Origin of the sequence: Tsukamurella pseudospumae (assembly GCF_001575195.1) — a bacterium.
In the GTDB taxonomy this organism is placed as follows: Bacteria; Actinomycetota; Actinomycetes; order Mycobacteriales; family Mycobacteriaceae; genus Tsukamurella; species Tsukamurella pseudospumae.
This window is the reverse complement of the sequence record NZ_LSRF01000011.1, coordinates 1-56709: the sequence shown is the minus strand read 5'-3', so window position 1 is coordinate 56709 and position 56709 is coordinate 1. Positions and strand designations below refer to the sequence as shown.

The 56709-nt window shown below is 71.4% G+C and carries 56 protein-coding genes; 30 read left to right on the top strand and 26 right to left on the bottom strand.

Annotated elements, in window-relative coordinates:
• Window positions 1–103: 103 nt before the first annotated feature.
• From AXK60_RS07780 to rfbD, 4 genes are read right to left on the bottom strand one after another with little or no spacing between them, the layout of a single operon-like run.
• The gene (locus tag AXK60_RS07780) at window positions 104–886 is read right to left on the bottom strand and encodes an SGNH/GDSL hydrolase family protein (RefSeq protein WP_068570489.1); all 783 of its coding nucleotides are present in this window, start codon (window positions 884–886) and stop codon (window positions 104–106) included.
• Between the two features lie 11 nt (window positions 887–897).
• Window positions 898–1992, bottom strand: coding sequence for a mannose-1-phosphate guanylyltransferase (gene manB, locus AXK60_RS07775; RefSeq protein ID WP_414929980.1), 1095 nt, complete (start codon window positions 1990–1992; stop codon window positions 898–900).
• An 8-nt stretch (window positions 1993–2000) separates the two neighbouring features.
• Window positions 2001–2927 carry a glycosyltransferase gene (locus AXK60_RS07770; protein WP_231855410.1) on the bottom strand — a complete coding sequence of 309 codons (927 nt, stop codon included), beginning with the start codon at window positions 2925–2927 and terminating at the stop codon, window positions 2001–2003.
• A gap of 9 nt (window positions 2928–2936) precedes the next feature.
• The gene (gene rfbD, locus AXK60_RS07765; RefSeq protein WP_068570487.1) at window positions 2937–3833 is read right to left on the bottom strand and encodes a dTDP-4-dehydrorhamnose reductase; all 897 of its coding nucleotides are present in this window, start codon (window positions 3831–3833) and stop codon (window positions 2937–2939) included.
• 121 nt (window positions 3834–3954) lie between these two features.
• Here rfbD and AXK60_RS07760 point away from each other — a divergent pair, with 121 nt between their 5' ends.
• Together AXK60_RS07760 and AXK60_RS07755 are read left to right on the top strand one after the other, a co-directional pair.
• A complete protein-coding gene (locus tag AXK60_RS07760) occupies window positions 3955–5637 on the top strand; it encodes an LCP family protein (protein ID WP_068570486.1) in 1683 nt (560 codons plus the stop codon).
• Window positions 5625–6335, top strand: a complete 711-nt coding sequence (locus AXK60_RS07755; RefSeq protein WP_068570485.1) for a TIGR03089 family protein — start codon at window positions 5625–5627, stop codon at window positions 6333–6335. Before AXK60_RS07760 ends, AXK60_RS07755 begins: the two co-directional genes overlap by 13 nt.
• A 21-nt stretch (window positions 6336–6356) precedes the next feature.
• Here the strand turns inward: AXK60_RS07755 and AXK60_RS07750 are convergent, their stop codons facing one another.
• The 5 genes from AXK60_RS07750 to AXK60_RS07730 all read right to left on the bottom strand — a co-directional run bounded on the left by AXK60_RS07750 (window position 6357) and on the right by AXK60_RS07730 (window position 10978).
• Window positions 6357–7019 carry an AMIN-like domain-containing (lipo)protein gene (locus AXK60_RS07750; protein ID WP_139057811.1) on the bottom strand — a complete coding sequence of 221 codons (663 nt, stop codon included), beginning with the start codon at window positions 7017–7019 and terminating at the stop codon, window positions 6357–6359.
• Between the two features lie 67 nt (window positions 7020–7086).
• Window positions 7087–8247 carry an acyl-CoA dehydrogenase gene (locus AXK60_RS07745; RefSeq protein ID WP_068570483.1) on the bottom strand — a complete coding sequence of 387 codons (1161 nt, stop codon included), beginning with the start codon at window positions 8245–8247 and terminating at the stop codon, window positions 7087–7089.
• Between the two features lie 335 nt (window positions 8248–8582).
• Window positions 8583–9236, bottom strand: a complete 654-nt coding sequence (locus AXK60_RS07740) for a dihydrofolate reductase family protein (protein ID WP_068570482.1) — start codon at window positions 9234–9236, stop codon at window positions 8583–8585.
• 10 nt (window positions 9237–9246) lie between these two features.
• Window positions 9247–9759: a 5-(carboxyamino)imidazole ribonucleotide mutase gene (gene purE, locus AXK60_RS07735; RefSeq protein WP_068570481.1), complete on the bottom strand. Its 513-nt coding sequence runs from the start codon at window positions 9757–9759 to the stop codon at window positions 9247–9249.
• Complete coding sequence (locus tag AXK60_RS07730) at window positions 9752–10978, bottom strand: 5-(carboxyamino)imidazole ribonucleotide synthase (RefSeq protein WP_082777890.1); 1227 nt, start codon at window positions 10976–10978, stop codon at window positions 9752–9754. The genes purE and AXK60_RS07730 overlap by 8 nt, the downstream gene beginning before the upstream one ends.
• Window positions 10979–11095: 117 nt before the next feature.
• Here AXK60_RS07730 and AXK60_RS07725 point away from each other — a divergent pair, with 117 nt between their 5' ends.
• Together AXK60_RS07725 and AXK60_RS07720 are read left to right on the top strand one after the other, a co-directional pair.
• Entirely contained in the window at window positions 11096–11641 is a 546-nt protein-coding gene (locus AXK60_RS07725; RefSeq protein WP_082777895.1) for a GtrA family protein, read from the top strand.
• 10 nt (window positions 11642–11651) lie between these two features.
• Entirely contained in the window at window positions 11652–12968 is a 1317-nt protein-coding gene (locus AXK60_RS07720; RefSeq protein ID WP_068570480.1) for a sensor histidine kinase, read from the top strand.
• 9 nt (window positions 12969–12977) lie between these two features.
• Here the strand turns inward: AXK60_RS07720 and AXK60_RS07715 are convergent, their stop codons facing one another.
• The 8 genes from AXK60_RS07715 to AXK60_RS07680 all read right to left on the bottom strand — a co-directional run bounded on the left by AXK60_RS07715 (window position 12978) and on the right by AXK60_RS07680 (window position 20113).
• Window positions 12978–13313 (bottom strand): ArsR/SmtB family transcription factor, encoded by a 336-nt coding sequence (locus AXK60_RS07715; RefSeq protein WP_068570479.1) that lies wholly within the window; start codon window positions 13311–13313, stop codon window positions 12978–12980.
• A gap of 88 nt (window positions 13314–13401) precedes the next feature.
• Window positions 13402–14631 carry a cytochrome P450 gene (locus tag AXK60_RS07710; protein ID WP_244881054.1) on the bottom strand — a complete coding sequence of 410 codons (1230 nt, stop codon included), beginning with the start codon at window positions 14629–14631 and terminating at the stop codon, window positions 13402–13404.
• Window positions 14631–15944: an MFS transporter gene (locus AXK60_RS07705; protein WP_244881053.1), complete on the bottom strand. Its 1314-nt coding sequence runs from the start codon at window positions 15942–15944 to the stop codon at window positions 14631–14633. The genes AXK60_RS07710 and AXK60_RS07705 overlap by 1 nt, the downstream gene beginning before the upstream one ends.
• Before the next feature lie 46 nt (window positions 15945–15990).
• On the bottom strand, window positions 15991–16650 hold the full coding sequence (locus tag AXK60_RS07700; RefSeq protein WP_342342454.1) for an HAD-IA family hydrolase: 660 nt from the start codon (window positions 16648–16650) through the stop codon (window positions 15991–15993).
• The gene (locus AXK60_RS07695) at window positions 16647–17645 is read right to left on the bottom strand and encodes an AfsA-related hotdog domain-containing protein (protein WP_068982503.1); all 999 of its coding nucleotides are present in this window, start codon (window positions 17643–17645) and stop codon (window positions 16647–16649) included. The genes AXK60_RS07700 and AXK60_RS07695 overlap by 4 nt, the downstream gene beginning before the upstream one ends.
• Window positions 17646–18063: 418 nt before the next feature.
• Complete coding sequence (locus AXK60_RS07690) at window positions 18064–18750, bottom strand: response regulator transcription factor (protein ID WP_068570476.1); 687 nt, start codon at window positions 18748–18750, stop codon at window positions 18064–18066.
• A complete protein-coding gene (locus tag AXK60_RS07685) occupies window positions 18747–19292 on the bottom strand; it encodes a PH domain-containing protein (protein WP_068570475.1) in 546 nt (181 codons plus the stop codon). Before AXK60_RS07685 ends, AXK60_RS07690 begins: the two co-directional genes overlap by 4 nt.
• 2 nt (window positions 19293–19294) lie before the next feature.
• Window positions 19295–20113 (bottom strand): biotin--[acetyl-CoA-carboxylase] ligase, encoded by an 819-nt coding sequence (locus tag AXK60_RS07680; protein ID WP_068570474.1) that lies wholly within the window; start codon window positions 20111–20113, stop codon window positions 19295–19297.
• Window positions 20114–20186: 73 nt separating this feature from the next.
• Between AXK60_RS07680 and AXK60_RS07675 the strand changes: the two genes are divergently transcribed.
• The 17 genes from AXK60_RS07675 (at window position 20187) to AXK60_RS07600 (ending at window position 36249) form a co-directional block, all read left to right on the top strand.
• Window positions 20187–21833, top strand: a complete 1647-nt coding sequence (locus tag AXK60_RS07675; RefSeq protein WP_068570473.1) for an acyl-CoA carboxylase subunit beta — start codon at window positions 20187–20189, stop codon at window positions 21831–21833.
• Window positions 21830–22102, top strand: a complete 273-nt coding sequence (locus AXK60_RS07670) for an acyl-CoA carboxylase epsilon subunit (protein WP_068570472.1) — start codon at window positions 21830–21832, stop codon at window positions 22100–22102. The genes AXK60_RS07675 and AXK60_RS07670 overlap by 4 nt, the downstream gene beginning before the upstream one ends.
• On the top strand, window positions 22099–22737 hold the full coding sequence (locus AXK60_RS07665; RefSeq protein WP_068570471.1) for a Maf family protein: 639 nt from the start codon (window positions 22099–22101) through the stop codon (window positions 22735–22737). Before AXK60_RS07670 ends, AXK60_RS07665 begins: the two co-directional genes overlap by 4 nt.
• A 52-nt stretch (window positions 22738–22789) precedes the next feature.
• Window positions 22790–23074, top strand: a complete 285-nt coding sequence (locus AXK60_RS07660) for a DUF6247 family protein (protein WP_068570470.1) — start codon at window positions 22790–22792, stop codon at window positions 23072–23074.
• Window positions 23075–23189: 115 nt separating this feature from the next.
• Window positions 23190–23327 carry a hypothetical protein gene (locus tag AXK60_RS26845; RefSeq protein ID WP_156485541.1) on the top strand — a complete coding sequence of 46 codons (138 nt, stop codon included), beginning with the start codon at window positions 23190–23192 and terminating at the stop codon, window positions 23325–23327.
• A 321-nt stretch (window positions 23328–23648) separates the two neighbouring features.
• Window positions 23649–24899, top strand: a complete 1251-nt coding sequence (locus AXK60_RS07655; RefSeq protein WP_068570469.1) for a phthiocerol/phthiodiolone dimycocerosyl transferase family protein — start codon at window positions 23649–23651, stop codon at window positions 24897–24899.
• Window positions 24900–24944: 45 nt separating this feature from the next.
• Window positions 24945–26231, top strand: a complete 1287-nt coding sequence (locus AXK60_RS07650; protein WP_068570468.1) for a phthiocerol/phthiodiolone dimycocerosyl transferase family protein — start codon at window positions 24945–24947, stop codon at window positions 26229–26231.
• Window positions 26228–26935 (top strand): VC0807 family protein, encoded by a 708-nt coding sequence (locus tag AXK60_RS07645; RefSeq protein WP_068570467.1) that lies wholly within the window; start codon window positions 26228–26230, stop codon window positions 26933–26935. The genes AXK60_RS07650 and AXK60_RS07645 overlap by 4 nt, the downstream gene beginning before the upstream one ends.
• Window positions 26932–28314, top strand: a complete 1383-nt coding sequence (locus AXK60_RS07640) for a glycosyltransferase (RefSeq protein ID WP_068570466.1) — start codon at window positions 26932–26934, stop codon at window positions 28312–28314. Before AXK60_RS07645 ends, AXK60_RS07640 begins: the two co-directional genes overlap by 4 nt.
• A 1-nt stretch (window position 28315) precedes the next feature.
• The gene (locus tag AXK60_RS07635) at window positions 28316–29563 is read left to right on the top strand and encodes a phthiocerol/phthiodiolone dimycocerosyl transferase family protein (RefSeq protein WP_068570465.1); all 1248 of its coding nucleotides are present in this window, start codon (window positions 28316–28318) and stop codon (window positions 29561–29563) included.
• Window positions 29560–30828, top strand: coding sequence for a hypothetical protein (locus AXK60_RS07630; protein ID WP_068570464.1), 1269 nt, complete (start codon window positions 29560–29562; stop codon window positions 30826–30828). The genes AXK60_RS07635 and AXK60_RS07630 overlap by 4 nt, the downstream gene beginning before the upstream one ends.
• 10 nt (window positions 30829–30838) lie before the next feature.
• On the top strand, window positions 30839–31738 hold the full coding sequence (locus tag AXK60_RS07625) for a sulfurtransferase (RefSeq protein WP_068570463.1): 900 nt from the start codon (window positions 30839–30841) through the stop codon (window positions 31736–31738).
• A complete protein-coding gene (locus AXK60_RS07620) occupies window positions 31735–32151 on the top strand; it encodes a SufE family protein (protein WP_068570462.1) in 417 nt (138 codons plus the stop codon). The genes AXK60_RS07625 and AXK60_RS07620 overlap by 4 nt, the downstream gene beginning before the upstream one ends.
• 18 nt (window positions 32152–32169) lie before the next feature.
• A complete protein-coding gene (locus tag AXK60_RS07615; RefSeq protein ID WP_068570461.1) occupies window positions 32170–33633 on the top strand; it encodes a condensation domain-containing protein in 1464 nt (487 codons plus the stop codon).
• A 127-nt stretch (window positions 33634–33760) separates the two neighbouring features.
• Window positions 33761–35572: an acetyl/propionyl/methylcrotonyl-CoA carboxylase subunit alpha gene (locus tag AXK60_RS07610; RefSeq protein ID WP_068570460.1), complete on the top strand. Its 1812-nt coding sequence runs from the start codon at window positions 33761–33763 to the stop codon at window positions 35570–35572.
• A 4-nt stretch (window positions 35573–35576) separates the two neighbouring features.
• On the top strand, window positions 35577–35804 hold the full coding sequence (locus AXK60_RS07605) for a hypothetical protein (RefSeq protein WP_068570459.1): 228 nt from the start codon (window positions 35577–35579) through the stop codon (window positions 35802–35804).
• Window positions 35805–35847: 43 nt separating this feature from the next.
• Window positions 35848–36249, top strand: a complete 402-nt coding sequence (locus AXK60_RS07600; RefSeq protein ID WP_068570458.1) for a hypothetical protein — start codon at window positions 35848–35850, stop codon at window positions 36247–36249.
• 1 nt (window position 36250) lies between these two features.
• Here the strand turns inward: AXK60_RS07600 and AXK60_RS07595 are convergent, their stop codons facing one another.
• Complete coding sequence (locus AXK60_RS07595) at window positions 36251–36835, bottom strand: helix-turn-helix domain-containing protein (RefSeq protein WP_414929979.1); 585 nt, start codon at window positions 36833–36835, stop codon at window positions 36251–36253.
• A gap of 141 nt (window positions 36836–36976) precedes the next feature.
• Here AXK60_RS07595 and AXK60_RS07590 point away from each other — a divergent pair, with 141 nt between their 5' ends.
• The gene (locus AXK60_RS07590) at window positions 36977–37540 is read left to right on the top strand and encodes an NADPH-dependent FMN reductase (RefSeq protein ID WP_068570457.1); all 564 of its coding nucleotides are present in this window, start codon (window positions 36977–36979) and stop codon (window positions 37538–37540) included.
• Between the two features lie 62 nt (window positions 37541–37602).
• Here the strand turns inward: AXK60_RS07590 and AXK60_RS07585 are convergent, their stop codons facing one another.
• On the bottom strand, window positions 37603–38223 hold the full coding sequence (locus AXK60_RS07585; RefSeq protein ID WP_068570456.1) for an LGFP repeat-containing protein: 621 nt from the start codon (window positions 38221–38223) through the stop codon (window positions 37603–37605).
• 103 nt (window positions 38224–38326) lie between these two features.
• On the opposite strand from AXK60_RS07585, the gene AXK60_RS07580 reads away from it, so the two are divergent.
• The 4 genes from AXK60_RS07580 (at window position 38327) to AXK60_RS07565 (ending at window position 44757) form a co-directional block, all read left to right on the top strand.
• Window positions 38327–42790 (top strand): ATP-dependent helicase, encoded by a 4464-nt coding sequence (locus AXK60_RS07580; protein ID WP_068570455.1) that lies wholly within the window; start codon window positions 38327–38329, stop codon window positions 42788–42790.
• A 219-nt stretch (window positions 42791–43009) separates the two neighbouring features.
• The gene (locus AXK60_RS07575) at window positions 43010–43945 is read left to right on the top strand and encodes a type IV toxin-antitoxin system AbiEi family antitoxin domain-containing protein (protein ID WP_068743892.1); all 936 of its coding nucleotides are present in this window, start codon (window positions 43010–43012) and stop codon (window positions 43943–43945) included.
• Between the two features lie 162 nt (window positions 43946–44107).
• On the top strand, window positions 44108–44494 hold the full coding sequence (locus AXK60_RS07570; protein WP_068570508.1) for a hotdog fold thioesterase: 387 nt from the start codon (window positions 44108–44110) through the stop codon (window positions 44492–44494).
• A gap of 53 nt (window positions 44495–44547) precedes the next feature.
• Complete coding sequence (locus AXK60_RS07565) at window positions 44548–44757, top strand: dodecin (RefSeq protein ID WP_068570453.1); 210 nt, start codon at window positions 44548–44550, stop codon at window positions 44755–44757.
• A gap of 13 nt (window positions 44758–44770) precedes the next feature.
• Here the strand turns inward: AXK60_RS07565 and AXK60_RS07560 are convergent, their stop codons facing one another.
• Complete coding sequence (locus AXK60_RS07560; RefSeq protein WP_068570452.1) at window positions 44771–45214, bottom strand: SRPBCC domain-containing protein; 444 nt, start codon at window positions 45212–45214, stop codon at window positions 44771–44773.
• Window positions 45215–45387: 173 nt separating this feature from the next.
• Between AXK60_RS07560 and AXK60_RS07555 the strand changes: the two genes are divergently transcribed.
• Together AXK60_RS07555 and AXK60_RS07550 are read left to right on the top strand one after the other, a co-directional pair.
• Window positions 45388–46959 (top strand): MDR family MFS transporter, encoded by a 1572-nt coding sequence (locus AXK60_RS07555; RefSeq protein ID WP_175399958.1) that lies wholly within the window; start codon window positions 45388–45390, stop codon window positions 46957–46959.
• A 51-nt stretch (window positions 46960–47010) separates the two neighbouring features.
• A complete protein-coding gene (locus AXK60_RS07550) occupies window positions 47011–47580 on the top strand; it encodes an META domain-containing protein (RefSeq protein ID WP_068570451.1) in 570 nt (189 codons plus the stop codon).
• Here the strand turns inward: AXK60_RS07550 and AXK60_RS07545 are convergent, their stop codons facing one another.
• The 4 genes from AXK60_RS07545 to AXK60_RS07530 form a co-directional block, all read right to left on the bottom strand.
• Entirely contained in the window at window positions 47581–48225 is a 645-nt protein-coding gene (locus AXK60_RS07545) for a response regulator (RefSeq protein ID WP_068570450.1), read from the bottom strand.
• Window positions 48226–49362 (bottom strand): sensor histidine kinase, encoded by a 1137-nt coding sequence (locus tag AXK60_RS07540; RefSeq protein WP_068570449.1) that lies wholly within the window; start codon window positions 49360–49362, stop codon window positions 48226–48228.
• A 1-nt stretch (window position 49363) separates the two neighbouring features.
• Window positions 49364–50380: a DUF418 domain-containing protein gene (locus AXK60_RS07535; RefSeq protein WP_139057810.1), complete on the bottom strand. Its 1017-nt coding sequence runs from the start codon at window positions 50378–50380 to the stop codon at window positions 49364–49366.
• A 113-nt stretch (window positions 50381–50493) separates the two neighbouring features.
• Window positions 50494–52296, bottom strand: a complete 1803-nt coding sequence (locus tag AXK60_RS07530; RefSeq protein ID WP_231855408.1) for a glycerol-3-phosphate dehydrogenase/oxidase — start codon at window positions 52294–52296, stop codon at window positions 50494–50496.
• 27 nt (window positions 52297–52323) lie between these two features.
• Between AXK60_RS07530 and glpK the strand changes: the two genes are divergently transcribed.
• Together glpK and AXK60_RS07520 are read left to right on the top strand one after the other, a co-directional pair.
• Window positions 52324–53877: a glycerol kinase GlpK gene (glpK, locus tag AXK60_RS07525; RefSeq protein WP_068570447.1), complete on the top strand. Its 1554-nt coding sequence runs from the start codon at window positions 52324–52326 to the stop codon at window positions 53875–53877.
• A 67-nt stretch (window positions 53878–53944) separates the two neighbouring features.
• Window positions 53945–55102: an aminotransferase-like domain-containing protein gene (locus tag AXK60_RS07520; protein WP_068570446.1), complete on the top strand. Its 1158-nt coding sequence runs from the start codon at window positions 53945–53947 to the stop codon at window positions 55100–55102.
• Window positions 55103–55127: 25 nt separating this feature from the next.
• Here the strand turns inward: AXK60_RS07520 and gap are convergent, their stop codons facing one another.
• Together gap and AXK60_RS07510 are read right to left on the bottom strand one after the other, a co-directional pair.
• Window positions 55128–56144, bottom strand: a complete 1017-nt coding sequence (gene gap, locus AXK60_RS07515; RefSeq protein WP_068570445.1) for a type I glyceraldehyde-3-phosphate dehydrogenase — start codon at window positions 56142–56144, stop codon at window positions 55128–55130.
• A gap of 84 nt (window positions 56145–56228) precedes the next feature.
• Window positions 56229–56709, bottom strand: a 481-nt coding sequence (locus AXK60_RS07510) for a class II fructose-bisphosphate aldolase (protein ID WP_175399954.1), incomplete at its 5' end; no start/stop codon positions are given.

Genomic DNA, 56709 nt, shown 5'->3' with positions numbered 1-56709 from the left:
AGACCCACCGAGCCATGCGAAGGACGCATGGCAAGTTCCGGAAAACAGCCACTGACCTGCAAATTTTCCACCCATGCGCCGCACGCATGGGTTCCAGGAAAGGCTATCGGTCCGCCGGGACCCCGACGGGGCGCATGAGCGTCGGGTACTTCGGCGGCAGGCCGTCGCCGGTGGAGATGCCGCGCACGCGGCGGGAGATCCACGGGTACGCGAACTCGCGGCGCCACTTCCGCTTGATCTCGCGATCCTCGGCGGGCGAGATCACCGGCGCGGGACCCAGGTCCGGGATCTCCAGCGCGTGCGGCACACCCAGCAGGTCCAGCACGCCGGCAGCCATCCGGACGTGCCCCGGCGACGACATGTGGATGCGGTCGAACTCCCACATCCGCAGGTCGCGGTACTCCTTCATCCGCCAGTAGTCGAGCAGCAGAAGCCCACGGTCGGAAGCGATCTCGCGCACCAGCTCGTTGTAGACGGCGAACCGGCCGCGGAGAGCGCCGAAGATCCCGCTGCCGTGCGTATCGGCCGCCGTCCACACGACCACCGTGGCGCCCGACGACGCCAGCCGCGCAAGGAGGTCGTCGTAGGCGGAGACGACCGCGTCCACGTCCACCGACGGCCGGATCAAGTCGTTCGCACCCGCGTACACGGTCACCAGGTCCGGAGCCAGTTCCAGGCACGGATCGAGCTGCTCGGCAACGATCTGGTCCATCTTCTTGCCGCGGATCGCCAGGTTCGCGTAGCCGAAATCCGGTGAGTGCGAGGCCAGTACCTCGGCGACACGGTCGGACCAGCCGCGGTACTCGTGCGTGCCCGTCGGATCGGGATCGCCCACCCCCTCGGTGAAGGAGTCCCCGATCGCCACGTACCGCAGGAAGTCAGCCACCGCCGGAGCCCCTATACGTCCGTCGAGAACCGCACGCCACCGTCGGGCAGCTCGACCCCCGGCCAGACCCGCGCGCCGTGCAACAGCTCGCAGCGGGCGCCGACGGAGGCACCGTCGCCGATGACGGCCTCGCGGATCCGCGCCCGCGGCCCGATGTGCGCGCCGAATCCGATGATCGACCGCTCCACGATCGCGCCGGCCTCGATCCGCACACCGTCGAAGACGACGGCACCGTCGAGCCTTGCGCCCGCACCGATCTCCGCTCCGCGACCGATGACGGACCCGCCGATCACCAGCGCACCCGGCGCCACCGAGGCACCGGGGTGGATCAGACATTCGCCGCGGACGCCGTCCAGAGCGGCCGACGGTGCGATGCCCCGCACCAGGTCCGAGCTGCCGGCCACGAAGTCCTCGGGGGTGCCCATGTCGCGCCAGTAGCCGTAGTCGACGTGGCCGTACAGCTTGCGATCACCGTTGAGCAGCGCGGGGAACACCTCGCGCTCCACGGAGACCGGCCGCCCGGCGGGGATCTCCTCGATCACCGAACGCTTGAACACGTAGCAGCCGGCGTTGATCTGGTCCGTCGGCGGATCTTGAGTCTTCTCCAGGAACGCGGTGACGCGGCCCGAGGCGTCGGTGGGCACGCACCCGAACGCGCGGGGGTCGGCGACGCGCACGAGGTGCATGGTGACGTCGGCGTTCTTCTCGCGGTGCGTGTTCACGACGGCGCGGATGTCGCTGCCGCCCAACACGTCCCCGTTGAACACCAGCACGTTCTCCGCCTTCAGGGCGGGTAGCACGTTGCGGATGCCGCCGCCGGTGCCCAGCGGCTCCGTCTCGACGACGTACGAGAGCTCCAGTCCCAGTTCGGATCCGTCGCCGAAGTACTCCTCGAAGACCTCCGCCTTGAACGAGGTCCCCAGCACCACGCGGCGGATACCGGCGTCGCGGATCCGCGAGAGCAGGTGGGTCAGGAAGGGCTTGCCCGCCGTGGGCAGCATCGGCTTGGGCGCCGACAGAGTGAGCGGCCGCAGGCGAGTGCCCTTGCCGCCCACCAGGATCACAGCCTCGACATCACTGAGGTCCACCCCGGCGTCCTGTTCCACCGAACTCATCATTCCCCTTTTCGTCTCCGCGTCGCCGCGAGAACACTGATCCGCGAGCGCGCGGCCAGCCCCACCTTCATCGCCGCGCGCAGGGGCGCGGCCGCCGGACCGGGATGCCGGTCGGCGAAGAACCGGTACGCCGAGGCGTGGTGCGCGGGCAGCATGAGCTCCGGCACCTTCCCCGCGGCGTGTCCCTTGGCGTGCACGATCTCCGCGCTCGGGACGTAGACATTGCGCCACCCGGCCCGCGCGAGGCGATCGCCGAAGTCCACGTCCTCCATGTACATGAAGTAGCGGTCGTCGAAGCCGCCGATCGCGGCGAAGGCCTCGGGGCGCACGAGCAGGCAGGAGCCGCTGAGCCAGCCCGCCTCCCGCTCCGACAGGTCCGCCTCGGACTGCTTGTACGCGCGGGTCCACGGGTTCGACTTCCACACCGTGCCGAGCAGCGCGTGCCCGATCCCGTACCGCATGCTCGGGACGTTGCGCGCCGACGGGTAGACGGTGCCGTCGGGGTCGCGGATGAGCGGACCGAGCGCGCCCGCCTCGGGGTGCCGCGCCGCGGCCGCGATCAGCTCGTCGATCGAGCCGGGACCGAACACGACGTCCGGGTTGCTGATGAGGAGGAAGTCCGGGAACGGCGCGGTGCCGGCCGCCGCGTCGGCGCGCAGCCGGGCCACCGCGAAGTTGATGGCCCCGCCGTAGCCCAGGTTCGCGCCGGTGCGCAGGAGTTCCGCCGTGGCGTGTGCGGCGTCGGCGGCCTCGGGGGAACCGTCGACCGACCCGTTGTCGGCCATGAGCACGCGCGGCGCGGCGCCGGAGAAGGCACCGTCGATGCTGGTCAGGAAGTTCTCGAGGTGCTCGCCCGGGGAATAGGTGACGGTGACCACCCCGAGCGTCACAGGGGGTGGGGCGATCTCGTCGGCGGTTCCGGGCACGCGCACAGGTTACCGGTCGGTCGCAGAAGTGGCGCCCAGCGCCCGGTCCAGCGCGTCCTGCCAGTCCGGGAGGGGCGCCAGTCCCCACGCCGCCCACGCCGCGGGCGAGAGCACCGAGTACGCCGGGCGGGGCGCGGGGCGGGGAAACTCCGACGACGTGCAGGGCGTGACGCGCGCCGGGTTCGCGCCGACCCGCTCGAACACGCCCCGGGCCAGGTCGAACCAGGTCGCCGCGCCGCCGCCCGCTGCGTGCAGCACGCCGCCGCCCCGGCCGCGCTCGGCGGACAGCAGAGCGGCGAGGTCCAGCAGGCCCACGGCGAGGTCGGGGGCGTACGTGGGCGAGCCCGTCTGGTCGTCGACGACCTTCGGATCCACGCCGCCGTCGGCCAGCCGCCCCATGGTCCCGACGAAGTCCGGAGCCCAGGCACCGTCGGCAGCACGTCCGGTGTACACCCACGCGGTCCGGACCACGACGGTGCGCGGGTACGCCGCCCGGGCCGCTTCCTCCCCGGCGAGCTTGGTGCGCCCGTACACGCTCGACGGTGCCGTCGGATCCCCCGGCTCCCAGGCCCGGGGCGGCACGGGTGCGGGCCCGAAGACGTAGTCGGTCGAGAGGTGGACGAGCCGGGCGCCGGCGGCGGCGCACCGTCGGGCCAGCAGACCGGGCGCGAGCGCGTTGAGCGCCTCGGCGGCGTCGGGTTCGGACTCCGCGGCGTCGACGGCCGTGTGCGCCGCGCAGTTGATGAGGACCGTGCCGGGCGCGAGATCGAGGCCCTCGACCGACTGTGGCGAGGTCACATCGAGGGCGTCCCGGCCGAGCGCGCGCACCGCGACCCCACGGTCCGCGGCCGCCCCGACCAGCGCCGATCCCAACTGGCCGGACGCGCCGGTGATCACCAGGTTCACACTGCAAACCGTACGTGACGGCCGCGCATGCGAAAGTTCCCAGGTCCAGTCGGTACCGTTATGGGGATGTGATCAAGCGGGCCGAAGCAGGAGGCCCGATCCCGGCGACAAGGAGTGGTGGGTGTCCGACAGCCCGAGTCCACGCGGCGCACGCCATTCCCGCGGTGCCGATGCGAAGCGTCGCAGCGTCCGCGCGGAGAACGAGGGCGGCACCGCCGGCGCGCAGAGCCCGCGGCAGGTGCCCCGCGCCGCCGACCTGTCCGCCGACACCCACGAGCGCCTCCAACGCAGCGGCAAGGCCCTGATCGCGCTGATCACGGCGATCGTGCTGGTGGTGACCGGTGTGGCCTGGTTCTGGTGGTCCCGGTTCGCGGGCGACATCGAGCGCGGCCCCTCGCTCAGCGCCAAACCCGACGGCGCGACCGACATCCTGTTGGTGGGCACCGACTCGCGCACCGACGCGAAGGGCAACCCGCTCTCCAAGCAGGAGCTGGCGCGGCTGAACGCGGGCGTCGACGACGGCACCCTCAACACCGACACGATCATCCTCATCCGCATCCCCAACGACGGGAAGTCGGCCACCGCGATCTCGATCCCCCGCGACGCCTACGTCGCGATCCCCGATCAGGGCAAGGGCAAGATCAACTCCGCGTTCGCGGGCGCCGCGAATGTCACGCGGGACAAGGCGATGGCCAACGGCGACGACGAGAAGACGGCCGTGCAGAAGGGCAACGAGGAGGGTCGCAAGGCGCTCATCGAGACCGTTGCGGATCTCACGGGCGTCTCGGTCGACCGCTACGCCGAGATCGGCCTGGTCGGCTTCTCCCGCCTCACCGATGCCGTGGGCGGCGTCGAGGTGTGCCTCAAGAAGCCTGTCAACGATTCCTTCTCGGGTGCCCGGTTCCGGGCCGGCAAGCAGACCCTCAAGGGCCCGCAGGCGCTGAGCTTCGTCCGCCAGCGGCACGGCCTGCCGCGCGGCGACCTCGACCGCGTCACCCGGCAGCAGGTGTTCATGGCCTCACTGGCCAGCAAGATCCTCTCCACCGGCACGCTCACCAGCCCCGGCAAGCTCAGCCAGCTCCAGAACGCGCTGACCAGCTCCGTCACGCTGGATCAGGACTGGGACGTCATGGGCTTCGCGAAGGAGCTCGCGAACCTCTCGGCGGGCAACATCAAGTTCTCGACGGTCCCCGTCGTCCGCGACGACGGCTGGAGCGACGACGGGCAGCAGTCCGTGGTCGTCGTCGACCCGAAGCAGGTCCAGGCGTACGTGTCCGGCCTCCTCGGGGGCGAAGCACCGAAGACGAAAACCAAGACCGCCACGTCGAGCGCGCCGGCCGTCCCATCGGTGAACCGCTCGTCGTACACGGTGGACGTCGTCAACGGCGGCTCCACCACGGGCCTCGCGAGCGGCGTGTCGAGCTTCCTCGGCGACAAGGGCTTCGGGCAGGGCAAGACCGGCAACGCGTCGACCTCCGAGTCGGGCCTGAGCTCGCGGAGCGCGGTGCTCGCGAGCTCGTCGAACGACCAGGGCGCCAAGGCCGTCGCCGCACTGCTCGGTGGCCTGCCCGTGGTCGCGAGCACCTCGGTGTCGTCGGGCCACGTCAAGGTCCTGATCCAGGACGGGTACTCGGGTCCGGGCTCCTCGAGCGACTCGGGATCGGACTCCGCGGCGACCACCACGTCGCTCGCGCCGGGCATGACCGAGGCGCTCGACCCCAGCGAGGCGGCGCGCATCAGCTCGCTCCTCAACAAGCCCGGTTTCACCGCCCAGCAGAACGGAGGCGTCCCGTGCGTGGACTGACCGTCACCGACCGCCTGCTCGTCCCCATCGTCCAGGCCGACGGTGCCGCGCCCCGGTTCACCTGGTACGACGATGCCTCCGGCGCCCGGATGGGCCTGTCCGCCGTGACGCTCGGGAACTGGGCGGCCAAGTGCGGCAACCTGCTCCGCGATCAGTACGGCTTGGGTCCGGGCGACGCCGTCGGGGTGCTGCTGCCGGCGCACTGGCAGACGGCCGGGATCCTGTTCGGCGCGTGGTGGGCCGGGTGCGAGGTCCGCTTCGGCGAGTCCGGGTCGGTCACCTTCTGCGCTCCGGACCGGCTGGGCGAGGCCTCGGATCTGGGGGCTGACGAGATCCTCGCCGTGGGCCTCGACGCCTTCGGCATGGCCGTTCCCGACCTTCCGCCGGGCATCGACGACTACACCACCGAGGTGCGCGTGCACCCCGATGCGTTCACGCCAGGCGACGCGGGCACCGCGCTCGCCGGCGACTCCCCCGAGATCGTCACGGCGCGGTCCACGGCCCTGTCCGCCTCCGCCGGCTACGCGCCCGGCGACCGCGTGCTCTCGACGCGGGACTGGCGCACCGTCGACGATCTGTACGACGGACTGTTGGCCCCGTTCGCGGCCCCGGCCTCCGTGATCCACGTGTCGAACCCCGACGCCGGGAAGCTCATGGACAAGTTCGCCACGGAGAAGGCCACCGCCCGCGTCGCCTGACCCGCGCCGCGGAGCGGGGAACTACGGCCCCTCGTCCTTCCACACGTCCAGCACGATCCGCCCCGGGTCGCGCAGCGTCGAGTTCACGTGCCGCTCCGCGCCGCCCAGCAGCCGGACGGCCACCTGCAGCTGCCCCTCGAAGGCACAGGAGATGGTGGCGTCGCCGACGAAAGGCCCGCTGCCCGTGACCTTCTTGGACCCCTTGTAGACGGACTCGCCGTTCTCGCCGAACAGCTGAACACCGTCGATCCGGATCACGAGGTAGTCGCCCGCGCCCGCCACGATCGCGCCCGACGCGCAGTCGGCGATCGGCCCCTGTGCCGCCTCGACCGTGTACCCCGGTGCCGTCCCGGTGAACTGCAGCACGACCCGGTCGTGCCCCTCGTTGCGCCCGATCCGCAGGTCGGCGAGCTCCGTCAGCCCCGCGGGCGTGCTGGGCGTCGTCAGCGCCGACGTGCCGGGCGTGGGCTTCGGGGAGGTGGGGCGCGGGCTCACCGTCGAACCGCCCGACGCCGCCGTGCCCGCCGGGGTCGTGGCGCTCACCGTCGCACTGCCCGACGGTGCCTCGCGTCCGTCGTCGCCGCACGCGGCGAGGGCCGCGCCGAGCGCGAGCACCGTCACCGTCGCCACCGCTGCCGCTGCCGCTGCCCGGACCGTCCCGCGATACGCGTGCGCCCCCGTCATGCGGTCCAGGCTAGGGCCGGACCGGACGACGGGGGCGCACCGTTACCGAATCGTGTGCGATCTGGAATCAGCGCAGCAGCTGGCGCGACATGACCATGCGCTGGACCTGGTTGGTGCCCTCGTAGATCTGGGTGATCTTGGCGTCGCGCATCATCCGCTCGACCGGGAAGTCGCGGGTGTAGCCGGCCCCGCCGAGCAGCTGCACGGCGTCGGTGGTGACGTCCATCGCGACATCGGAGGCGAAGCACTTCGACGCGGAGCTGATGAAGCCCAGGTTCTTCTCGCCGCGCTCGGCGCGGGCGGCGGCGGTGTAGACCATGAGGCGGGCGGCCTCGAGGCGCATCGCCATGTCGGCGACCATGAACTGCACGCCCTGGAACTCGGAGATGGACTTGCCGAACTGCTTGCGGTCCTTGATGTAGTCGATCGCCACGTCGAGCGCGCCCTGCGCGATGCCGACGGCCTGCGCGCCGATGGTCGGGCGCGTGTGGTCGAGGGTCTGCAGCGCGGTCTTGAAGCCCGTGCCCTCGTCGCCGATCATGCGCATCGCGGGGATGCGGCACTCCTCGAAGGCCAGCTCGGCGGTCGGGCTGCCCTTGATGCCCAGCTTGTGCTCGTAGCCGGTGACCGAGAAGCCCGGGTCGTCCTTGTGCACGATGAAGGAGCTGATGCCGTTGGCGCCCTTCTCCGGGTCGGTGACGGCCATGACGGTGTACCAGGTCGACTTGCCGCCGTTGGTGATCCAGCACTTGGAGCCGTTGAGGACCCACTCGTCGCCCTCGCGGCGGGCGCGGGTGCGCATCGACGCCGCATCGGAGCCGGCCTCGCGCTCGGACAGCGCGTAGGAGGCCATGGCCTCGCCCTCGGCGAGCGACGGCAGCACGTGCTGCTTGAGCTCCTCGGAGCCGTTGAGGATCAGGCCCATGGTGCCGAGCTTGTTCACCGCGGGGATCAGCGAGGAGCTGCCGCAGACGCGAGCCACCTCCTCGATGACGATGCAGGTGGCGACGGAGTCCGCGCCCTGGCCGCCGTACTCCTCCGGCACGTGGATGGCGTTGAAACCGCTCGCGACCAGCGCGTCCAGGGCCTCCTGGGGGAACCGTTCCTTCTCGTCGACGTCCTTGGCGTGCGGCGCGATGTCGCGCTCGGCGAGCGCCCGGATGGCGGCGCGCAGTTCCTCGTGCTCCTCGGGGAGCTGGAACAGGTCGAAGTCGGGGTTGCCAGCCATAGGGGCCTCCATCAGCGTCTACGTGTTTGGGTCCGGGCTGATTCTATCCATGCCCCGCCGTCGGTCAGTTAGTCGCACGTAACCAATATTCGACGATCCGCTTGTTCCCGGGAACAACCGCGCCCGCCCCGGGCCCCACCTGTCGCGATTGGCGGGCTTCCCGCGGGAGTCTCTCACCCATCATCGGGTTGCAACCCCATGCTCTGCGAAGAACACCCGCGGCAGAGCCGCACACGTGCGGCTTCGCGTCGAGCACTGTGAGTCCACGGCTGAAACGCACAGGCGGCCGGATTCTGGCGCGTGTTCAGCTGAGCCGTGGATTCACAGCACGGCGACTATCGGGGCAGGCGGGTGAAGACGCGGTGCACGACGCCGCTGGGACTCACCGTCGACTCGACCGCGAACCGCTCCTGCACGCCCTCGAGCCCGTCCCACAGCCGCTCGCCGCGGCCCAGCACGATCGGTACCTCCACGAGGTGCAGGTGGTCGATCAGGTCGGCGGCGAGGAACTCGCGCACCGTCGACACTCCCCCGCCGATCCGGACGTCACCATCACCGGCAATCCCCCGCGCCGCGGCCAGCGCCTCGGCGGGTGAGGCGTCGAGGAACCGGAACTCCACCCCATCGCCGGTGGTGAACGCTGGCCGGGGTCGGCTCGTGAGCACGATGATCGGGGTGGTGAACGGCGTCTGCTCGCCCCACCAGCCGCGCCAGGACTCGTCGGCGAGGACCTCCGGCGTGGGCGCGAACTTGCCGCGCCCCATGATCTCCACGCCGATGCCCTCGTCCCAGGCCTCGGAGAAGGCATCGTCGACGCCCCGGGCCGCACTGGTCAGCCCGTGGATCGCGGCACCCCGTCGGGTCCCGAAGAACCACGACATCAGCGACCCGCCGGCGTGGCCGAAGGGTGCGTCCACCGACTGGTCGGCGCCCGTGCCGAAGCCGTCCAGCGAGATCGCGAAGTTGTGCACCCGCACCTGACCGCTCATGCGGACCAGGCTATCCCTCCAGCAGCTTGCGCCGCAGGGCCTCGTCCTTGCGCAGCACCATCAGCTCCAGGTCCGCCTGGAACGCCGCCATGCGGGAGCGCAGCGCAGGGTCGGCGGCACCCAGGATCCGCACGGCCAAGAGCCCCGCGTTGCGGGCGCCGCCCACCGACACCGTCGCCACCGGGATCCCGGCCGGCATCTGGACGATCGAGAGCAGCGAGTCCATGCCGTCGAGGTGCTTGAGCGGCACCGGCACGCCGATCACCGGCAGCGGCGTCGCGGAGGCGACCATGCCCGGCAGGTGCGCGGCGCCGCCGGCGCCGGCGATGATCACCTCGACACCCCGGTCGGCGGCCCCGGAGGCGTAGTCCAGCATCCGCTGCGGGGTGCGGTGCGCGGAAACGACGCCGACCTCGAACCGGATCCCGAACTCGGCGAGCGCCTCGGCGGCGGCCTCCATCGTGGGCCAGTCCGAGTCGCTGCCCATGATCAGTCCGACGCGCGGTCCCGTGTTCTCAGCCATGCACACTCCATCCATCGGTCCACTCCGCGGTCGCCATCCAGTGCGCCGCGCGTTCCGCCCGCTCCCGCAGCTCGGCCACGTACGCCGGATCGCCGAGGTCACCCTCGAGCGACCCGACGAGGTTCACGTGCCCGATCTTGCGGTCGGGCCGTCCCTCCTTGCCGTACATGTGCACGTGCGCCTCCGGCATCCGCGCCATGAGGTGGTGCAGCCGCTCGTCGACGCTCATCTCGGGCTCCGACGACGCCCCCAGCACGTTCGCCATGACGGTGAGCGGCGCGGTGGCGGCGGTGTCACCGAGCGGATAGTCGAGCACCGCGCGCACGTGCTGCTCGAACTGGCTGGTCACGCACCCGTTCATCGACCAGTGGCCCGAGTTGTGCGGGCGCATCGCGAGCTCGTTGACGAGCATCTCGCCGGACGGGGTCTGGAACAGCTCCACGGCCATCACACCCACCACGCCCAGCTCGTTCGCCAGGCTCAGCGCGAGCGACTCGGCGAACGACGCGTCCTCGTCGGACAGGCCCGGCGCGGGCGCGAGCACGACGGCGCACTGCCCGTGCCGCTGCACCGTCTCGACGACCGGCCATGCCGCGCCCTGCCCGTACTGCGACCGCGCGACCATCGCCGACAACTCCCGAGCGAGCTCGACCCGCTGCTCCGCGAGCACCTGGACGCCCGCGGCGAGCTGCTCCTCCGCAACGGCCACGGCCTCGTCGAGCGTGTCGGGCAGCCACACGCCGCGGCCGTCGTAGCCGCCCCGGACGGCCTTGAGAACCACGGCACCGTCGAACCGGGCCCAGAAGGCGAGGACGTCGTCCGGTGAGGCGATCTCGGCGAAGCCCGGCACGGGCGCGCCGAGCTCGGCCAGGCGGTGCCGCATCGCGAGCTTGTCCTGCGCGTAGAGCAGCGCCTGCGGCGGAGGGTTGACGGTGACGCCCTCGGCCTGCAGCTGCAGCAGGTGCTCGGTGGGCACGCCCTCGTGGTCGAAGGTCAGCGCGTGGGCGCCGGTCGCAACGCGGCGCAGGTCGTCGAGTCGGTCGTGGTCGCCGAGGACGACATCGGGGCAGACCTGCGGCGCGGGCTCGTCGGACGAAGCGGCGAGCACTCGCAGACCCTGCCCCAGCGCGATCGCCGCCTGATGGGTCATACGGGCCAGCTGACCTCCGCCGACCATGGCCACGACGGGTCGCGAACCGCGGGATTGAACATCACTCACCCGTCCATAATCGCAGGTCCGCGACACCGCCGGAGCGCCCGGCACGCCGCACCGCCCCCGTGCCGACCACGTCACACTCCCCGCGGTACTATTCACGGTTCCATTACAGTGGCGCACGTGGCTTTCATCGAGGCGATTCTGGATCGCACCCCGGCACCGCTTCGCGGGCTCGTCATGCAGCACCACGAGCTGATCAAGTTCGCGATCGTGGGCAGCACGACGGCCGTCTTCGACCTCGCCATCTTCTACGGCCTGGTGCTCACGGTGATGAGCGAGAAGCCCACCGTCGCGAAGGTGTTCTCCGGCGTCTGCGCCGTGATCCTCTCGTACATCCTCAACAGCGAGTGGAGCTTCAAGCACCGCGGCGGCCGGGAGAAGCACCACGAGGCGCTGCTGTTCTTCGCCATCTCGGGCATCGGCGTGCTCATCATGGCCGCGCCCATCTTCATCGCCAACAACTTCTTCCACCTGCGCAATGTCGACTCGACGACCACGCTGATCATCGTCGACTTCGTGCTCAACTACATCGTCGGCAACCTGCTGCAGATGGCTTTCCGGTTCTGGGCGCTGCGCCGTTGGGCCTTCCCGGAGGACCTGCGCGACGCCCCCGAGCAGGAGTCCATCTCGTCCGCCGGTGAGTCCACCCCCGCCGCTGAGCGCTAGCAACCGCAGCGTGCGGAGCCGCATCCTCCGCTCGACCATCGCGGTCGTCGCGGTCACCGGCCTCTTCCTCGGCCTGCCGCTGATGTTCTACACCTGGCGCTGGCTCGACGACGCCGCCCGCACCGACCTGCAGCACCGCCTGACGCGGGCATCGTCGGAGATCCTGGGCCAGGACCAGCGCACCGGCGACCGCGGCGAGCCCCCCGTCGACGCGCTGCGGCTGTTGGTCCCGTCCGGTGGGCGCCTCGTGCTCACCTACACCGACGATCGCGGCGCGCCCCGCGAGCTCACCGTCGGCGCCGACGGCCCGCTCGAGAAGCCCATGGTCGAGGGGACCTCGCTCGGCGAGGCCGGCGTGCTGCGCCTCGAGCAGGACTACTCCAGCGTGCGCAGCGAGCAGTACCGGGCCCTGACGATCGAGCTCATCGTGATGGCGCTGTCCGTGACCGCGGGCGTCGTGGTCGCGGCGGTCACCGCCAGCCGCGTCGCCGACCCGGTGCAGGACGTCGCGGACCGCGCCCAGCGCCTCGCCGACGGCGACTTCCGGCCCGATCCGACCCGGCACGGCATCGAGGAACTCGACCGCGTCCTCGACGTCCTCGACGCGGCCACCGTGGAGATCGCCGACCGGCTGCAGCGGGAGCGGCAGATCGTGGGCGACGTCTCGCATCAGCTCCGCAGCCGCCTCACCGCCATCCACATCCGCCTCGACGAGCTCACCCTGCACCCCGACCCCGAGGTCGTCACCGAGGCCCGCGCCGCCCTCGACCAGGTCGACCGGCTGACCTCGTCGGTCAGCGACATGGTGCAGATGGCCCGCACCGAGCGCACACCGCACGGCGCGGTCGACATCCGCGCCGAGCTCGCGCCGCTGCTGGCGGACCTCGCGCCGTCGTTCGCGAAGGCGGGCCGGCGGCTCACCGTCGTGCCCGGGCGGGGAGCGCCCCTACCGGCCCGGGCCACCGCGACCCGCGTTCGGGAGGCCGCCGCGGTGCTCGTCGACAACGCGCTGGTCCACGGGCGCGGCGAGGTCCGGGTGACGCTCGGCTCCGTGGGCGCACACACCGTGCTCATCACCGTCTCCGACGAGGGCTCCGGCATCTCCGACGGTGACGCCCAGCGCATCTTCCGGCGGGGCTACTCCGCCGGGAACGGGACCGGGGTCGGCCTCGCCCTCGCCCGCGCGTTCATCGAGGGCGACGGTGGCCGCCTCCAGCTGCAGAGCCGAAGGCCGACCACGTTCGCGATCTTCCTCCCGGCCTCCGCGCCCGACGATCCGCCCGAGAACCCCGAGCCGTCCGCCGCGCGGGAACCCGAACCCCGCTGACGGCCGCGCCTACTCCCCCGCGGCGCGGCCCCGTCGATCCGCGGCGACGATCTGCTCGAGCAGGCCGGGGAAGACCGTCTCCAGGTCGTCGCGGCGCAGCCGCGTCATCCGGCCGTTCCCCACATCACGCTGCCGGACGAGGCCGGCGGTGCGGAGCACCTTGAAGTGGTGGGTGCGGGTGGACAGCGCCCACGGCATGCCGAAGACGCTGCAGAACTGTTCGGTCCCGTCCGGCTGCTCCGCGAGTTGGACGATGACGCTGCGCCGGTTCGCATCGGACAGGGCGTGGAGGATCTTCGACAAGTCGTACTCGTCGAGATCCGGATGTCCGTCGTGATCCGGCATGGCGACCTGAGTCCTTTCGCGGAGTGGGTTGGAACCTCCTTCACTCATGCTACCTACCGGAGTTCCAGTTCGTTACTCACTCATAGGACTAGTCCGTGACGCGCACCGGCAGCCCGAGCGGACGGTGAACGAGCACGCCGGTGTCCCACGCGATCGCCTCGGGCGGCGCGGCGAGTCGCATACCCGGCAGTCGCGCCGTGAGCACGGTGACCGTCTCGACGATCACCGTCCTGGCCAACGCGGCACCCATGCAGTGATGCATCCCGTAGCCGAACTGCACGTGCCGCCGCCCGCCCGCACGTGCCGTGTCGACCGACCAGGGGTCGGGGAACACCGCGGGGTCGCGATTGGCCGCACGCGCGTCGGCGTAGACGATCTCGCCGGCGTGCAGGAGGCCGCCGGTCAGGGCGAGCGGCGCGGAGGCGATGCGCGGGAAGGTCGAGATCCGCCCGAGCGGCAGGAGTCGGAGGAGTTCCTCGACCACATCGGGGATCACCGCCGGACAGTGCGCCATCAGCCGCCACAGCCCCGGTTCGGCCAGAGCCGCGTACACGATCTTGGACAGCACCGACAGCACGTTCTGGTCTCCGCCGACGAGGGAGCCGAGCAGGATCGCCGCGTACTCGGCGTCGGTGACCGGCGGCGCGACGGTGTCACGCGCGGCCAGGAGCCCCGTCACCAGCCCGTCGTCGAGGGCGCGCCGACCGGCGGTGAGGTCCTCGATGTAGCGGTAGAGCTCGCCGAAGTCAGCGAGCAGCCCCGGGACGTCGGTGTCGTGCGCGAGCTGCATCCGCCGGGACAGATGCCGGAAGACCGGGATGTCGCACGCAGGAATTCCCAGGTATCCGGCGTTGACAGTGATCGTCAGCGGGTCGAGCAGTTCGGCCATGAGATCCACATCGACGGATGCGTCGAGCGGCCCCACCAGGTCGTCGACCGCCGACTCCACGAGACCACGGACCACCGGAGCGAGCGAACTCATGGCGTTCACGCCGTACGCCGCCGCGACGAAGCCCTTGAGCCGGCGGTGCTCCGGGTGATCGAGATTGAGCAGCATGTCGTCGGGGGTGATCGTGGGCAGGAAGCCCGGTCCGCCGGCGACATTCGTCGGCCCGCGGAGGAACGAGGTATCGGCGAGGACCCGCCGCACGTCGTCGTAGCCGGTCAGGTGCACCGCGACGTGCCCGCTGGGGAGCACGACCTGCGGGAGTCCACCGGGCGAGGCCTCACGGTGTTCGGCGATCATCCCGTCCGGGACGATGTTCGCGATGTCCCGGATGTCGAAGCGGATCCGCGGTGCTCGGGTCGAGGCGGGCATCAGGACTCCTCGGCTCGGGCGCTCCCGCGCCGGACGAGCAGGATCGCCGCGGTCAGAACGACGAGCAGGCAGAGCATCCCGGTCACGGTGGTGTGGAACGCGTTGCGGTAGACCTCGGGGTGACCGGGCCGCCCGGCGGCGGTGGCCTCGGCGGCGGCGCCGGTGAGCCGCCGGCCGACGACAGTGGACAGCACGAGTGCGTAGCCGGCCACGAAGACGGCCTCGCTGCCGATCCGGAAGAAGTTGAGCAGTCCCGCAGCGGTTCCGGCGCGTTCCGCGGGGACGACGGCGAGCGCATGGCCGTCGACGAGGCCGATCGGCAGCCCGAAGCCGAGGCCGAGCAGGATCATGGGCACGATCACCCACCCGATCGAGCGGGCCTCGGAGAGCAACTGGATGCCGATGGTGCCGAGGAGCAGGGCCGCGAGACCGACGTACACGACCGATCCGACGGTGACCCACCTGACAGCGGTCACCAGCTCGGCCACGGCGGTGGGCGCGACGAGCACCGGAATCGTCATGGCCACCATGACCAGACCGGCGGAACCGGGGCTCATCGACCTGATGCCACTGAACGCCGACGGGAGGTAGGTCAACAGCGTGACGAAGCCGATCGAGCCCGCGACCGGCACCAGACACATGGCGAGGAACTCCCGGTCCCGCAGCAGCGTGAGGTCGAGGATCGGGGCGCGCTCCGAATCCGACGGCGTCGCGGGCGTCGGCACGGAACCGGGCAGAAGTCGAGTGGTGGCGGCCGCGAGAGCGAGGGCAGCGGCCTGGACGAGGAAGACGCCCCGCCACCCGACGACCGTCACCAGTAGCCCGGCCACCGTGGGGCCCAGCGCGAGACCGAGGCCGTTGATCGTTCCGAAGAGCGCGAACGCCTTCGTCCGCGCGGGCCCGTCGAAAGCGTGCGACAGCATGGCACTCGCCCCCGTCAGAACGGCCGCCGCACCGGCGCCGGACACGATGCGGGCGACGTCGAGGACGGCGAGCGACGGGGCGACCGCGCTCACCGCGCTGCCTGCGGAGAACAGCATCGCCCCGAGAGCGAAGGTCACGCGGTGACCGACGCGATCACTGAGGACGCCCCAGACGAGAACACCGAGGGCGAACGCGACATTGAATCCGTTGACGACCCACTGCAGCGCGGTCGGCTGGGTACCGAGATCGCCGGATATCCTCGGTAACCCGATCGCGGTGCCGGCGATGGCCATCGGCGTGACGAACTGCGCCAGGAGAACGACGGGGAGCGTCAACCTGCTGGGCGCCGGTCCGCGCGACGTCGCGCGGGCGGCCGATGTAGCGGTCACCGATGGCACTCCTTCGTCGATGTTGTGTTCACCGTCACTGTCACCGTCACCGGCGAGGGAAGCCCTGCAGCGCCGCCTCGACGTCGCCGACCGCCTGGTCGGCGTCGACGAACCGCACCGCGGTCCACCCCGATCGGCGAGCGGAGTCGCAGTTCTCCTCGAGATCGTCGACGAGAATGCAATCCTCGGGATCGACCTCATTGCGCCGCGCCGCGAGCTCGAAGATCGCGGGATCGGGCTTCCGCATTCCGACCCTGCACGAGTCGATCAGATCGGTGACGACGTCATCGATGCCGATCATCGATCGCCAGTACGGTTCCCACTCGATGACGTTGTTGGTGAGCACCCCTACATCGATTCCGTCCGCGATGAGTTCGAGCGCGAATCGGCGGACCGGCTCGTTGACGCCGTGCCCGTCGAACCATTGCCGCCCGAAGTCGAGTTCACTGCGGGACAGGTCGATATCGGGGTGCGCTCGAGAAATCGCGGCGTGCACCTCACCCACCCAGGACCGCTCGTCGATGATGCCGAGTTCAATGGGCGCGAGCGCGGGCATCGAATATTCATTTCCCACGACGGCCATGGCCGCACGGAGAACGTCGGGCGAGATGCCCGTGCGGTCCGCATAGCTGCGAAAGAGAACGGGAAGAGAGGGCGAGAGAACGCCACCGAAATCGAACCAGACGAACGGCTCGCGTACGTTCACTGGACCATCGTCCACACGTCGACCGGCGTCACCTGAAGGTGAACGCGGCCGGATGCGATCGCGTCGTCGCCCTGCGTGATCCGGATGGTGGCGATGACGGAGCCGTCCTCGTCCGGATCGGGTTCCGCGACGGCGCGCGCAATCGTGTCCAGCTCGAACTCGCCGAACTTCTCGAAAGCGATCTCCAGCCGGTGCATCACCATCCTGTTCGTATCGAGCCCCAACGACGAATTCGCGGCAGCCATCGCGATCTGACGTGCCGCCTCGAACTGCAGCATGCCCGGAACGTGATCGAGAGCGTGATCGAAGAGCGACGGATGGTTCGTGTCGATCACGGTGAGTGCGCTGATCTCGCCGTTCTCGTCGAGCGTCGGATTCGCCAGGATGGCGTTGCGCGGGTTGTGCCGTCCCACGGCCGCAGGTCGCATCCGTGCCACCGGGGCCGCGTCGGGGACCGCATGCGCATCCGGCAGTCCGAGGCCCTGCCTCCCGCGGCGCCGGATCCGCGCCCATACCTCCGCGGGCAGCCACAGGTAGCTCATCGTCTCCCGTGCGGCGACGGCCCCTTCGATGCGCGCGGTCATCTCCAGCGTGAGCCCGACGATCGTGCCGTCGCGCCGCTTCTCGGCGACCACCTCGGCGGCGACGGTGCAGTGCCCCGGACACGTGCCGATCCGGAACGTGTCCCGGTCGACGATCTCGAAATCGGCGGATCCGAAGACGAACTTCTGCGCCCGCTCCACACCGATGAACGTGTGCGCGTAGTAGATGGCCACCTGCCGGAACACCTCGATCAGGAGAAGCGGGTCGTACGTCGCGGCCGTCCCACGATGATCGCTGAAGTACGAGTGGTTCCGCGGCAGCTGCGCCGCGAAGACGGCGCCGTTCGGGCTCGCCACTGCATCGGTGAGGAACACCTCCGCAATCGACTCTCGATGAACGATGTCCCGCGGGATGTTTCGGTCGTACGACAGCGGTCGAACGGTTGCGGTCACGGATACCCCTCTAGGTGAGTTCTGCTGAGTGACGAGCCTCAGCCCGCGTCAGCTTCAAGACTTGGAGAAGGTACGTTGATTCTCATACCTATTGCAACTGTAGCCGCCCGATGTTCGCCACGACCGCGAATCGATGAAGAATGCGGACCGGAACGGCGAAGAGGGGCTCGACACCGACCAGGAACGCCTTTTGATGCGGGCCGCTACAGAAGGCCCGACAGCGCACCGGAGTCATGAACACAATCCATTGTGCGAATACGGCTCCCGTGAATTGTTCGTGCAGGCCGCCATAACAGTTCACCGACGAACGCACATGAGCCGGACGCGCGACGGAACACCGAACACCGGCACGGCTCCGTGGCGCATCGCCATTGTTGTGACACCCGAGGACCGCTCGGCCCCGAGCACTCGAGGCGCGCTACTCCGCGTCGAACCGGAAACCCACGCCGCGGACCGTGACGATCCGGCGGTGCGGCCCGGTGTCGTCGCCGATCTTCCGGCGCAGCCAGGAGATGTGCATGTCGAGCGTCTTCGATCCGCGCAGGTCGGAATCGCCCCACACATCGGTGAGGATCTCCTCCCGGGAGAGCAGCCGCCCGGCGTGCTCCATCAGGAAGCGCAGCAGCTCGAACTCCTTGTTGGCCAGGGCCACATCGGCACCGTCGACGGTGACCCGCCGCGCGGTCGCGTCGAGCCGGATGCCGCCCGCCTCGACCACCTCGAGGGCGTCCTGCGCGGGCGCGCTGCGCCGCAGCAGCGCGCGGGTACGGGCCATCAGCTCGAACATGCGGAAGGGCTTGCCCACGTAGTCGTCGGCGCCGGCGTCGAGGCCGACGACGAAATCCATCTCGTCGGTGCGGGCGGTGAGCATGAGCACCGCGATCTCGGGCCGGGCGGCGCGCACCTCGCGGCACACCTCGAGGCCGTCGAGCTCGGGCAGGCCCAGGTCGAGGATCAGCAGGGCGTAGTCCTCGTCGAGCGCGCGCTGCAGCGCATCGGTGCCTGTGGCGGCGACGGTCACCTCGTAGCCCTCGCGCGAGAGCGCGCGGGCCAGCGGCGATGCGATCGCCTCGTCGTCCTCGGCCAGGAGCACCCGCGTGGTCATGACCGCCGAGAGTACTCCGCCGAGCCGTCGTCGCGGCCCCGGTAGTCGTCCGCGTCGTCGAGCGCGTCCACGATGAGCGCGTGCGTGGTGGCGATGCGGGGCACGTCGGGGAAGTCGAGCGGATCCTCGCCCGCGGACTCGACGGTGAGCACCCCGCAGCGCAGCATCCGGTCGACGAGCCGCTGGTGGTACTGGACCGAGTTGATGCGGCGCAGCGGGATGTCGATCCCGCGCCGGCGCACGATGCCGGAGCGGAACATGATCCGGAGGTCGGTGACCACGAGGTGGGTCGCGCGCCAGGACGCCCACGGCCGCACCGTCCACCACCCGACGACGCCGAGCCACGCCACGACGACCGCCACGAGCAGCCAGTCCGGCCAGGCACCGTCGAGATGGGCCCGGCCGATCAGGCCCAGCGCCACCCCGGCCGCGGCGCACGCCGCGAACAGGACGAGGACGGGCACGATCATCCGCTTGGCGTGGGGTCGCACGTGCAGCAGCACCCGCTCGTCGTCGATGAGCGCCTTCTCGGGGAACGCCATCGTCACTCCGGCCGCAGGTGCGTCACGTCGCCCGCGGACAGTACGTGCCGGGTGCCCGCGTCGTCGGCCACGACGATGCGGCCCTCGGGGTCCACGTCGACCGCGCTGCCGAGCAGGACCTCGTCGGCCGGGAGCTCTACGCGGACCCGCTGCCCGACGGTGACGCACGCGTCCAGGTAGGCGGCGCGCGCCGCGGCGGGGTCGTCGATCCACGCGGTCACCCCGGCGTCGAGGTGCCGGAGATAGGCGACGGCGAGCGCGGTCCGGTCGGGGTCCTCGGCGCCGGCCAGCCGGAGCGACGTGGCCGTCGGGACCGGCACGTCCGTGGCGCCGAGCTCGGTGTTGAGGCCGGTCCCGATCACGGCGACCAGCCGGCCGTCGGGCGCGGTGGCCAGCTCGGACAGGATGCCGGCCGTCTTGCCGCCCCGCTTGCCCTCCTCGGCCTCGAGCAGGACGTCGTTGGGCCACTTCAGCCCCGCGGTCAGGCCGGTCACCTCGCGCACCGCCTGCACGGCCGCGACGCCGGTGACGAGCGACAGCCAGCCGGCGCGGGGCGCTGCGGCGGCGGGCACGGCCACCGTCACCGAGATGGACAGCTGCGTGCCGGACGGCGCGGACCAGGGGCGCTGGTGGCGGCCCCGGCCGGCGGTCTGGACATCGGCGATGAGGACGCGACCGGCCTCGTCGCCCGCGCGCACGCCGTCGGCGAGGTCGGCGTTGGTGGATCCCGTTGTGGGCACCACCGACACGTCGTGCCAGCGCGTGCCCCGTACGGCCGCGGCGATCGCCGCTCGATCGGGGAGACCTGCGGTCTCGGTCATCCGTGTCCTCCATCCCTCCCACACCGACGGGCAGTGCGCTTATTCCCCGACTCTATTGGTTACAGTCAGTGCCATGACGAGTGCCTCCACCACCGACGGCGCGGCCGACGCCCAGGGCGGCGAGCCCAGCATCCACACCACGGCCGGCAAGCTGGCCGCCTTCCGCAAGAAGGACGCCGAGGCGCTGGCCCCCATGGGTCAGGGCGCCATCGACAAGGTGCACGAGAAGGGCCGGCTCACGGCCCGCGAGCGAGTGCTGGCGCTGCTCGACGAGGGCTCGTTCGTCGAGCTCGACAAGTTGGCTCAGCACCGCTCGACGAACTTCGGGATGGCCGCCCGCCGCCCTGTCGGCGACGGCGTGGTGGCCGGCTACGGCACCATCGACGGCCGCGAGGTCTGCGTCTTCAGCCAGGACTCGACCGTCTTCGGCGGCTCGCTCGGCGAGGTCTACGGCGAGAAGATCGTCAAGGTCATGGACCTGGCCACCAAGACGGGCCGGCCGCTGGTCGGCATCATCGACGGTGCCGGTGCCCGCATCCAGGAGGGCGTCGTCTCGCTCGCCCTGTACTCGCAGATCTTCTTCCGCAACACGCAGGCCTCGGGCGTCATCCCGCAGATCTCCGTCGTGATGGGCGCGGCGGCCGGCGGCCACGTCTACTCCCCCGCGCTGACGGACTTCGTGGTGATGGTCGACCACGAGAGCCAGATGTTCATCACCGGCCCGGACGTCATCAAGTCCGTCACCGGCGAGGAGGTCACCAAGGAGGAGCTGGGCGGCGCCCAGACCCACATGACCAAGTCGGGCACGGCGCACTACGTGGCGTCCGGCGAGCAGGACGCCCTGGACTACGTCCGCGAGCTGCTCACCTACCTGCCGTCGAACAACCGCGCCGAGGCCCCCCGCTTCGTGCCCACGGACCCGCTGACCGGCTCCATCGAGGACTCGATCAACGACGAGGACCGCGAGCTCGACACGCTGATCCCGGACTCGCCGAACCAGCCCTACGACATGCACGAGGTCATCCGCCGCCTGCTCGACGACGACGAGTTCCTCGAGATCCAGCCGCAGCGCGCGATGAACATCATCAACGGCTTCGGCCGCATCGACGGCCGCAGCGTCGGCATCGTCGCGAACCAGCCCACCCAGCTGGCCGGCTGCCTCGACATCGACGCCTCGGAGAAGGCCGCCCGCTTCGTGCGCTTCTGCGACGCCTTCAACATCCCGATCGTCACCCTGGTGGACGTGCCCGGCTTCCTGCCCGGCACCGGCCAGGAGTACGACGGCATCATCCGCCGCGGCGCGAAGCTGCTCTACGCCTACGGCGAGGCGACCGTCCCGAAGATCACCGTCGTCACCCGCAAGGCCTACGGCGGCGCGTACTGCGTGATGGGCAGCAAGGACATGGGCGCCGACATCAACCTCGCGTGGCCCACCGCCCAGTTCGCCGTCATGGGCGCGGGCGGGGCCGTCGGCTTCGTCTACCGCAAGGAGCTGGCCGAAGCCGCGAACAAGGGCGAGGACGTCGACGCGCTGCGCCTGACGCTGCAGCAGGAGTACGAGGACACTCTGGTCAACCCGTACGTGGCGGCCGAGCGCGGCTACGTCGACGCGGTGATCCCGCCCTCGCACACCCGCGGCCAGATCGTGACGGCCCTGAACATGCTCGAGCGCAAGGTGGTCGCCACCCTGCCCAAGAAGCACGGGAACATCCCGCTGTGACCGCGAACGACAAGCCGGTGGAGCCGAGCACGGCGGACGTCGAGAAGCTCAGCGCCGCCATCCGGTTCGAGAAGGGCAACCCCTCGGCCGCGGACGTGGCGGCCGTGGTCGCGGTGCTCGCCGCCGCGACGGGCTCCGCACCGCAGACCGGCCCCGAGGGCCCGAAGTCGCTGTGGGGCAGCAACCGCGAGCGGATGAGGCCGCAGTACTTCAACGGCCCCAACGCCTTCACCAGCCAGACCCCCGTGTTCTGGACGAAGGGCTCTTGACCCCTCCCGTTCGTCTCGTCCTCGCGTCGGCCTCGCCGGCCCGGTTGTCGGTGCTCCGCGGCGCCGGCACCACGCCGCTGGTCTCGGTCTCCCGGGTCGACGAGGACGCCGTCCAGGCGGCACTGCCCGCCGGGACCACGCACGAGGACACCGTGCTCGCCCTGGCCCGCGCCAAGGCGCGCGACGTGGTGGCCCGGGTCCTCTCCGAGGAGCCCGTGCCGGGCCGCGCCGTGGTGATCGGCTGCGACTCCATGCTCTCGATCGACGGCGAGCTGGTCGGCAAGCCCCACACCCCGGACATCGCCGCTGCGCGCTGGCGCGCGATGCGCGGCCGCGCGGGCCACCTCCTCACGGGGCACTGCGCGGTCCTCCTGTCCGACGGTGCCGTCGCCGGCGAGGCCACCGGCACCCGGTCCACGGCCCTGCGGTTCGGCGCACCGTCGGACTCCGAGATCGACGCCTATGTCGCGACCGGAGAACCCCTGCAGGTGGCGGGGGCCTTCACTCTGGACGGTCTGGGCGGATGGTTCGTCGAGGGCATCGACGGTGACCCCAGTTCCGTCATCGGCATCTCCCTCCCGCTGACACGCGGGCTGCTGAGTGAGCTGGGCGTCAGCGTCACCGACCTCTGGTAGCGCAACCCCGTAAACTCCGCTGTAGCGAGTTCCCGCAACTGGAGGAGCGCGGATGACTGCAGAACCCTGGGTCGAGCCCGAACCCGACGATCCCTCGCAGCTCCTGTCGATCCTGCCGGGCCCCTGGCACGGCCAGTTCCTGGTCGAGTACCGAGCCGCACTCGACACGGCACGCAATGACCTCGGCCAGTGGTCCGAGTTGCGCGCGGTGCTCCATCGATGGCGGCTCCGCGCCGTTGCTTACTCGGCACCCGGTTTCGAGACTGCTGCTGCAGCTGCACGGGAGACGGAGGCGAAGGACCTGCACCCCATTCCGGGGTGGGAAGCCCGGCAATGACCTATCAGCCCAGGATGATCAAACCTGCGCCGGCGCAGTACCACGATCTCCTGAGCACCAACGAGGTCGCACACGATGCATTCCTCACCCGCGTCGCAGAACTAGTGGCCGCACCGTGGGATTCCTGGCCGACGCGCCCCGACGCGCATCCGGAGTACCGCGACCGCAGTTCGGTAGTCACGGCCTACTGTCCTTCCTCGTCGACGACGAGGCCGAGATGCTGATCATCTTCAGCATCGTGTGGATCGGATAGAGGCGGCCGCAACCTTCAGATGGCCTCAGCCCCATCCCCGGGCGCCCCAAGCCTGATCTTCACCATCACGGACGTGTCGGACCTCACAGGTTCATCGATCGACAGTACGTAAGCATCCCGTTAACACCGCGAGATCACCACGTTTCCGCAGTTCCGCCGCACGGTTGAGGCTTCGATCACGTACAGCGTCCGAACTGCGGGAACACCCGGGCGTCCCTCGGCGAGGATCTACCACAACCCTGGTCAAGGGTCAGATCGCGTGACGAGCGACACTACTCGTTCGTCTCGCGAAAGGAATGAACCCCGTCTTAGCGTCTTCTCATGACCACGACGCTCCGCCCCCTCGCCTCCTCCGAGATCGGCTTCGTGGGCCCGCATCCCACGACGTGCGCCTTCGAGCTGACCGTGCGCGGCCCGCTGGACATCGATGCGCTGACCGCTGCGCTCGCCGCGCTGCGCGCCGAGCACCCCGAGCTCGACGCCGCCGTCGCCCCCAGCGGCGACGGCTTCGCGTTCGTCGCCCCTGTCGCCGGCGCCGGAATCTCCGACGAACCCGGCGACCTCCTGGTCGACCCCACCTCGGCGCTCGCCCGCCTGCACATCGCGACGCTCGGCGACCGGCATCGGGTCGCCCTGGCCGTCAGCCACGCCCTCGCCGACGGCACCCACCTGTTCGCCCTCTTCGCCCGGCTCTGGACGCACTACACGGCACTGGTGCGCACCGGTGCGACGACGACCGCCGAACCGCATCCGTTCCCGCGCTCCGCACAGGCCGTCCTCGCCGAGCTCGACGTCCCCAAGGTCAGCACCGGCCGCGCCCGGCTCGACGGTGCGCGGTGGTACGGCGCGGCGCCCGTCCTCGGCACGGCGGACCACGCGGACGAGCACCTCCCCGACACGGTCTCGCTCCGGTTCTCCCCCGCGACCACCGCGCGGTTCCGCGAGGCGGCGCAGGGCGTCGGCGTGAGCGCGCTGCTCTCCGGCGTCCTGCTCTGCGCCGAACGCGCGGGATTCCTCGACGAGGACCCCGCCGCGCCGATCCGGATCGGCGCGATGACGCTCGTCGACCTGCGCCACCGGGTGCGCCCCTTCCTCGCCCCGACCGAGGTCACCAACTTCGTCGGCGCCTCCTACGCCGCGCCCGAGATCACCGGCAGCACAGACCCCGCCGCACTGGGCACGGCCGTCGCGACCGCGGCGCGCAACGACATCACCTCCGGCCGCGCGCTCGCGGCGCTGGCCACCGCCACGGCCACCGCCACGGCCACCGCCGCCGAGCCGCCGGTCGTGGTGAGCAATCTCGGCGTGCTCGACGTCGAGCTGCCCGACGGGCTCGTCGCGGAGGACCTGCGGCCGATCGTCTCGATGGACGCCGCGGGCCTGCGCGTCCCCGCCGGGTCGCGACGGCCGTCCCCGTCGGCCACCATCCACCAGATCTCGACCTTCCGCGGGCGGCTCGGGATCGACGCGATCACCCTGGGCGGCACCGCTTCTCCCGCGGCACGGACCGCGGTCGCCGACCGCATCGACACACTCGTCCAGACCGCGACCCGCCGGTCCCCCGCCGCCTGACCCGTCGCACGTACGCCGCCTCACCGTTCAGAACAGGAGCCGCTCATGCAGACCCACCGCGCACTCACCTTCTCCGAGGCGTCCTTCGTCCGGCCCGCCTCGCGCGAGGTGATCGGCACGTCGTACGCGCTGCGGGGCGTCGTCGACGTCACGGCGCTGCGGTCGGCGTTCGCGGCGCTGCTAGAGGAGTACCCCGTGCTGGCGGCACGGATCGTGGACGTCAAGGGCCGCCCGCACTTCGCCCCGGGCGACCCGACGGTGGCCGCGGCCATCGGTTTCCGCGACAGCGCGGCGCCCTGGACCGGCTACGCCCAGACACCGCCCTGGTTCGTCGGCGCCGACCAACTGGCGGCGCTGACGCTGACCGGGATCGGGGACGACTACCGGCTGACCCTCTGGGCCAGCCACGCCGCGACCGACGGCTCCGGCATCGTCGCGATCGCCGCCCGGCTATTCGCGCTGTACACCGCGCTGGCGAGCGGCGCGACGCCGATCGTGCGGCGCGCCGGGGACTTCCCCGCCGAGCCGCACCGGGTGATGGCCGAGCGCGGGCACCTGCCCGGGGAGGTGGACTACGAGGAGCGGCTCGCGGGCACCGTCTGGCACGGTGCGGTGCCGAAGGACTTCCCGGACGAGCCGGGCTCCGACGTCGACGACGTGCTGCGGATCCGCTTCGGCACTGCCGAGACCGCCGCGCTCGACACCGCCGCCCGCGCCCACGGCGTCTCCACGCACGCGCTGGTCAGCGGCATCATCGCCCGCGCCGAGCTCGCCGAATGCGCGGAGGACGCGGCGGTGGCGTTGCTCACCCCGGTCGACTTCCGCAGCCGCGTCGATCCGCCCATCCCGCTGCGGTCGGTGACCGCGCTGTGCGGCTTCTCGTACGTGGCGGTCACCGACGCCCCCACCGCGGACATCGCCCGGACCGTGTCGGACCGGATCCGTGCGGACGTGCGCGACGGCACCGTCCTGCGGACCGCCGTGAGCCCGATGCCCGACCCGCGGACCCGTCGCCACGGCCCGCCCGTTCTCATCAGCAACCTCGGCGCGGTGCCCGATCCCCTCACGCCCGCCGGGCTCGAGGTCCGCGACTTCCACGCGCAGATCGTCCGGAGCGCCGCCGGCATCCGCGAGTACGCCGCCGGCCACGTCGGCGAGAGTGCTCCCGCCGTGCCGATCGGCACCTCGTACCTGGTCTCGACCTTCGGCGGCCGGCTGTCGATCGAGTCGCGCGCGCTGCCCGGCACGCTCGACGGTGCCGTCCGTCTCCGTCTCCTCGAACGGATCGCGGACGGTGCGCACGCGCTGCTCGAGATCGGCACCGCCGCATGACCGTCCCCCTCGCCGACACCGAGTCGCCACCGGCCCCGCCGGTGGCGCTGCTCGTCGACGTCGGCCTGCAGGTGGGCGTGTACCTGGCGTTGCGCTACCTGTTCGGCGTGGGGCAACTGATCGCCCTCGTCACCGGCACGACGCTCGTGGCGGTCCGGATCCTGGTCCGCTCGTCGGTGCGGCGCGCGGCCGATCCGCTGGAGCTGTTCACCCTCGTGCTCCTCGCCTCGTCCATCACGGCCGCCGCGATCTCGGGCAGTCCCCGGGTGATCCTCCTCGTGGAGACGGGGATCGGCGGGCTCATGGCCGCCGCGATCTGCGCGGGCCTCGTACTGCGACGGCCGGCGGTCGCGACGCTGATGATGCGACTGGCCGTGCGCGGGGACGCCGCACGGGCCCAGCGGTGGAACCGCCGCGTCCGGACCGAACGCCGATGCGTCCGAGCCATCGGTGCCGTCGATCCGCTGTGGCTGGTCGCGGTCGTCCTCAGCACCGCGGCGTCGATCACCGCCGCCCTGAGCATGCCGATCGACTACGCGGTGGTCGCGTGTCAGCTGATCCCGCTGCTGGTCGCCGTGCCGGTCCTGCCGCTGACGCTGCTGCTCCTGCGCCCGGTGCGCGCATCGCTGGCCGCCGTCGACGACGACGCCGTCGTCCCCCGAACCGAGCTCCGCCCGACCGCCGAAAGGACTTCTCCGACATGAAGGTCTGCATCCTCGCCATGGGCAGCCGTGGCGACGTCCAACCGACGATCGCGATCGGTCTCGCGCTCCGTGCCCGCGGGCACGACGTGACGATCGCCGCCATGGGCGACCCGCTGGTCGCGCTGATCCGGTCGGCGGGTCTGGACGCCCACCGGCTCAACGACATCGTGCCCGACTACGACGACGACTACCGCGAGGTGATCCACCGCCCCGTCGAGCGGATGCGGGCCTACGGCCGGTGGTTGGTGCGCAACATCGCCACCATCTCCCGGGAGACGGAGGCCGTGTGCCTGGACGCCGATGTGGTCCTGACCCATTCGGACGCCGTCGATTTCGCGCTCCCGATCACCCGGCGCAGCGGCGCGAGCATCATCAGTTACCGGTTCTTCCCGGGCACCGTCAACAGCGTCTACCCCATGACGCAGTACACCCCGGCCGGTCTGACCAGTGACGTGCTGTCGCGCTCGCCGCGCATGGTCAAACGCGCGACGTGGACGCTCGGCGACTCCTTCACGTGGACCCACGTGCGGGCGGCGGTGAACTACCACCGGATGTCGGTGGGCGAGGCCCCCTACCGCTCGCGGCGCGCGAAGAACCGCGACGCGCACGAGATCGTCGACCTGCAGCTCTACGACGCCGCCCTGACCCCTGCCCTGGTGCCCGAGTTCAGCCGCACCCGGCCGATGCTGGGCTTCCCGGAGGTCCCCGCCGACGCGTGGCTGCGCCAGGGTGAACGCAAGCGCACGGACGCCGATCTGATGCAGTGGTTGCGCGACGGCGCCGCCCCGATCTACTGGGGCTTCGGCAGCATGCGGATCGCGGATCCCGACGGGATGGCGCGGACCTTCGCGCGGGTCTGCGCCGAGCGCGGTCGACGGGGCCTCGTCGTGGCGGGCTGGAGCGACCTCGTGGGCGCCGACCTCGGCGATCACGTCCGCGTCGTCGACGAGGTGGTCCACGCCGAGGTGCTGCCGCTCTGCGCGGCCGCCGTCCACCACGGCGGCGCGGGCACCACCGCGGCGTCGCTGCGTGCGGGTCTGCCCACGCTGATCTGCCCGGTGCTCGCCGATCAGCCCTTCTGGGGCGCCCGGGTCGCCGACCTCGGCGTCGGCGCGTGCCTGCCGATGCGCGGCGTGACCCCGGAGCGGCTGCACGCCGCCTTCGACGTCCTGCTCGATCCCGCCGTCCGCCGTCGGGCGCAGCGGATCTCGTCGCTCATCGACCTGGGCGACATCCCCGCCCGGCGCGCCGCGACGATCATCGAGTCGATCGCCGAGGACGACGGGGTGGACGTGCGCTGCGCGCCGGCGCTGTCGGCGCCCGACACCGTCGACTTCGACGCCGCCACGGTCGCCTCCCTCGCCGGACTGGAGGTCTGAGATGCCCAGCCGCCCATTGACCCCGCTCGAGATCCCCTACGTCCTCACCGGGACCGTCTCGAGCGGCAGCTTCACCGTCCGGGGACCGATCGACGCGGGCCGCCTCGCCCGCGCGTACGCCGCCCTCCGCCGCGAACACCCCGTGCTCGCGGGTCGGATCGCGGCGCACGCCTTCGGTTTCGACCTGATCGCGCCGGACGCGGCACCGGACGAGACGGCCGCACCGATCCAGGTCGAGCTGCGCCCCTTCGCACCCGGCGATGTCCGCCTCGGAGTCGACGCCGCGCAGGAGATCGCCGCGGTGCAGCTGGTCTCGGACGGCGACCTGCACCGGGTCACGCTGGGCGTAAGCCACGCCGTCGCCGACGGCGCGCACGCGCTGTACCTGAACCTGCGGCTGTGGGAGCTGTACTCGGGTGCCGAGCCCGCGGACCCGGCCGGGCTGCCCGCAGCCCCGACGGACCTGGCGGATCGCCTCGCGGCGGGCGCGCCGCCGGCAGGGTCCGTCATCGAGGTGCTCCCCACCGCGACCGTGCCCGCACCCGCCGATGTCGACGCCGGGGACTTCGCCTTCGACCGGATCCGCCTCGACGCCGCGGCGACCGGTGCGCTGCGGCGCCGGGCGAAGGAGGCGGGCCTGAGCGTCCACGGCCTCCTCGCCGGGATCATCGTCGCAGCGGAGCGCGCCGAGCTCGACCGGCCCGCCGACGAGGCGGTCCCGCTGGCCGTGTTCAGCCCCGTCGACCTGCGGGCCCGCGCCGAGCCCGCGGTCCCCGCAGCGGCGGTCACCAACTTCGCGGGATCGTCGACGGTGCCCATCGCGGTACGGGGTGACACGGCTCCCGAGGAGATCGGCCGCGCCGTCCTCGAGCGGCTCCGCGCCGACCTCGCGGACGGCACCGTCGCGGCCGCCCTCGCGGGCTCCGCGCCGGTGACGGTGACGGGCGGGGCTCCCGTGCGACTGAGCAACATCGGCGCGGTTCCGGCACCGTCGACCCCGGACGGCGTCGTCGCGCTGGACTTCCACACCAGCTCGGAGGTCGACATCGAGCGAGTCCGCGCCCTCGTGCACGGCGCGCCGCCCGAGGCACTGGCCCCACTCGTCGGGCTGCACCACCACGCGCTGACCTTCGACGGACGGCTGTCGATCGAGCTGCGGCACGCCCCGGGCACGCTCGCCCCAGGGGTCGTCCGGCGGATCCGGGACCGGATCGCGGCCGGCCTGGTCGGCGCCGGGGCCGCCGCATGACGGCCGACCTGCTCGCGTTCGTCGACCAGGGCGCGGCCTCGGCCACCCGCGCGACGGGGCGCAATTCGCTCATCCAGGTGGTGTGGACCTACGACCGCGGGATCGACCTGCCCGGTCTGGAGCGATTCCGGAGCGCGCTCACGGAGGGTCTGCTGGGCCGGCGGATCGCCCACTCGCCGCTGCCCTTCGGCCGCGACCGCTGGGTGGCCACCGCCGCGGCCCCGCGGATCGCGGTGGAGGCGGCTCCACGCCCGCGGGAGGCGATCGACGGTTGGCTCGACGAGCGCGCCGCGGCCCCGATCGATCCGTGGTCCGGGCCGGGCTGGCACCTCGGGGTGCTGCCGCTCACGGACGGCGGCTCCGCGGTCACGCTGGTGGTCTCGCACGTCCTCGCCGACGGGGTCGGCACCGCGACCGCGGTCGCGGAGGCCGCGCTGGGCACGGCCCGGGACCTGCCCTACCCGCGTGCGGCCGCCGCCCCGCTCGCCGCCGCCCGACGGGACGCCGCCCTGGCGGCCCGCGAGCTGCCCGCCGCCGCGCGGGCCGCAGCGGCGGCGACCCGGCTGGCCCGGGGGCGCCTCGAGCACGACGGTCCCGCGCGCGACCACCCCGTCGGACCCGACCGCTGGACCGTCGCGCACCTCGACCGCGCCGACCTCGCCGCCCGCGCGGCCGCGCTCGGCGGCACCGAGTCCACCCTCCTGTTCCGGGCCGCCGCTGAGATCGCCGCCGAGCTCGGCTGGGTCCGTCCCGACGGGCAGGCCGTACTCGGGCTGTCCGTGAACCGGCGCGAGGAGGGCGACCTGCGCGGTAACGCCATCGTCGACGCGGAGGTCGTCGTCGACCCCGCCGCCGGCGCCGGCGGCGTCGTCGTCCTCCGCGCCGACGTCAAGGGAGTGCTCGGCGCGCTCCCGGACGCCGGGCGCTACGACGCGTTCGGCCCGCTGCTCACGCTCCTGCCCCGCCGCACCCTGGCCGCGCTGGTCGACGCGCCGCCCGACCCGGCGCGTCCCGTGACCACCTGTGCCGGCGTCGGCGCCCTGCCCGCGCCGGTCCGCGCGCCCGACGGCAGCGCCGCGGACCGCACCTGGTTCCGGCTGGCGTGGTCCGCGCTGCCGGGCCGGACCGCCGCGGACCGTCCCGCCCACCTGTACGTCGGGTGGACCGGCACCGACGAGGAGACCACCGTGTTCGCCGCGACCAACCTCGCCGCCGCCGTCGACCTGCGCGGCGTCGTCGCGCGGGCGGTCGCGCACGGGGGCTAGGCTGACGGGCGTGGCTATCGAGACCGATCCGAGCGCGGAACTGCAGGACTACGCACACCCCGAGCGCCTCGTCACCGCGGACTGGCTGAGCGGACACCTGGGGGTCCCCGGCCTCAAGGTGATCGAGTCCGACGAGGACGTGCTCCTCTACGACATCGGGCACATCCCGACGGCGCAGAAGGTCGACTGGCATCTGCACCTCAACGACCCGGTGACGCGCGACTACATCACCGGCGAGCAGTTCGCGGAACTGATGCGCAGCAAGGGCATCAGTCGCGACGACACCGTGGTGATCTACGGCGACAAGTCGAACTGGTGGGCCGCTTACGCGCTGTGGGTGTTCACGCTGTTCGGCCATCCGGACGTCCGCCTGCTCGACGGTGGCCGGGACCTGTGGATCAGCGATGCGCGCGACGTCTCGCTGGAGCAGCCGGAGTACCCGCACAGCGACTACCCCGTCGTGGAGCGCGACGACTCGGTGATCCGCGCCTTCGCCGACGAGGTCCGCGCCGATCTCGGCCGCCGCGCCCTCGTCGACGTGCGCTCCCCGCAGGAGTACACCGGCGAGCGCACCCACATGCCCGACTACCCGGAGGAGGGCGCCCTGCGCGGCGGGCACATTCCCACCGCGGTGTCGATCCCGTGGGCGAAGGCGGCCCGGCAGGACGGCCGGTTCCTGCCCCACGCCGACCTCCTCGAGGTGTACGGCGGCCTGGATTCGACGGCGCCCGTCACGGCGTACTGCCGGATCGGTGAGCGCTCGAGCCACACGTGGTTCGTGCTCACGCACCTCCTCGGGTTCGACGACGTCCGCAACTACGACGGTTCCTGGACCGAGTGGGGCAACACGGTGCGGGCGCCCATCGTCCGCGGCGAGGAGCCTGGCGCGGCCCCGACCGCCGGATCATGAGCGGTCTCCCGCAGCCCCTGGCGGAGATCGTCGACGACTTCGCCGGCGTCGGCGAGCAGGACCGGCTCGAGCTGCTGCTCGAGTTCTCGCGCGAGCTGCCGGCGCTCCCCGAGCACCTGACGGCAGCGGCGATGGAGCCGGTGCCGGAGTGCCAGTCGCCGCTGTTCCTCGACGTCGACGCCTCCGACCGGGAGGCCGTCCGGCTGTATTTCAGCGCGCCGCCCGAGGCGCCGACCACGCGCGGCTTCGCGTCGATCCTCGCGCAGGGTCTCGACGGCCAGTCCGCCGCGGCGATCGCCGCCGTCCCCGACGACTTCCACCACGCGCTCGGCCTCGATTCCGTGGTCAGCCCCTTGCGCCTGCGCGGGATGTCGGCGATGCTGGCGCGCATCAAACGACGCCTCGCCGCCTAGCCCTGCCGGAAGTCCCCCATGCAATTCACCGAGCTGGACGCGTACCCGCTGCGCCCGGGGGAACTCCGCAACTGGACCCCGACGACGGGTCCCGCGGCGCGCTGGCGCGATGACCCGCGCGGCACCTCGCACGTGCACGAGGCGCATCTGCGCGGCGCGCAGGCGATCCTGCGGCGCCGGCACATCGACGGGGGCCGCGAGTCCTGGCTCGGCGTCGGCATCGAATTCGAGGAGCCCCTGTCCATCCCCGGGCTGCGCACCGCGCTGCGGGCGTGGATCGACCGGCACGAGGTCCTGCGCACCCACGTCTTCCTCGACGACGACGGTGCGCCGTTCCGCCGGAGCGCGCAGACGGCCACCGTCGACCTGCGGATCAGGACGATCGGCACCTACCGGTCCACCGGACCGCTCGTCGAGCAGCTGCTGGGTGAGTTCGACCGGTCCACGGCCCCGCTGACCTGGCCCGCGTACATGTTCTCCACGGTGTCGCGGGACGACTCGTTCACGCTGTTCTTCGCGGCGGACCACTCACTGCTGGACGGCTACTCCCTGATCCTGAGCCCCCACGAGCTCCGCGAGCTCTACCGCGAGGCGATCAGCGAGGACGCCGCGCGCCTCCTGCCGACCGGCAGTTACGTGAACTACTCGGACACCGACCGGCAGGTCGCGGACCGGGCCGACGCGAGCCACCCGGCGTCGCGGATGTGGAACGAGTACCTCAGTGAGACCGGGTTCCGGCCCGATCCCTTCCCCATGCCCCTGCTGCCGATCAGCGCCAAGATCCTCGCGGACGAGACCCGCGCGGCGCTGAGTCGCGACCCCGACGGCGTACCCCGGCTGCCTCAGGGTGCGCTGAACTTCCACCTGCTCGACGACGAGCGGGCCAACAACTTCGCCCGCGTGTGCTCCGAGTCCGGCGCATCGCTGGTCACCGGTGTTCTCGCGGGCATGGCCAAGATCAACACCGACCTCGGATTCGGGCCGGTGTTCCGGTGCGCCGTCACCCGGCACACCCGCGACGCCGAGCAGTGGATCGCCGCGCTCGGCTGGTTCGTCGGCATCGCGCCGTTCCGGCTGGACACCACCGGCGCACGCACCTTCGGCGAGCTGGCGCAACGCGCACAGGGCGAATGGAAGCGGTCCAAGGCGGGCAGCACCCTGCCCTACCTGCGCATCGCCGAGGCGCTCGCGGACCTGCCCGATCACTCGCAGGCGCCGCCGCCGCGGTTCGTCGTCTCCTTCATGGACACCCGCTCCGCCCCCGGCTCCGATGTCAACGACGCGGGCGGCGCCGCGGCCCTGCGCTCGCGCGACTACTCCATCGAGGACGTCTACCTCTGGATGCTGCGCACACCGTCCGGACTTCACGTGGCTGCGCGGTTCCCGGGCTTCGAGACAGCGCGCCGGAGTGTCACGCTGTACCTCGGGGCGCTACGTTCGATGCTGACCGAGATCGGCGACGCGGGAGTTACTCGCGGGTAACCGAAACCGACCGGGGACTGTCGGCTTCGCAACAAGTGAGTAGGCATACACTCGTCAGGAGTTTGAGCCCCCGACGGGACAACGACGGCGACGCGCCCGCGCTCGCCCAGGGAACGAGGAGACTTGAGTGGCAGCCCACGCTGACAAGAAGATCGAGAAGGTGCTCATCGCCAACCGCGGTGAGATCGCCGTCCGCGTCATTCGCGCCGCCCGGGACGCCGGCCTGACCAGCGTCGCCGTGTACGCGGAGCCCGACGCCGAGGCGAAGTTCGTGCGCCTGGCCGACGAGGCCTTCGCCCTCGGCGGACAGACCTCGGCCGAGTCCTACCTCGTCTTCGACAAGATCCTCGACGCCGCGAAGAAGTCGGGCGCCGACGCGATCCACCCCGGCTACGGCTTCCTCTCGGAGAACGCCGACTTCGCGCAGGCCGTCATCGACGCGGGCCTGACCTGGATCGGCCCGTCGCCCTCGTCGATCCGCGATCTCGGTGACAAGGTCACCGCGCGCCACATCGCCGAGCGCGCCGACGCCCCGATGGCGCCCGGCACCAAGGACCCGGTCAAGGACGCCGACGAGGTCGTCGCGTTCGCGAAGGAGTACGGCGTGCCCGTCGCCATCAAGGCGGCGTTCGGCGGCGGCGGCCGCGGCATGAAGGTCGCGTACACGATCGACGAGATCCCCGAGCTCTTCGAGTCGGCCACCCGCGAGGCGGTCTCCGCCTTCGGCCGCGGCGAGTGCTTCGTCGAGCGGTACCTGGACAAGGCCCGCCATGTCGAGGCGCAGGTCATCGCCGACCAGCACGGCAATGTCATCGTCGCCGGTACCCGCGACTGCTCGCTGCAGCGCCGGTTCCAGAAGCTCGTCGAGGAGGCCCCCGCGCCCTTCCTCACCACCGAGCAGCGCACCACCATCCACGAGTCGGCCAAGCGCATCTGCCGCGAGGCGGGCTACTACGGCGCCGGCACCGTCGAGTTCCTCGTCGCGGCCGACGGCCTGGTCAGCTTCCTCGAGGTGAACACCCGCCTGCAGGTCGAGCATCCCGTCACCGAGGAGACCGCGGGGATCGACCTGGTGCGCCAGCAGTTCCGCATCGCCGAGGGCAAGGAGCTGGAGATCACGGAGGATCCTACTCCGCGCGGCCACTCCTTCGAGTTCCGCATCAACGGCGAGGACGCGGGCCGCGGCTTCCTGCCCGCTCCCGGCCCCATCACCGTCTACCGCGAGCCCACCGGCCCCGGCGTGCGCGTCGACTCGGGCGTGGATCAGGGCGATGTCATCGGCGGCCAGTTCGACTCGATGCTCGCCAAGCTCATCGTGACCGGCGAGAACCGCGAGCAGGCGCTGGAGCGGTCGCGGCGCGCGCTGGCCGAGTTCGAGGTCGAGGGCCTCGCCACGGTCATCCCGTTCCACCGCCACATCGTCTCCAACCCCTCGTTCATCGGGGATGAGAACGGTTTCGAGGTCTACACCAAGTGGATCGAGACCGATTGGGAGAACCCGATCGAGCCCTACACCGGTGGCCAGCCCATCGAGGAGGACGACGCCCTTCCCCGCCAGAACGTGGTCGTCGTCGTCGACGGTCGCCGCGTCGAGGTCTCCCTGCCGGGCGAGCTGTCGCTCGGCGGTGGTGGCGGTGCCGCAGGTGGCGCCGGCGTCATTCGCCGCAAGCCGAAGGCGCGTACCCGCGACCGCGGCGCCGGCGTGGCCGCGACCGGCGACTCGGTCACGGCTCCCATGCAGGGCACCGTCGTCAAGGTGGCCGTCGAGGACGGCCAGCAGGTCAGCGCGGGCGATCTGGTCGTGGTCCTCGAGGCCATGAAGATGGAGAACCCCGTCGCCGCGCACAAGGACGGCGTCATCACCGGCCTGGCCGTCGAGCCGGGTACTGCTGTCACGCAGGGCACCGTCCTGCTCGAGATCAAGTCCGACGAGGACTGATCGTTTGGATCCCGTCGGCCTGAACGTCGGGGCGTGGTACCTCACGGAACTGCGCCCCGACGCCTGGCTGGCCGACGAGGCCTACGCCTGGGCCGTCCGCGTCAACACCACAGGCGATTCGATCGGCGAGGTCGTCCTGCACCCGTCCGGTGCGGTCACCGTCGACGGGCCGGACAGCGAGGGCCTGCGCACCGCACGCGCCGCGGTCGAGCGGTTCGGCGCGTCGCTGTAGCCAAATCCCCGTGCGCGGGCGCCCGACGGGCGATGATCGTCGCATGGCGAGAAAGCCGGAGCCCCCGAAGGCCCCACCCAGCATCAGCGAATCGGTCAACGACCTCGTCGACTCCGTGCGGTCCGCCGCCGGTCGCGCGATGGACAACACCGGCCGCACCGTGACCAGCGTCGGCAAGCTCAGCACCATCCCGCCCGACACCATCGAGCTCATCGCCGAGCTGCCGAAGGTGATGCTCGCGATGGCCGACATGATCGAGCGGGCCAACAACGTGATCGACCGCGTCGAGCGGCTCACGGCCGTCGCGGATCCCGCGCTCAACACCCTCGACGCCGTGCTCCCCCCGCTTGTCGAGGTCACCGGAAAGCTCAGCGAGGTGCAGCGCGGCGTCAACAAGCTGCCCGGGGTGAGCCACCTCCGCAAGGCCACCGGCCTGTCCGACTGAGCTACTCCCCGCGCACGTGGTGCGCGCGCTCGCCCTGCGGGCCGTAGATGCCGAGGTACTCGACCGGCTTGCCGTCGGCGCTGCCGAACCAGTGCGGGAGCCGGGTGTCGAACTCGATCACCTCGCCGGGCTTGATCACCATCTCCTTCTCGCCCAGGATGAGGCGCAGCGCGCCGTCGAGGACGTACACCCAGTGGTAGCCGGGGTGCGAGACGGGGGTGGGCGCGGCACCGTCGCCCGGACGGGGCCGGATGACCTCTTTGAAGGTGCGCAGGCCACCCGCGCGGCGGGTCAGCGGGACGACGGTGCGGTCGCCGTGACGAACCGGCTTGAGTCGCACCCGCGGATCGCCGGTCTCGGGGGCGTCGACGAGCTCGTCGAGCGGCAGGCCGTAGGTGCGCGCGAGCGGGAGCAGCAGCTCCAGCGTGGGCTTGCGGGTTCCGCCCTCGAGCCGCGAGAGCGTGCTCACCGAGATGCCGGTGGCCTCCGCGACCGCTGTCAGGGTGATGTCGCGCTCCTGCCGGATGGCCCGCAGCCGCGGGCCGACGTGCGCGAGCACCGGATCGTCGTCACTCATGCCCGCCATTGTGCCGCTACTCGAACGGGTTCACGGTCTTCACGCCCGTGCCGGCGGTGGCGAACACCCTTCAGATAGCGGACCGTGGTCCGCTACGCTACGGTGGAAAGCGACGCCCGGACCGGGCGAACACTCATCGAAGGGGCGCTCATGAAGATCGGCATCATCGAAGGATCCATCCGCGACGGCCGCAAGGCGGAGCAGGTCGGCCAGTGGGTCGCCGCCGCGGCGGGGGCGCGCGAGGACGTCGAGGTCACCGTGCTCGACCTCAAGGAGTTCGACATCCCGCTCCTGACCTCGGCCACCGTGCCCGGCGCCGCCAACCGGCAGTACGACAGCGCCGCAGTGACGGCCTGGGGCGAGGCGATCGACGCGCAGGACGGCTTCGTCTTCGTGACCCCGGAGTACAACCACTCCGTCCCCGGCGCGTTCAAGAACGCCTTCGATTCGATCGGGCCGGAGTGGGCCGGCAAGACCGTCGGCTTCGTGGCGTACGGCGCCGACGGCGGCGTCCGCGCCGTGGAGCACTGGCGCCAGATCACCGCGAACTTCTCGATGGTCGACGCCCGCGCGCAGGTCAGCCTGGGCCTGTTCACGGACTTCGACGGCGAGGGGAACTTCGCGCCGATCGACCGCCGCCCCGCGGAGCTCTCGGCCCTGCTGGACGAGCTCACCGCCGCCACCGAGCGCCACCTGGTCGCCGCCGCGCGCTGACCGGACACGCCGATCCCCCGGCCCCGCGAGGGCGGGTCCGGGGGATCAGCGGATTCGGAGACTCAGGGCCAGGTGATGACGCCGCGCTGGAAGGTCTGCGAGTAGGTGCCGGTCGCGGAGCGGATCTCGGGCCCCGTCGGGTAGCCGTACGTGCCGGACTCGCGCTTGGCGGAGCTCCACTTCACGAGGATCTCGCCCCACACCGGCCAGGCGCCATTCGCGGGCGACCAGTAGATCACGCCGCCCTGGAAGGCGTTCATCGCCCCGGTGACGGCGTTGAACGGGCCGCGCGCCTGCAACTCGTCGGTGATCGGGTAGCCGAGCGGGCCGTTCTCCCAGCGGTTCTCACCCCACTTGGCGCGGATCGCGCCGCCGATCTCGTGCGCATTACCGCCGTCCGCCGCGGGGTGCCAGTAGAAGGACGCCTGGTTCTTGAAGGTCTGGAACTTGCCACCGCGACCGGCATTGGTCTCCGGGATCAGGGGGACGCCCCAGGTCGGGGTGCCGCCGGTGGCGAAGTAGGAGACCTCGATCTGGCCCTTCACCAGGAAGCGGCCCACCTGCTGATCGGCCCGGGCGACGGCGGCCACGCCGCCGCTGATGCCGACGGCGATGGCCACCGCGGCGACGACGCCCCGGAACCAGGCGCGACGGTGGTCGTTCGAGAAGATGTGCGTGGCCATACCTGCTCCTTCGGCTCTTACCTCTCGTTCATCATGAACCACATCAGTAACACGGACAACGACTGCCACAGGGCGTGTCGGTGCTCTGCGTCATGATGAAGACATGCCGGACGCCCTCCGGGCGTTCACGCCCGCCACCGCCGAGTGGTTCACCGAGTCCTTCGCCGCCCCCACCTCGGCGCAGGCGGGCGCGTGGCGGTCCATCTCGCAGGGCGACAACACGCTCGTCGTCGCGCCCACCGGCTCCGGCAAGACCCTCTCCGCCTTCCTCTGGGCCCTGGATCGACTCGCCGCGCGGGCACCGTCGGAGCAGCCCGACGGTGCCGCCCGGCCCGGCACGTCCGTGCTCTACATCTCCCCGCTCAAGGCCCTCGCGGTCGATGTGGAGCGCAACCTGCGCGCCCCGCTGGCCGGCATCGCCAGGGTCCGCGAGCGGCGTGGCGAACCGGCGCCGGTGGTCACCGTCGGAGTGCGATCGGGTGACACGCCCGCCCAGCAGCGGCGGCAGCTCGTCCGCACGCCCCCGGACATCCTCATCACCACGCCCGAGTCGCTCTACCTCATGCTCACCTCGCAGGCCCGCGAAACCCTCGCGCACGTGCACACGGTGATCGTCGACGAGGTGCACGCCGTCGCCGGTACCAAGCGTGGCACCCACCTGGCGCTGTCGCTGGAGCGGCTCGACGCGCTGCTCCAGCGCCCCGCACAGCGGATCGGGTTGTCCGCCACCGTCGAACCCGCGCAGGAGGTGGCAGCCTTCCTCGGCGGGCCCCGCCCGGCCGTCGTCGTGCGCCCGCCGTCGGAGAAGCGGTTCGAGCTCAGTGTCACCGTGCCGGTACCGGACATGACGGAGCTCGACGTGATCGGGGACGACTCCGACGAGCCCGTGCAGCAGGGATCCCTCTGGCCGCACGTGGAATCCGCGATCGTCGAACTCATCGAGCGGCACCGTTCCACCATCGTCTTCGCCAACTCCCGGCGCCTCGCGGAACGGCTCACCGCCCGGATCAACGAGCTGGCGGCGAACGTCCATGCGGGGCCGTCGAACCCGCATGTCGCCGGCGGCGCCCCCGCTCAGCTGCTCGCCAGCGGGCAGAGCCACGGCGCGGAAGCCGTTCTCGCGCGGGCGCACCACGGCTCCGTCAGCAAGGAGCAGCGCGCGATCATCGAGGACGATCTGAAGTCCGGCCGGCTGCGCTGCGTGGTCGCCACCTCCAGCCTCGAGCTCGGGATCGACATGGGCGCCGTCGATCTGGTGATCCAGGTCGAGGCGCCGCCGTCCGTGGCCGCGGGTCTGCAGCGCGTGGGCCGCGCCGGGCACCAGGTGGGCGAGCCCAGTCGCGGCGTGTTCTTCCCCAAGCACCGGACGGACCTGTTGCACAGCACCGTCACCGTCCAGCGGATGCGGGAGGGCGCCATCGAGAAGCTCGTCGTGCCGCGCAACCCGCTCGACGTGCTGGCCCAGCAGACCATCGCCGCAGCGGCGATGGACGTCCTCGACGTGCACGACTGGCTGGCGCTGGTGCGGCGCGCGCATCCCTATGCGGCGCTGCCGGACTCGGCGTACGAGGCGGTGCTCGACCTGATCTCGGGTCGGTACCCCGCCGAGGACTTCGGCGAGCTCCGGCCGCGCGTGGTGTGGGACCGGGACGCGGGCACGCTCACCGGCCGCCCCGGCGCGGGCCGGCTCGCAGTCACGTCCGGCGGCGCCATTCCGGACCGCGGCCTGTTCGGGGTGTTCATGGTGGGCGAGAAGGCCTCCCGGGTGGGCGAACTCGACGAGGAGATGGTCTACGAGTCCCGCGTGGGCGATGTCTTCGCGCTCGGCGCCACCAGTTGGAAGATCGAGGAGATCACGCACGACCGCGTGCTGGTCTCCCCGGCCTTCGGCCAGCCGGGGCGGCTGCCCTTCTGGATCGGCGACACCGTGGGCCGCCCCGCGGAGCTGGGCCGCGCGATCGGCCGGTTCACGCGCGAGTTCACCGCACTGGGCCCCGACGAGCAACGTGTGCGGGCGCAGGAGGTGGGGCTGGGCGAGTGGGCCACCGACAACCTCGTCGCCCTGCTCGACGAGCAGCAGCGGGCCACCGGCGTCCTCCCCACGGACCGCACGCTGGTGGTCGAGCGGTTCCGCGACGAGCTGGGCGACTGGCGGGTCGCATTGCACTCCCCCCTCGGCATGAAGGTGCACGCGCCCTGGGCGCTCGCGATCGGCGCACGACTGAACGCCTCGCTGGGCCTCTCGGGCGCCGTCACCGCGACCGACGACGGCATCATCGTCCGGCTGCCCGACGCCGACGACACCCCGCCCGGTGCCGAGCTGTTCCGCTTCGAGCCGGACGAGATCGACGACCTGGTCACCGATGCCGTGGGCTCCAGCGCCCTGTTCGCATCGCGGTTCCGCGAGTGCGCCGCGCGGGCCCTGCTGCTGCCCCGCCGCGACCCGGGTAAGCGCGCCCCGCTCTGGCAGCAGCGGCAGCGGGCCAGTCAGCTGCTCAAGGTCGCGCGCGGGTTCCCGCAGTTCCCCATCGTCCTCGAGGCCGTCCGCGAGTGCCTGCAGGACGTCTACGACGTGCCGGAGCTCATCGCCGTGCACCGGGCGCTCGCGTCGCGCACCGTCCGGCTGGCGGAGGTCGAGACCGCGGCACCGTCGCCCTTCGCGGCCTCGCTGTTGTTCAGCTACGTCGGCGCGTTCATGTACGAGGGCGACGCGCCCCTCGCCGAACGCCGCGCGGCCGTGCTCAGTCTCGACCCCGCTGTACTGTCCCAGCTGCTCGGGCGGGTCGAGCTCACCGAGCTCCTCGACGCCGACGTCCTCGCCGAGATCGCCGCGCAGCTGCAGCGCACCGCGCCCGGCTATCGCGCCCGCACCGTCGAGCAGGTGGCCGACCTCATCCGCGAACTGGGCCCGCTCACGCGCGCGGAGGTCGCCGCGCGGTCCGACGGTGCGCCGGGCGCGGTCGATGAGCTCCTCACCGCCGGAAGGACGTTCGAATACGGCGAGGGCTGGATCGCCGCCGTCGAGGACGCGGCGCGGCTGCGCGACGGGCTCGGCGTGCCGCTGCAGCCGGGCATAGCGTCGGCGTTCACCGCCGAAGTGCCGGACCCGATCGGCGACCTCGTGTCGCGCTACGCACGGCGGCACGGCCCCTTCACCGCCCACGAGGTCGCTCGGCGCTACGGGCTGGGCGTCGCGGTCGTGCAGCGCGCACTCGTGGAGCTGGTCGCCACGCGCCGGGTCATCGAGGGCCGGTTCGTCCCCGAATCCGACGACGCCGCCGCCCAGTTCTGCGACGCCGACGTGCTGCGCCGCATTCGCCAACGCAGCCTCGCCCGCCTACGGCAGGACGTGGAGCCGGTGCCGGAGCGGGCGTACGCGGAGTTCCTCGCGGGCTGGCACCACCTGAAGACCCCGCTGCGCGGCATCGACGGGGTCGCCACGGTGATCGACCAGCTCGCGGGTGTGCCGATCCCCGCGTCCGCGTGGGAGTCCCTGGTCCTGCCGCAGCGCGTCGCCGACTACTCCCCCGCGATGCTCGACGAGCTCACCGCCACCGGTGAGGTGGTGTGGACCGGGCACGGCGCGATCGGCGCGCAGGACTGCTGGGTCGCGCTCCACCCCGCGGACCTCGCGCCGCTCACGCTGCCGCCGCCCGACGCCCTGGAGACCACCGCGGCGCACGAGGCGATCGAGGACGCCGTGCGCGGCGGCGGAGCGTACTTCTACCGCCAGCTCACCGGCGCCACGCCGGAGGCGCTGTGGGACCTCGTCTGGGCGGGCCGCCTCACCGGCGACACCTTCGCCCCGATCCGCGCCCGGCTCGCGGGCGGCCGCCGCGCCACCGCGCATCGCACCCCGCGCCGCGCGCCACGCGCCCGGTTCCGGGTCGCGGCCGACCAGGCGCCACCCATGGTCGCCGGGCGATGGTCGCTGCCGCCCGCTCCGGCCGAGGCGAGCTCCACCGAGCAGTCGGCGGCCATCGCCGAGCAACTCCTGGAGCGGTACGGCGTGGTCACCCGCGGCGCGGTGATGGGCGAGCACGTCGAGGGCGGCTTCGCCCGCGTCTACCGAACCCTCGCGGCGTTCGAGGAGTCCGGTAAGGCGCGGCGCGGCTACTTCATCGAGCGGCTCGGAGCGGCGCAGTTCGCACGGGGCGGCACCGTCGACGCCCTGCGCGACGCGGCGTCCGCGCTCGAACGGGCCCAGCAGCGGGGCGAGACCTCCGCGCTGGTGCTCGCCGCCACCGACCCGGCCAATCCCTACGGCGCGGCGCTCCCCTGGCCGGAGCGCGGCGACGAGGGCGCCCGCCCGGGTCGCAAGGCCGGGGCCGTCGTCGTCCTGGTCGACGGCGCCCTGGCCCTGTTCGTCGAGCGCGGCGGCCGCACGCTGCTCACCTTCACCGACGCGCCCGACGCCGCGTTCACGGCGCTCGCCGTGGCCGCGCCCGGGATCGGGGGCCTCACGATCGAGAAGGTCGACGGTGCCCCCGCCCTCACCTCGCCCCTCGCCGGGGCGCTGGCCGCCGCCGGCTTCGCCCGCACCCCCAAGGGGCTGCGCGTCCGCTGACGCCCACCCGATTCGTTCCGTCCCACCCCCAACGCCAGCCCTCCCCCCGATCCGTTCCCTCCCCACCGGTTCACCTGGCGTTCCAGTGGGGAGCATATGAATCGGGGGGGGCGGACGGCTGTGGAGGAACGCTCGAACGAGGTCGCCCGGTTCGGGCAGCCTGTGGATAGCCGGCTTTTCGGGGGCCTTCGCGTCGGCGTGATCTGGTTCGCTGCGGATATGGGGACGATCTTGACGCGAGGGCATCTGGAATCGACGGGATGGAGCAGCGGCGACATCAGTCGCGCAGTGGCCGCCGGCGAACTCGAATGGCTGGCGAGTGGCGTGTATACCGAGCCCGACGACAGCAAGCCCTGGGTCAGATACCTGCTGCGCGTGCGAGCGGCCAGCGTGAACCGGATCCACGTCGTCAGCCACGAGAGCGCCGCGGCACTCCACGACATCCCGTTCATCAATCCGCCCCGCACTCATGTCCACTTCACCACCGGCCGTGACCACGGTGGCGGTGTCCGAGGCGGCAAGGCCGGAAAGGTGCACCTGCACCCGCGTCCCCTCCTCCCCGAAGAGATCACGACGGTGGACGGAATCCTCGTCACCTCACGTGCTCGCACGGCCGTCGATGTCGCGATGTGCGACGACCTCATCCGCGGTGTTGGCGCGTTCGACGCCGTCCGCCTCATCCGCCGCTACCCGAAGCCGGACGATCCATCGTCCGTGCCCCTCGCGGAACTGCAGGCCTGCGTCGATCGCCTCCGCGGCCGACGGGGTGCGGCGGTCGCGCAGCGCGCACTCGATCTGTCGGTCGAGCACAGCGAGTCGCCCGGCGAATCCTGGTCGCGGATCGACATGCTGAACTGGAAGCTGCCCCGTCCCAAGCTCCAAACCGAACATTTCATCGGCGGTCGGCTGTACGTCGCCGACTTCGACTGGGGGACCCTGGTCGGCGAGTTCGACGGCGAGAGCAAGTACGGGGAGACCTCGGACGAGCGGGCCGCGGCGCTGGCGGAGGAGAAGGAGCGCGCGGCGGAGTTCACCGACTCCGGGATCGAGGTCGTCCGCTGGACGTGGCGACACCTCACGCGGACCGGAGCCTTGCACGCGCTGCTCCTGCCGGCGATGGCCCGTCATGGTCTGGTCGTGCCGCCACTCCCGTGATCACCGCTCCCACCCGATCCATCGCCCGCCACCCGCAACGCCATCGCTCCCCCCCGATCCGGTCGGCCCCCACCGATCCGCCTGCCGTTCCGGCGGGGACCGAACGAATCGGGTGGGGGAGGACGGTGCGTGGCCCGCGGCGCCGTCGGCGATGATGGACCGATGAGCACGCAGCAGCCCGTGGACCGGTACGCACAGTTCCTCGGCATCGAGGTGTCCGGGCACGGCGGCGGCCGGGCGGTGTCGACGACGACCGTCACCGAGGACCACCTCAACCCGCACGACACGACGCACGGCGCGTTCGTCTTCGCGCTGGTCGGGACGGCCGTCGCGGCGGCCGCGAACGACGACGAACACACCGGCGTCGCCAGCGCGATCCACATCGACTACCTCCGCCCCACCCGGCTCGGCGATGCGCTGCGGGCCGAGGCGACCATCGGCGAGCGCCTGCCGAAGGAGGACCTGTTCGTCATCCGCGTCACCGACGCCGACGATCAGGTGGTCGCCCGCGCCTCCGCGCGCTTCACCCGTCGCGCCCGCGCGAGGTAGCAACCGCACCGTTCCGCCACCCCGCCCGCCGGAAAAGCGGAGCATGGGCGGGTATGACGAACAACGTGTACCGAGTGATCGAAGTCGTCGGCACCTCCACCGAGGGGTACGACGCAGCAGTCGCCAACGCGGTGAGTCGCGCCGCGCAGACGATGCGGAACCTGGAGTGGTTCGAGGTGGTCTCCACCCGCGGCCACATCGAGAACGGCGCCGTGGCTCACACCCAGGTAACGGTGAAGATCGGGTTCCGGATGGACGAGTAGCCGGCCCGAGCCGTCAGCGCGCGAGTTCCTCCGCGCGTCGCACCAGCCCGTCGACATTGCCCGTGAAGCCCCGTCGGAGATTCCCAGCGAGGACGGCTCCCACGACGGGCGAGAGCGGACCGTCGAGCTGGAAGTGCGAGACATAGCGCGACCTCCCGTCCCCCAGGTCGACGATGCTCTGCTCGCGAATACTGCGCAGCAGCCCGCCCGGTGCGGGCTTCATCGCGTACGAGAAGCCGCGGCCCTCGTCGACCGCGACGATGAACTCCCTCTGGGTCATCAGCTTCGGCGGGCGCAGCGCCACGCGCATCGTGATGGCGCCGCCGGGCCGCAGGTCGCAGGTGGCCGCGACGGCGAAGGGGTTCCACTGCGGGTACGCGTCGAAGTCGGTGAGCGCCTGCCAGACGAGCGCCGGCGGTGCCGCGATCTCGCGGGTGTGGTCGATGACGAAGGCCATGCCCCGAATCTAGAACATGTTCCACCGAGTGCGAGCCGGATCACACACTAAAGACGTGGCGGAATATCTTCGCCGAAGTTACAGTTGCACCCTGCACGTTGTTGCTTAGAGCTTAGAAGGAAGATCCGATGTCCGAGACCATGGCGGAAACGCCACCCCAGTCCGATGCCCCCATGACCCACCGGGAGATCCTCGAGGTCATGGCGGGCCTGCTCGCCGCACTGTTCACGGCCCTCCTGAGCACCACGGTCGTGTCGACCGCACTCCCCAAGATCATCGACGACCTCGGGGCGTCCACCACCGCCTTCTCCTGGGTGATCACCACGGCACTGCTCGCCAACGCCGCGTCCACCCCCATCTGGGGCAAGCTGGCCGACCTGTTCAACAAGAAGGTCCTGGTCCAGTCCGCGATCGTCATCTTCGTGGCCGGCTCGATCCTCGCCGGCGCGACCCCGAACGTCGAGGTCCTGATGGTCGCCCGCGTGATCCAGGGCATCGGCATGGGCGGCCTCACGGCGCTCGTCGTCGCCATCATCGGCAGCATCGTCCCGCCGCGCGAGCGCGGCCGGTACTCGGGCTACATGGGCGCCGTGATGGGCGTGTCGATGGCCGGCGGCCCGATCCTGGGCGGCGTCATCACCGATCACATCGGCTGGCGCTGGTGCTTCTACGTCAGCGTGCCGCTGGCGGTGGCCGCGCTCATCCTGATCCAGCGCACCCTGCACCTGCAGACCGCCCGCAAGGACACGGTCTCGATCGACTGGCTGGGCGCCCTGCTGCTCACCTCGGGCGTGTCCATCCTGCTGATCTGGGTGTCCTTCGCCGGTAAGAACTACGGCTGGGTCTCGACCTCGTCCGCCGTCTACCTGGCCGCAGGCATCCTGCTGCTGGTCGCAACCGTGCTCGTCGAGCTGCGCGCCAAGGACCCGATCATCCCGCTGCAGATCATCACCCAGCGCACCACGGGCCTGGCGATCATCGCCTCGATCGCGGTCGGCGTGGGCATGTTCGGAGCGATGTCGTTCCTGGGCCTGTACTTCCAGAACTCGCGCGGCTACAGCCCGACGATGGCCGGCGTCCTCACCATCCCGATGGTGGTCGGCATGCTCCTGTCCTCCATCGCCTCGGGCCAGTTGATCACGCGGTTCGGCAAGTGGAAGCGCTTCGTCGTCGGCGGCGCGGTCATCCTGGTCATCGGCTTCGCGTTGCTGAGCACGATCGACCACCTGACCCCGATCTGGCAGGTGCAGCTCTACATCGCGATCATGGGCTTCGGTATCGGCGCCCTGATGCAGAACCTGGTGCTGGCGGTACAGAACACGGTGCGGGTGCAGGACATCGGGGCGGCCTCGAGCTCCGTCGCGTTCTTCCGCACCTTCGGCGGCGCGATCGGCGTCTCGGCGCTCGGCGCCGTGCTGACCTCCCGTGTCACCGACCTGGTCAAGCAGGGCGCGATCGAGCAGCGCGTGCTCCCCGATCCGCACAGCCCGGCGTTCCGGGCGATCACCAACGCCGCGTTCGGCGATGCCACGGGCCGGATCTTCCTGGTCTCGATGTTCTGCGCGATCGTCACCCTGATCGCCGTCGCGTTCCTGCCGAACAAGCCGCTGCGCACCACGATCGACATGGAGCCCAACGCCACGGCGAACGGCGACCAGCAGGCCGCGACGACCGAGTCAGGCGCTCCTGCGACCTCCGACGACGCCGCAGGAAAGACACCGGTCGACATCGGTAAGGCACACTAAGGTTGTTGCTGGAGTTTCCCCTGTGACGAGGGAGGCGGCATAATCGCACACATGATGCGTAAGTCCGCCTCCCTCGTCCTTCCTCTGCTCGCGGGTGCCGCCGTCCTCACGGCCGGGTGCGCCGCATCCGCGGGCGCCGACCCCGCCAACTCGTCCGGCTCCGCGAAGCCGACCGCCGCGGCGCCGTCGAAGCCCTCGATCGTGGGCTCGCAGTGGCGCCTGAAGTCCGACCCCCAGGCCTGGTTCCGGGTCCAGGGCTCCAACATCTCCGGCAACGACTCGTGCAACTCGCTCAACGGCAGCGCGGCCTCGCTGGCCAGTGCGGACCGCGTCGACTTCGGCAACGGCGTCGCCTCCACGATGATGTACTGCCCCGACCCGAAGGGCACCCAGACCGCGATCAGCGAGGCCCTCAAGGGCCAGCGGATCTGGTCGCGCAACGGCACCGAACTCGTGCTGACCGATCCGGACAACAACCGCTCGTGGACCTTCGTCCTCACCCCCGCCGGCTCGCCCTCCGCGTCAGCGGCACCGTCCGCCACCGCCGCACCGTCCGCCACCACGGCACCGTCCGCCACCGCGGCGATCAGCTCCGCGGCCACCGCACCCGCGGCCCGGTAGTCACTCCATCTCGCCCGCGGCCCACACGGCCGCAGCGATCTCGACGCGGTTGCGCGCTCCCAGTCGTCGCGCGACCGCGCCGAGGTGCGTCTTGACCGTGCCCAGGCTGATCACCAGTTCGTCGGCGATCTCCGCATTGGTCCGGCCGCGCGCGACGCACCGCGCCACCTCCCGCTCCCGCGCGGTCAGACCCGCGAGCGCGGCCACCGAGTCCGGCGCGGCCCGCCCTGTGCCCCGGCTGCGGCGCAGCAGGTCGACGGTCAGCTCGGGGCTGATCAGCGCGTCCCCCGTCGCGGCCGCCCGCACCGCGGCGAGCAGCAGGTCGGGGCCCGCGTCCTTGAGCAGGAACCCCGACGCACCGGCGGCCAGCGCCGCGTCCACGTAGTCGGGTTCGCCGAAGGTCGTGACCATCACCGCCCGGGTCCCCACCGGGGTCACCCGCCGGCACACCTCGATCCCGTCGACACGCGGCATCCGGATGTCCAGGAGCGCGACATCGGGCCGGGTCTCGGCGATCACCGCCACGGCCTCGGCGCCGTCGGCCGCCTGGCCCACCACCTCGCCGTCGGACGCTGCACCGAGGATCATCGCGAACCCGATCCGCACCATCTCCTGGTCGTCGGCCAGCACCACCCGGATCGTCATTCAGTCCTGCCTCACCGGCAGCCGCGCAGCGAGCCGCCATCCGTTCTCCTCCGGCCCGGCGGTCACTGTGCCGCCGACCGTCGCCGCCCGTTCCGTCAGGCCGATCAGCCCGGTTCCTCCCCCGGGCCCGGGGCCGGGCGGCGCGCCCGTGACGGGGCCGTCGTCCACGACGTCCACCAGCAGCTCACCGTCGGACCGCTCGACGGTGACCCGGACGACGGAGCCCGCCGCGTGCCGACGGGCGTTGGTGATCCCCTCGGACACGACGCGGTGCGCGACGAGGCGCACCAGGTCCGGGACGTCCTCGCCGTCCGCCTCCGGTGCCACGTGCACGAGGACGGTCGCGGAGGCGAGCGGTTCCAGTGTCGCGCGCAGGCCCGCCGCACCGGAGGCCGACGGTGCCCGGGGCGGCGCGACCACGTCCGGGTCGCGCAGGGTGTCGACCATGGCCCGGATGTCGGTCAGGGCGCGCGCCCCGCTGCGTTCGATGCGGGCGAGGACGCCGCTGCGGTCGTCGCCGGCGGCGATCCCCGCTTGGGCCAGCACGACGATCCCGGTCACCTCGTGGGCGATCACGTCGTGCAGTTCGCGGGCCATGGCCCTGCGTTCGGTCACCGATGCCTCCGCTCTCGCCGTCACCAGCCGTCGCTCCGCGGCGCGATGCCGATGCCCGAAGCTGATCGAGACCGCCGTCGTGCCCGCCGCGAGCAGCGCAACCCCCCACAACGTCGGGTCCTGCCGGGCGGACGGCGCGATGGACAGCACGGCGAGCACGGCCGCGGCGGCGACCACCGCACCGTCGACCACGGACTCCGCCCGCGCGGCCGCGACGCCGGCCACGAGGACGAACAGCCAACTCGCCCCGGCGGGCCAGATCGGGTACTCGGGGGCGGTGGCGGCGGTCACCGCGGTCACCAGGGCCAGCCCGATGCCGGTCCACGCCACACCGATCGGCCATCGACGGACCACGGCGGCCAGCACGATGACCGCGCCGACCGAGGTCAGAGCCTCAGCCGCCAGGCTCCACGCCACCCGGTGGCCCGTGAGGCCCCGCGCCGACTCGGCCGTCAGGAGGCCCCCGATCGCCCAGGGGATCAGGGCCAGCGCCGCGAAACCGATCGTGCCGGAACGGTTCATGTCACGAACCTATCCGAGCGGGTTCGACGGTCCGCCGTACCGCAGCCATGTCCGACGCCCCGGGGTCGCGCCGGAACGGGGGCCGCGTGCGCCAGGTGGCGGCCCGCACCAGCCACTCGAGCGGGCCGTACCGGAAGCGCCCGAGCCACAGCCGGGAGACCGCGGACTGGACCAGGATCAGCACGACCGCGAACGCGGTCGTCGGCCGGATCGTGGCCTCCGCGGACAGGCCCAGCACCGGCACCGCGACGACGGTGACGAGCGACGCCCCGACGTAGTTGGTCAGCGACATCCGGCCCAGCGGCTCGAAGACCGCCCCGAGCGCGCGCCGGGCCGGGCCCCAGTGCCACAGCAGCGCGAGCGCCGCGATGTACGCGACCGCCGTCGCGAGCCCCGCCCGCGAGCCCTCGGCACTGAACCGCGGATCGCCGCCGCCCGCCCCGAGGTACGCCGCGGTGAGCGGGATCGCGAACACCGCGGCGACCACGAGCAGCCCCACCGCGAACCGTCGGGATCCCTCGAGCAGGGCGGGCACGCCCAGCCCCGCGGCGCCCGCGCCGACGAGCATCAGGCCGGGCAGCGATTCGACGCCGCCGGAGCTCGGTCCGAACGCCAGGCAGGTGAGCACCACGCCGAGGGCCAGGTTGATCCGCGCCGGCGCCCACACCACGAGCGGGATCACCAGGAGTCCGGCGATCGCGTAGAGGCGGAGGATCTCGCCGGGGTAGACGATCATGTGCACCGCGCCGATCGCCCCGAGCGCGATCATGCGCAGCGCCAGCGCGGACCACCCGGCCGTGCCGCGGCGTCGCGCCCCGCCGGCGATGAGGTACAGCGAGACACCGAACAGCAGCGTGAAGATCGGCACGAACCGGCTCTGGACGGCGAGGTCGAGGACCTCACGCCCGGCCGGCCCTCCGGTCGTGCCCTGCGGCGTCGTCATGTCCAGCACGTTCACCAGCAGGATCCCGAGGAGCGCGAAGCCGCGGAGGGCGTCGAGGAATCGGTAACGGATCATGCCGTTCACGATTCCCGACGGTGCCCGCCTCGCGGATCGACCGAAAGGACGCACCTGCGCGGGCGGGATCGGCCGTTCGGCCTACCGTGCGCGCCGGGGCCCGCCGGGCACCGTCAGCGCCCCACGACCTTGGTGGTGCTGCCGGGGACGGGGACGGGCTCGAGGATCTCGGCGCGCGCCTCGGGCGCCGCGGCGCGCAGGGCGTCGGCGGTCTCGTCGTCGGGCATGTTCTGCGACTCGATCTCCGCGGCCACACGCGCGCCGTAGTTCTCGAGCTCGCGGGCGACATCGGCCGCGGACCAGCCCAGCACCGGTGCGACGAGCTCCGCGACCTCGGCGGCCGCCTCGAGCCCGCGGTCGGGGTACTCGATGGAGATGCGGGTGCGGCGGGCCAGGACGTCCTCGAGGTGCAGCGCGCCCTCCGCCTTGGCCGCGTACACGGCCTCGACGCGCAGGTACTGCGGGGCGCCGGCCAGCGGCTCGAGCAGGCCGTGGTCGGCGTCGGCCAGCGCCAGGACGTCGCCGATGAGCGAGCCGTACCGGTCCAGCAGGTGTGTGACGCGGTGCGGGTGCACGTCGTGCTCGCGCGCGATCGACGTGGTCTGGTTGGTGAGGGCGTAGTAGCCGTCCGCCCCGACGAGCGGCACCTTCTCGGTGCAGGACGCGGGCACCTTGTGCGGCAGGTAGGCCTCCGCGGCGTCGACGGCGTCCGAGGCCATGACCCGGTAGGTCGTGTACTTGCCGCCCGCGATGGTCACGAGGCCGGGCGCGATCGCGGCGACGGCGTGCTCGCGGGAGAGCTTGCTGGTCTCGTCCGACTCCCCCGCCAGCAACGGGCGCAGGCCCGCGTAGACACCGGTGATGTCGTCGCGGGTCAGCTCGGTGATGAGCACCTTGTTGACGTGGTCGAGGATGTAGTCGATGTCCGTCGCGGTGGCGGCGGGGTGCGCGAGGTCGAGGTTCCAGTCGGTATCGGTGGTGCCGATGATCCAGTGGATTCCCCACGGGATGACGAACAGGACGCTCTTCTCGGTGCGCAGGATCAGTGCGACGTCGCTGACGATGCGGTCGCGCGGCACGAGGATGTGCACACCCTTGCTGGCCCGGACGCGGAAACGCCCCTTCTGATGCGAGAGGGCCTGCAGTTCATCGGTCCAGACGCCGGTGGCGTTGATGACCACGGTGGAACGGATCTCGGTGACGGCCCCCGTCTCGCTGTCGCGGACCACCACGCCGGAGACCCGGTCGGCCTCCCGGAGGAAGTCCACGACCTGCGTCGACGTGCGCACCACGGCTCCGTAGTGCGCTGCCGTCCGGGCGACGGTCATGGTGTGCCGGGCGTCGTCGACGACGGTGTCGAAGTAGCGGATGCCGCCGATCAGCGCGTCGCGCTTGAGCCCGGGGGCGAGCCGGAGCGCGCCGGCGCGCGTGAGGTGCTTCTGCGCGGGCACGGACTTGGCGCCGCCCATGGTGTCGTAGAGGAACATGCCGGCGGCCATGTAGGGCCGCTCGATCACGCGCTTGGTGAGCGGCGCGAGGAAGGGCAGCGGCTTGACCAGGTGCGGCGCGAGCGTCGAGAGAGACAGCTCACGCTCGTGCAGGGCCTCGCGGACCAGCCCGAACTCCAGCTGCTCGAGGTAGCGCAGGCCACCGTGGAACATCTTCGAGCTGCGCGAACTGGTGCCCGACGCGAAGTCGCGGGCCTCGACGAGCGCCACCTTGAGCCCGCGGGTGGCCGCGTCCAGCGCCGACCCGACACCGACGATGCCGCCGCCGATCACCACGACGTCGAACTCCTCGGACCCGAGCCGGTCCCAGGCCTGTGCCCGGTACTCCGGCGAGAGCAGCGGCGCGGTGGTCGAGACCCCCGCGGGCGTGCCCGCGGCAGTGGCAGTTTCAGGGTTGGCAGCGTTCATCAGTGATCACCATGTCAGTATTCGGGCGTGGCAGTTACATCTCGCGACCCGCAGTTCGTCGCCGCTATCGATCAGGGCACCAGTTCGACGCGGTGCATCATCTTCGACCGGCGCGGGACCATCGTGGCCTCCGAACAACGGGAACACGACCAGATCTTCCCACGGGGCGGGTGGGTGGAGCACGACGCCACGCAGATATGGGTGAACACGCGCCTGGTGTGTTCGCAGGCGCTGGCGACCGCCGACCTCACCGCGGCCGACATCGCGGCCGTCGGGATCACCAATCAGCGCGAGACGGTGGTCGTCTGGGACCGGGCCACCGGCGAGCCGATCCACAACGCCATCGTCTGGCAGGACACCCGCACCGAGGAGTTGTGCGAGGAACTCGCGTCCGTGGGCCTCGAGGAGCCGGACCGGGAACGGTTCAAGCGGTCCTGCGGCCTGCCGCTGTCCACGTACTTCTCCGGGCCGAAGATCGCCTGGATCCTCGACAACGTCGACGGTGCCCGCGAACGCGCCGAGCGCGGCGAACTGTGCGCGGGGACGATCGACTCGTGGCTGGTGTGGCACCTGACCACGGACGACGACTTCGGCACCGCCGGCGGCGATCACGCCCGCCCGCTGCACATCACCGACATCACCAACGCCTCCCGCACCATGCTGATGAGCCTCGAGACCGGGCAGTGGGACCCCGCGACCTGCGCGGCCATGGGGATCCCGATGGCGATGCTCCCCGAGATCCGCTCGAGCGCGGAGGTCTACGGGCTCGTCCGCGAGCGCGGCGTCTTCGGCGGCGTGCCGATCGCCGGTATCCTCGGCGATCAGCAGGCCGCCATGTTCGGCCAGGCCGCGCTCGATCCGGGAACGGCCAAGAACACCTACGGCACGGGGAATTTCCTGCTGGTCAACACGGGCGAGCGGCCCGTCTTCAGCGAGCACGGGCTGTTGACCACCGTCTGTTATCGACTGGGCGACGGTGCGCCGGTGTACGCCCTGGAGGGCTCGGTCGCGGTGAGCGGCTCGCTGGTGCAGTGGCTGCGCGACAACCTCGGGATCATCTCGGCGGCGCCGGAGGTGGAGGAGCTCGCGACCGGTGTCCCGGACAATGGCGGCGTCTACGTGGTGCCGGCGTTCTCGGGGCTGTTCGCACCGCGCTGGCGGCCCGACGCCCGCGGAGTGATCGTGGGCCTGACGCGGTTCTCCGACAAGCGGCACATCGCGCGGGCGGCGTTGGAGGCCACGGCCTATCAATCCCGCGAGGTGATCGACGCCATGAACGCCGACAGCGGCATCCCGCTCACGGAGCTGCGGGTGGACGGCGGCATGGTGGTCAACGACACGCTCATGCAGTTCCAGGCGGACATCCTGAACGTGCCGGTGATCCGCCCGCGCGTCATCGAGACCACGGCGCTCGGCGCCGCGTACGCCGCCGGCTACGCGACGGGCGTGTGGACCCTCGAGGAGATCCGCACCAACTGGGCCGAGGATCGGCGCTGGCTGCCGACCATGCCTGCCGAGCAGCGCGAGCACCTCTTCGGCGAGTGGAACCGCGCGGTGGACCGCACGCTGAACTGGGCCTGAGCATCTCTATCCCAATAATTGGGAATATTGTTTCGACAGCTGGGATTGAATCTGGGATGGTTCCTCCATGTCCGAGGAACGAGGCTCCCTGTCCGTCCGTGCCGTCCGCGGTTCGGCGATCCGCGACCTGCTCGCCGTCGTCGAACAGCCCGGTGTCCTCTCGCTCGCGGGCGGGCTGCCCGCCCCGGAGCTGCTGCCGACGGAACGCACGGCCCGCGCCGCGCAGGCGGCGCTCGCCTCGCCGGCCGCCCTGCAGTACGGGGTGACCGCGGGCGCGCCGCCGCTGCGGGAAGTGGTGCACGCCCGCGAGTCCGCGAAGCTGGGCCGCGACGCCGGCACCGTCGTGATCACACACGGTTCCCAGCAGGCGCTCTCGCTGCTCGCGCAGGCGCTGCTCGACCCGGGTGACACGGTGATCGTCGAGGATCCCGGGTACATCGGCGCGCTGCAGGCCTTCGACACGACCCGCGCCCGGGTGGTCGGGGTGCCCCTGGACGCCGGCGGCATGCGCGTCGACGAGCTGCGGCCGATCCTGCAGCGGGAGCGGGTCCGGATCGTGCACACGGTCTCGAACTTCCACAACCCCGGCGGCGCCACCCTGACCGAGGAACGGCGACGCGAACTCGCCCGGCTCGCCGACGAATTCGGCTTCTGGATCGTCGAGGACGACCCGTACGGAGAGCTTCGGTTCGCCGGTCCGACGGTGCCGCCCGTCGCCGCGTTCTCCGATCGGGTGATCCGCCTGTCCAGCGCGTCCAAGATCGTGGCACCCGGACTGCGGGTGGGCTGGATGCACGGCGACGCAGGCGTGCTCGCGCTCGTGGAGCGCCTCAAGCAGGGCGCCGACCTCTGCGGTTCGAGCCTCACCCAGGCGGTGACCGCGGAATTGCTCGCCGACACCGTGTGGCTCGACGGCCACGTCGAAACGATCCGATCCGTGTACGGCGAGCGCGCCCGCGCCCTCCACACGGCGCTCACCGACGCCTTCGGCGACCGGCTGCGCCTCACCACACCCGAGGGCGGCATGTTCCTGTGGGGCGAGTTCGCCGACGGTACAGCGACGTCCGCGAAGCTCGGCGAGGCGGTGGACGCGGGCGTGGCCTACGTCCCCGGCTCCGCGTTCGCCGTGCAGCGCGACCTCGCCCACTCCCTCCGCCTCTGCTTCACCACGTCCCCACCGGATGAGCTCCGCGAGGCCGTCCGGAGGCTGTCGACGGTGCTCTGATCGGACCGAGCACCCGTTGACCTCGCTACAGGGACTTTCCGACGAGGCCGGTGACGTCGACGAGGCGGTTGCTGTAGCCCCACTCGTTGTCGTACCAGGACACCACCTTGGCCTGATCGTCGATGACCTTGGTGAGGCCGGCGTCGAACAGCGAGCTGTGCGGGTCGGTGACGATGTCGGAGGAGACGATCGGGGCGTCGTAGTACTTGAGGATGCCCTTGAGACTCCCCTCGGCCGCGGCCTTCATGGCCGCGTTGATCTCCTCGACGGTGGCCTTCTTCTCCAGCTGCACAGTGAGATCCGTGACGGAGCCGGTGGGGATCGGCACGCGCAGGGCGTAGCCGTCCAGCTTGCCCGCCAGCTCGGGCAGCACGAGGCCGATGGCCTTGGCCGCGCCGGTGGAGGTGGGAACGACGTTGATGGCGGCGGCGCGGGCCCGGCGCGGATCCTTGTGCGGGCCGTCCTGCAGGTTCTGGTCCTGCGTGTACGCGTGGACCGTGGTCATCAGGCCGCTGACGATGCCGAACTCGTCGTTGACGACCTTGGCCAGCGGCCCGAGGCAGTTGGTGGTGCAGGAGGCGTTGGAGATCACGTCCTGGCTGCCGTCGTACTTGTCGTCGTTGACACCCATGACCACGGTCAGGTCGGCGCCGTCGGCCGGCGCGGACACGATCACCTTCTTGGCACCGGAATCCAGGTGCCCCTGGGCCTTGTCGCGGGCGGTGAAGATGCCGGTCGACTCGATGACGACGTCGACGCCGAGGTCGCCCCAGGGCAGCGCCGCCGGCCCCTCGCGGACCTCCAGAGCCTTGATGACCTGGTCGCCGACGCGGATGGTGTCTCCATCGGCGACCACGTCGGCGTCGAGGCGACCGAGGATGGAGTCGAACTTGAGCAGGTGGGCGAGCATCGCGTTGTCGGTGAGGTCGTTGACCGCCACGATCTCGATGTCGGTGGTACCGAGCGCCTTCTGCGCGGCGACCGCGCGGAAGAAGTTGCGGCCGATCCGGCCGAATCCGTTCACGCCTACACGAATCGTCATGAGCTTGTTCCTTTCGAGGGTGCCCGTTCCGCGTGGATTCCACTGCGATGGGCGGGGATAAGATTGTGGTGCAGCCGATTCCGGCTACGTAGTGCTGGTGGACTTTCCGGCGGAGTGCAGGTCGTTGCACGCCTCCACCACCCGCTCAGCCATCGACGCCTCGGCCTTCTTCAAATACGCGCGAGGGTCATAGGTCTTCTTGTTCCCGACCTCCCCATCGACCTTGAGCACACCGTCGAAATTGCTGAACATGTGCCCGGCCACCGGACGGGTGAACGCGTACTGCGTATCGGTGTCGACATTCATCTTCACCACCCCGTACGACAGAGACTCCTCGATCTCCGACTTCAGCGAACCCGAACCACCATGGAAGACGAACGAGAACGGCTTGCTCCCCGCCGGCAACCCCAACTTCTCCGACGCCACCTTCTGCCCGTCCCCGAGCACCGACGGCCGCAACTTCACATTCCCCGGCTTGTACACACCATGAACGTTGCCGAACGTCGCCGCCAGCAGATAGCCCTCGGTGCCCAGCGCATCGACCGTCTTCGCGAAATCCTCATCC

Excerpts from the sequence above, each read along its gene's own strand:
- AXK60_RS07750 (WP_139057811.1), bottom strand. The coding sequence starts at position 7,019 with ATGACGGGGGCGCACGCGTATCGCGGGACGGTCCGGGCAGCGGCAGCG.
- AXK60_RS07745 (WP_068570483.1), bottom strand. The coding sequence starts at position 8,247 with ATGGCTGGCAACCCCGACTTCGACCTGTTCCAGCTCCCCGAGGAGCAC.
- AXK60_RS07740 (WP_068570482.1), bottom strand. The coding sequence starts at position 9,236 with ATGAGCGGTCAGGTGCGGGTGCACAACTTCGCGATCTCGCTGGACGGC.
- purE (WP_068570481.1), bottom strand. The coding sequence starts at position 9,759 with ATGGCTGAGAACACGGGACCGCGCGTCGGACTGATCATGGGCAGCGAC.
- AXK60_RS07715 (WP_068570479.1), bottom strand. The coding sequence starts at position 13,313 with ATGCCGGATCACGACGGACATCCGGATCTCGACGAGTACGACTTGTCG.
- AXK60_RS07710 (WP_244881054.1), bottom strand. The coding sequence starts at position 14,631 with ATGCCCGCCTCGACCCGAGCACCGCGGATCCGCTTCGACATCCGGGAC.
- AXK60_RS07690 (WP_068570476.1), bottom strand. The coding sequence starts at position 18,750 with ATGACCACGCGGGTGCTCCTGGCCGAGGACGACGAGGCGATCGCATCG.
- AXK60_RS07685 (WP_068570475.1), bottom strand. The coding sequence starts at position 19,292 with ATGGCGTTCCCCGAGAAGGCGCTCATCGACGACGAGCGGGTGCTGCTG.
- AXK60_RS07680 (WP_068570474.1), bottom strand. The coding sequence starts at position 20,113 with ATGACCGAGACCGCAGGTCTCCCCGATCGAGCGGCGATCGCCGCGGCC.
- AXK60_RS07675 (WP_068570473.1), top strand. The coding sequence starts at position 20,187 with ATGACGAGTGCCTCCACCACCGACGGCGCGGCCGACGCCCAGGGCGGC.
- AXK60_RS07660 (WP_068570470.1), top strand. The coding sequence starts at position 22,790 with ATGACTGCAGAACCCTGGGTCGAGCCCGAACCCGACGATCCCTCGCAG.
- AXK60_RS07655 (WP_068570469.1), top strand. The coding sequence starts at position 23,649 with ATGACCACGACGCTCCGCCCCCTCGCCTCCTCCGAGATCGGCTTCGTG.
- AXK60_RS07650 (WP_068570468.1), top strand. The coding sequence starts at position 24,945 with ATGCAGACCCACCGCGCACTCACCTTCTCCGAGGCGTCCTTCGTCCGG.
- AXK60_RS07645 (WP_068570467.1), top strand. The coding sequence starts at position 26,228 with ATGACCGTCCCCCTCGCCGACACCGAGTCGCCACCGGCCCCGCCGGTG.
- AXK60_RS07640 (WP_068570466.1), top strand. The coding sequence starts at position 26,932 with ATGAAGGTCTGCATCCTCGCCATGGGCAGCCGTGGCGACGTCCAACCG.
- AXK60_RS07635 (WP_068570465.1), top strand. The coding sequence starts at position 28,316 with ATGCCCAGCCGCCCATTGACCCCGCTCGAGATCCCCTACGTCCTCACC.
- AXK60_RS07630 (WP_068570464.1), top strand. The coding sequence starts at position 29,560 with ATGACGGCCGACCTGCTCGCGTTCGTCGACCAGGGCGCGGCCTCGGCC.
- AXK60_RS07620 (WP_068570462.1), top strand. The coding sequence starts at position 31,735 with ATGAGCGGTCTCCCGCAGCCCCTGGCGGAGATCGTCGACGACTTCGCC.
- AXK60_RS07615 (WP_068570461.1), top strand. The coding sequence starts at position 32,170 with ATGCAATTCACCGAGCTGGACGCGTACCCGCTGCGCCCGGGGGAACTC.
- AXK60_RS07600 (WP_068570458.1), top strand. The coding sequence starts at position 35,848 with ATGGCGAGAAAGCCGGAGCCCCCGAAGGCCCCACCCAGCATCAGCGAA.
- AXK60_RS07595 (WP_414929979.1), bottom strand. The coding sequence starts at position 36,835 with ATGGCGGGCATGAGTGACGACGATCCGGTGCTCGCGCACGTCGGCCCG.
- AXK60_RS07590 (WP_068570457.1), top strand. The coding sequence starts at position 36,977 with ATGAAGATCGGCATCATCGAAGGATCCATCCGCGACGGCCGCAAGGCG.
- AXK60_RS07585 (WP_068570456.1), bottom strand. The coding sequence starts at position 38,223 with ATGGCCACGCACATCTTCTCGAACGACCACCGTCGCGCCTGGTTCCGG.
- AXK60_RS07580 (WP_068570455.1), top strand. The coding sequence starts at position 38,327 with ATGCCGGACGCCCTCCGGGCGTTCACGCCCGCCACCGCCGAGTGGTTC.
- AXK60_RS07575 (WP_068743892.1), top strand. The coding sequence starts at position 43,010 with ATGGGGACGATCTTGACGCGAGGGCATCTGGAATCGACGGGATGGAGC.
- AXK60_RS07570 (WP_068570508.1), top strand. The coding sequence starts at position 44,108 with ATGAGCACGCAGCAGCCCGTGGACCGGTACGCACAGTTCCTCGGCATC.
- AXK60_RS07565 (WP_068570453.1), top strand. The coding sequence starts at position 44,548 with ATGACGAACAACGTGTACCGAGTGATCGAAGTCGTCGGCACCTCCACC.
- AXK60_RS07560 (WP_068570452.1), bottom strand. The coding sequence starts at position 45,214 with ATGGCCTTCGTCATCGACCACACCCGCGAGATCGCGGCACCGCCGGCG.
- AXK60_RS07555 (WP_175399958.1), top strand. The coding sequence starts at position 45,388 with ATGACCCACCGGGAGATCCTCGAGGTCATGGCGGGCCTGCTCGCCGCA.
- AXK60_RS07550 (WP_068570451.1), top strand. The coding sequence starts at position 47,011 with ATGATGCGTAAGTCCGCCTCCCTCGTCCTTCCTCTGCTCGCGGGTGCC.
- AXK60_RS07545 (WP_068570450.1), bottom strand. The coding sequence starts at position 48,225 with ATGACGATCCGGGTGGTGCTGGCCGACGACCAGGAGATGGTGCGGATC.
- AXK60_RS07540 (WP_068570449.1), bottom strand. The coding sequence starts at position 49,362 with ATGAACCGTTCCGGCACGATCGGTTTCGCGGCGCTGGCCCTGATCCCC.
- AXK60_RS07535 (WP_139057810.1), bottom strand. The coding sequence starts at position 50,380 with ATGATCCGTTACCGATTCCTCGACGCCCTCCGCGGCTTCGCGCTCCTC.
- AXK60_RS07530 (WP_231855408.1), bottom strand. The coding sequence starts at position 52,296 with ATGAACGCTGCCAACCCTGAAACTGCCACTGCCGCGGGCACGCCCGCG.
- AXK60_RS07520 (WP_068570446.1), top strand. The coding sequence starts at position 53,945 with ATGTCCGAGGAACGAGGCTCCCTGTCCGTCCGTGCCGTCCGCGGTTCG.
- gap (WP_068570445.1), bottom strand. The coding sequence starts at position 56,144 with ATGACGATTCGTGTAGGCGTGAACGGATTCGGCCGGATCGGCCGCAAC.